The organism is Rheinheimera tilapiae, from assembly GCF_042432165.1.
Lineage (GTDB): Bacteria > Pseudomonadota > Gammaproteobacteria > Enterobacterales > Alteromonadaceae > Pararheinheimera > Pararheinheimera tilapiae.
Map to the genome: position 1 here is coordinate 2,464,266 of NZ_JBHLXP010000001.1, position 57,671 is coordinate 2,521,936.

Sequence of the window (57,671 nt, forward strand, 5' to 3'; positions counted from 1 at the left end):
CAGGATACAAGCGCGCTAGACTTACAAATGACGATTGGCAGAGTTTAACTAAACACGGCTTCGCGCATCAGCGCCGATAGACGACAAACTCATCCGACAGGCGCTGTTCAGCGCCTTTGTCATCAATAAACAGCAATTCCAGCCGCCAGGTCATTTGCGCATCGGCACAAGCGCCGATTAAAAACTGCGTTTGCCAGTTAATCTGCGATGGTACCGAATCAACAGCCTGCGTGAAAAACAGCGGCATGCGTGGCATTTCCATACTTAGTCCGACTAAGGCCGCCTTATGTAATTGCCAGCCTGCTGGGGTTCGGATAGCTAAACTCAGCGGCGATTCGGTCTGCAGCCGAGCCGGCTGATAGTTGAGTTGCGCAGCACCTTTTTGCACCTGACGCACATCTGACTGTTGCCCGCTCTGTGGCGTACAAGACACAAAACAGAATATCAGCAGCAACAACAGGCATTTTCTCAAAGACATCGGTCATTCCCTTTACAGCGCGGGCCGTTATTCTATCCTATTCACACTGCAACGGAAATTGTTGCTTCAATTGAATATTTTCTGAGCAGCAACATTGTTCTAAATCATAAAACCGACGTATCTGCCTATCTTTTTAGGGGTAAAGCTCGTATGATCCGGCGCAAAGATGGGCTGTGAAAGCGAGCTGAGTCAGTGGTTTGGCGGCAGTTACGGCAAATCTAAAATAAGAAAGGTCGCCCTCGGGTGTTTTCATTTACTAACTAGCAAAAAACTGCAGCGGAACTCAACATGAGCCATACACAATCGTTAAATGTTGACTACAACTACACAGTTGTCCGCCTATTTGCACTCACAACCGTGTTGTGGGGCATAGTCGGCATGAGCGTGGGTGTTTTAATTGCGGCACAACTTTACTGGCCAGCACTGAACTTTGATACTGCCTGGTTAACTTATAGCCGTCTTCGTCCTCTCCACACCAACGCGGTGATTTTCGCGTTTGGTACCAGTGCGTTATTCGCCACGTCTTATTACGTCGTTCAGCGTACCTGTCAGGTCCGCCTGTTCGCCGAAAAGCTTGCCATGTTCACCTTTATTGGCTGGCAGGTTGTGATTCTCGCAGCAGCAATTACCTTACCGATGGGTATCAGCCAGAGCAAAGAATATGCCGAGCTGGAATGGCCAATCGATATTCTGATCACTGTAGTTTGGGTCAGTTACGCCATCGTATTCTTCGGCACCTTAATCAAACGTAAAACCAGCCACATTTATGTTGCGAACTGGTTCTACGGCGGTTTTATTATCACTGTAGCTGCTCTGCACATCGTCAACAGCATGGTGATTCCGGTCACGCTGACTAAATCCTATTCAATCTACGCCGGTGCAGTCGATGCGATGGTGCAGTGGTGGTACGGTCACAACGCGGTAGGCTTCCTGTTAACCGCAGGCTTCCTCGGTATGATGTATTACTTCGTACCAAAACAAGCTGGCCGTCCGGTGTATTCTTACCGCCTGTCTGTCGTGCACTTCTGGGCATTGATTGCACTGTACATCTGGGCTGGTCCACACCACTTACATTACACTGCCCTGCCAGACTGGACTCAGTCTGTTGGTATGGTGATGTCAGTGATCCTGTTTGTTCCAAGCTGGGGTGGCATGATCAACGGTATCATGACGCTGTCAGGTGCCTGGCATAAACTGAAAACCGACCCTATCTTACGCTTCCTGATCGTTTCTCTGTCTTTCTACGGCATGTCGACATTCGAAGGCCCGATGATGGCTATCAAATCAGTAAACGCTCTGTCTCACTACACAGACTGGACCGTTGGTCACGTCCACTCAGGTGCTTTAGGCTGGGTTGCGATGGTATCGATTGGCGCACTGTATCACCTGATCCCTGCTGTATTCGCGCAAGGTCGTATGTACAGCACCAAACTGATTAACACGCACTTCTGGTTACACACAACTGGCGTTGTACTGTACATCGTCGCCCTGTGGATCAGCGGTATTATGCAAGGCATGATGTGGCGTGCAGTCAATACCGACGGCACCCTGACTTACAGCTTTGTGCAATCGCTGGAAGCTTCATATCCGTTCTACCTGATGCGCTTCATCGGTGGTTGTTTCGTCGTCGCCGGCATGCTGGTAATGGCTTACAACGTGATTAAAACCGTGCGTGCCAAACAAGGTACGTTAGAGCCAATCGCAGAAGCGGCATAAGGAGTCAGTCATGTCTAAGAATTATCACGATTTTATTGAGAGAAACGTCGGCTGGCTCGGCATCATGACTGTTGTCGCTATCAGCTTCGGTACCATGGTTGAGATAACGCCTCTGATGTTTCTCAACGAAACAACCGAACCTGTGGATGGCCTCAAACCTTATTCAGCGCTGCAGCTGGAAGGCCGTGATGTTTTTATCCGCGAAGGTTGTACCAACTGCCACAGTCAGATGATCCGCCCGTTCCGTCACGAAGTGGAACGTTACGGTCACTACTCTGTTGCCGGTGAAAGCGTCTGGGAACACCCGTTCCTGTGGGGCTCTAAACGCACAGGTCCGGATCTGGCCCGCGTCGGTGGTCGTTATAGCGACGATTGGCATTATGCCCACCTGATGGACCCACGTTCTGTTGTGCCTCAGTCCAATATGCCAGGTTATCCATGGTTGGATAGCACTGTTCTGGACGGTCAGCTGACAGCGAAGAAAATGGAAACATTTAACGTCCTGACCAAAGGCAAAATGCACAAAGACGATGCTGACGGTGTGATGTACTCAGCGGAAGAAATTGCCGCTGCACAAGAAGCTGTCAAAGGTAAGACTGAAATGCAGGCCCTGATTGCCTATTTGCAATCACTGGGCACCGCACTGAAGTAATTGCCATGGACTTCGTTACAGTACACAGCATTTTCACCGTGATTATTTTTGTGGCTTTTATTGGGCTCGTCGTCTGGCTGTTTGCGTTCAAACGCAAACCCGACTTCGACCAAGTAGCAAATGTGATATTTGCCGACGATAAAAAGCCACAACAAAAACAACAACAGGAGTCGGATCATGAGTAGCTTTTGGAGTGCTTGGATCATTGTATTAACACTTGCATGTCTGGTTGTATGCTTCGTGTTGCTGACATGGAACCTGAAAAACCATGTTGGCGTTGCAGAAAACGAAACCACCGGTCATGAATTTGACGGGATCTCAGAAATCAACAATCCGCTGCCAAGATGGTGGACCATTATGTTTTACGCCACCTTCGTCTGGGCGGTGTATTACTTTGCAGCCTACCCGGGTCTAGGTAGCTGGCAAGGTCTGTTTGGCTGGACCAGTTCAAACCAGGGCGTAAAGTCTCTGGCTGAATCAAAAGCAGCTGTTGAAGCGAAAAAAGCGGCGGGTACCCCTTCTCAGCTGGATGCGGAATACATCAAAGCTGAAGGTACTTTTGCCAAAGAGTTTGCTAAGTACACCAGCCGTCCGGTTGAAGAACTGGCATTTGACAAAGACGCACTGAAAGTTGGTCAACGTCTGTTCTTGCAAAACTGTGCTCAGTGTCACGGCTCAGATGCCCGCGGTCAGCGTGGCTTCCCGAACCTGACTGACAACGACTGGTTATACGGCGGTACTGCTGACAAGATCGTTGAGACCCTGCGTCATGGCCGTAAGGCCGCAATGCCAGCCTGGGGCGAAGCACTGGGTGATCAGGGCGTTAAAGAAATGACCGCTTATGTGCTGAGTCTGTCTGGCCGTAAAGTCAACGACAATGACGCTGCCGCTGGTAAAGCCAAGTTCGGTATGTGTGCGGCCTGTCACGGTATGGATGGTAAAGGCTCGCTGGCCCATAACCTGCCATTCGGTGCGCCTAACCTGACCGATAGCATCTGGTTATACGGTGGTTCAGCCGGTTCAATTGAACAGACTCTGCGTCAGGGCCGTAACGGTCAGATGCCGGCGTTCAAAGACACGCTGGGTGAAGATAAAATCCACGTGATTGCGGCTTACGTATACCGTCTGTCTCGTCCGGATGAAGCGAAGTAATTGCTAGATCCGGCACTGTAATGAAGCCCCCTCGTGGGGCTTCGTTTTATCTGCCTGAAGTTATTCGAGAAAGGAAGTTATGATGTCAAAACCCTGGTATAAACAAGTCTGGCCCTGGATCCTGATCAGCCTGCCGGTGTTTTCGGTCCTCAAAGCCGTGCATACGGTTTACATCATGAACCAGCAAAGTCCGGATTTAGTTGTCGACGACTACTATGCCGAAGGCAAAGCCATCAACCAGAATTTATCCCTTTACCGTGAAGCAGCCGCACGCAATTTACATGCAAAAGTACTGTTAGCCGGTAATAAAGCCATTCTGACCTTTGATACCAACAGCATTCTGGATGAAGACCTGACGTTGGATTTTGTCCACAACACGCTTGCTGCCCAAGATTTTAAAGTCATCGCGCATCGCAGCGGTGAATCCATGTATGTCGCCGAACTGCCGGTAACCCCCACCGGTAGATGGAATCTGGTAGTGCACGATAACGCCAACCAGTGGAAACTGCGTGCGTCGTTAAGCCTGCCGGCTATAGATGCAATTAAACTGACCTACTGAGACCTTTACCTGACCCATGCTGCAACAGCGCTGCTTTCATTGTCATGAACCTGTCCCGGCCGGTACTGATTTTCACTGCGAAGTGCTTGCTGAGACACAAGTCTTTTGCTGCGCCGGCTGCCAGGCCGTCGCCGAAACTATCGTCGCGCAAGGCCTCAGTGATTACTATAAATTCCGTAGTAAAGCCGCCAGCAAAGCCAATGCGATACCGGCGGAACTACAAGCACAACTCACCAGCTACGATAGTGCCGAAGTCTTACAGGACCTGACCCAACAGGTTGGTGATGCGCAGCGCATTGAGCTCTCGATCAACGGCATGAGTTGCGCGGCCTGCGCCTGGCTGATTGAACGTAAGCTACAGCAAAATAGTGCAGTACAACGCGTCAGCGTCAACTCAGGCACAGCCCGTTGTGAACTGGTCTGGGATGCCAAAACAGCGCCACTCAGCCAAATATTAAGCCAAATCAGCGAACTGGGTTATCAGGGCAGCCCCTTTGTCGCTGACCTGGAAGAACAGAATTTCCAGCAGGAATTAAACGCTTATCTGAAACGTCTGGCAGTATCCGGCATTATGACGATGCAGGTCATGATGCTGGCCTTTGGTTTGTATTTCGGCGAATTTAGCGGGATTGAAGCACAATACGAAGGGTACCTGCGCTGGGTTAGTCTGCTGCTGACTTTACCCGTGATGGCCTATGCGGCCCTGCCCTTTAGCAGCAGCGCCTGGCGCGCATTAAAGGCCCGTCAGCTCAATATGGATGTGCCCATTACGCTGGCACTGTATTACACCTTTATCGCTTCGTTGTATGCCACCGTCTTTGATACCGGCGAAGTCTATTTTGAGTCGGTCTGTATGTTTGTCTTTCTGCTGCAGCTTGGCAAATTCTTTGAATTCCGTGCCAGAAAACAAGCGCGCGACGCGACCAGTAACTTGCTTAAAGTGATGCCGGTCAGCGCCACTTTGTGGGATGGTGAACAGGGTATTGCCACATCAGCCAGACGGCTGCAAAGCGGTGACCATATTCTGGTGAAAGCCGGTGAAACCATTCCTGCGGATGGCCTGGTTGAAAGCGGTATCAGCTCAGCCGATGAATCGATGTTAACCGGCGAATACAAAGCAGTCAGTAAACAAGCCGGTGATTTAGTGCTTGCCGGCAGTATGAACCATGACGGCATTCTGGTGGTACAGGTCCGTAGCGCCCTGACCGAATCACGTTTGGGCCAAATTATTGCGCTGCAGCAACAAACGCTGCATCAAAAACCGGCCATTTTGGAAAAAACGGATCGCATCGCCCGTTTCTTCGTACAGAGACTACTGGTGATTGCGACTGTCACCTTTTGTGCCTGGTATTTCTGGATTGATGCCGACCGGGCATTTTGGGTAACGCTCTCCGTGTTGGTCGCCACCTGCCCCTGCGCACTGAGTCTGGCCACTCCGACAGCAGTGACTTGCGCTTTGGCACAGCTCAATCGCAAAGGCATCCTGATCAAAAACCAGCATGTGCTCGATGTCCTGCCAAAACTCAGTAAAATTTTCTTCGACAAAACCGGTACCCTGACCCAAGGCCGGTTTAGTTTGACCGATCTGCAAATCTTCACGCCGCTGTATGACAAAGCACAACTGCTGAATCTGATGGCCAATCTGGAGCAGCAATCTGAACATCCGATCGCCCGGGCTTTTAGCCCTTTCTTTCAACAAGCCTTACCGCTGGAGAACGTTAGCCTCAGTGTCGGTGCCGGTTTGTCAGGTGTTTATCAACAACAGAAGCTACGCATTGGCCGGCCGGATTTCTGTGGCCTGGATCCACAAGACCCTCGACTGGCGGGCGCTCAGGTATGTTTGTCAATCAACGGGGAGTTAGCAGCAACAGTACAACTGGCGGACCAGCTCAGGCCAGAAGTCTCGACGCTGATCCCTGCTCTGCTGCAACGTCAGCTAAAGCTAGCGATCCTGACCGGTGACGCTTCAGCCGCAGCGCCAGCCGTGGCCACGCAGCTGGGTATCAACGAGCTGTGGCAAGGTTGCAGCCCGGAGCAAAAAGTCAGTGCGATCCAGCTGTCGGTACAAGCTGGCGAAACTGTGTTGATGGTTGGCGACGGTATCAACGACAGTCCGTGTTTTCATGCTGCGCATGTGTCTGTTGCACTCGACAGTGGCACCGAACTGTCAAAGAACCAGGCTGACGTGGTGTTGCTGCACAACGACTTACAGCAGCTGCAAACCCTGATTGATGGTGCGCGTCAGGCACATCGCGTGGTACGGCAAAATCTGTGGTGGGCAGCCGGGTACAATCTGGTTATCATCCCGTTGGCGGTCTGTGGTTTTGTCTCGCCTTATGTCGCAGTGATCGGTATGTCCTGCAGTTCATTGCTCGTGGTGTCTAATTCATTACGGTTGCTCAAATCATGAGTATTATCTACGTCTTGATCCCGATAGCTATCATCTTTGTGATGATTGGCATCGCAGTATTTTTCTGGGCGGTGCGTTCTAAACAGTTTGACGACCTGGATAAAGAAGGTTTCAGCATCCTGTTTAACGAAAAACCAGCGTCTACAACACCACCAGCCGACAGCACGCCGCCATCCCGTGAACCCTGATATTTTCGCCGCATTTTTTGTCGGCCTGTTTGGCAGCGCGCATTGCTTGTTAATGTGCGGCGGGATGGCCGGTGCACTGCAGATGCTGATGCCACCATCACGTCCCCGCCGCTATGCGCTGCAGCTGATGCTGGGCCTCGGTCGTATTAGCAGCTATGCGCTGACCGGTGCCTTATTTGGCGGCCTTGGCGCCACGATGATTGGCAGTACCGGCTTAATGCCGCAGTGGCTGCAACTGTTCGCTGGTTTGATGTTATTGGCGATGGCGCTGTATATCAGCCGATTATGGTTTGGCTTGCTGAAACTGGAACGTGCCGGACAAGCGTTATGGCGCCGGGTCCAGCCACTGAGTCAAAAGCTACTGCCGCTGGATTCTGCTCTCAAAGCTTATACCTATGGCTTATGTTGGGGCTATTTACCTTGTGGTCTGGTGTATTCAGCATTGAGCTGGAGCCTCGGCAGTGGCAGTGCCAGTCAGGGCGCCTTGTGGATGGCGCTGTTTGGTCTTGGCACACTGCCGGCTGTGCTGCTGGCGGGTCAGACCGCAGACGCGCTAAGGCAGTTACAGCAACAGCAATGGGTGCGATATGGACTGGCAGCCGTCCTGGCCGCTTACGCGTTACAGACAATTTACCTTGCACTTCGGGCTCTGGTTTTTTAAGCTGGGCATACTTTGGATGGAGTTTGGAAACCTGCGATGAGTTCACCTTCAAGTATTAATTGTCAGCACTGTGGTTTCAGTCAGCTGTGCCTGCCTTTCACCCTCAACGACCAAGAGCTTGATAAGCTTGATCAAATCATCCAGCGTAAACGTCCGTCGCACAAAGGCGATCATTTATTTGAAGCCGGAAAACCGTTACAGGCGTTGTACGCAGTACGCACAGGTTCTTTTAAGACTTATACCCTGACCGAACAAGGTGAAGAACAAATCACCGGTTTTCATTTACCTGGCGATGTCATTGGTTTTGACGCCATCGGTGATCAGCACCACCCTAGCTATGCTCAGGCGCTGGAAACCGCAATGGTTTGCGAGATCCCGTTTAACAACCTCGATAGTCTGTTAGATCAGGTGCCTAAGCTGCGTCAGCAACTGATGCGGCTGATGAGTCAGGATATCCACGGTGACCAGCAAATGATGCTGTTGCTGAACCGAAAAACCGCTGAAGAAAAACTGGCTGCATTTATCACCAATCTGGCACAACGTTTCGGCAGCCGCGGTTTCTCACGCAAAGAATTCCGTCTGACGATGACCCGCGGTGAGATTGGCAACTATCTCGGTTTAACCGTCGAAACTATCAGTCGCCTGCTGGGACGCTTTCACAAAGATGAGCTGATTCATGTCGACGGTAAACTGATCACTATCGCCAATTTTGAAGAATTAAGCCGTATCGCCGGAATGGCGCAAATCGGCCGCTGATGTTGTGTTGATCGCCAGCAAAACCGCCTTAGGGCGGTTTTGTTGTTTCTGCCCCTGACAGCACTGAACGCAGACTTCTTCCGGGAACCAATCGGCGCTTCATTGATCCAACACAACATCACCAAACGCGAAGCGGATTAACTTAGCTACAATGATTCTGTACCTGTGACCGCAAAGGAGAATGATGATGGCGACATATCAGGATGTGCTGGTGGTGCTCGATCCCAGTACTGATCAGCAAAAAGCGTTGGCAAGAGCCATAGAACTGGCCGAGCACACCGCCTGTAAAATCACTGCTTTTTTATCCATCTACGATTTCTCTTACGAAATGACGACGATGTTATCCGGTGAAGAACGCGAATCGATGCGTCAGGCCGTGATCACCGACCGCGAGATTTGGATCCAGGAATTATTGCATCAGGCCCGCACCAAAGGCATAGCCTGCAGCGCCAAAGTGGTCTGGCACAACCGCCCGTTTGAAGCGGTTGTGCAGGCAGTTACCGAACATGGTTATGATTTGGTGATCAAAGGCACCCATGACCATGATGTGCTCAAATCAATGATTTTTACCCCAACCGACTGGCATATTCTGCGTAAATGCCCCTGCCCGGTGTTACTGGTCAAAGAACATGCCTGGCCGGCGCAAGGCAATATACTGGCAGCGGTCAATGCCGGCAGTGAGAAACCACATCACAAAGCGCTGAATCACATTATTATTCGCCAGGCGCAAGCGATGGCCGCGATGCTGAACGCCAAAGTGCATCTGGTCAATGCGTATCCGGGGACGCCTATTCATGTGGCGATTGAGATCCCGGAATTTAATCCGGTTGAATACAACGACAGCATGCGCCATCACCATGTTGATGCAGCGAATGCGCTGGCTGGTCAGTTTGATCTCACCGCAGAATCGGTCCACGTGCAGGAAGGCATGCCGGAAGATGTGATCCCGCGTGTGGCCAAGGAACTGGACGCTGAGATGGTGATTATCGGCACTATCGGTCGCACCGGTTTGTCGGCAGCCATTATTGGCAATACCGCCGAACATGTGATTGACCGGCTCGATTGCGACGTGTTGGCGCTAAAACCGGACGCGCCAGTCGCATAACAGTCGATGTTCCACGCCCGTAACCAAGAATTGGAATTGGCAAGCGGGCGTGATCCGCTATAATGTGCGCCTTTTTTACTGTCTGGGTAGCATCATGTCACACTCCGCTGAAGCCAAAGCGCAATATAATCTGAACAAACTGCACAAAAGACTGCGTCGTGGCGTGGGTCAGGCCATCGCTGATTTTGGCATGATTGAGGAAGGCGACAAAATCATGGTCTGCCTGTCCGGTGGCAAAGACAGTTATACCTTGCTCGACATTCTGCTGAATCTGCAGCAATCCGCCCCGATCAACTTCAGCATTGTGGCGGTCAATCTGGACCAGAAACAACCGGGCTTTCCGGCGCACGTGTTGCCTACTTACTTAGATGGCATCGGCGTGGATTACCAAATCGTCACTGAAGACACCTATTCCATCGTCAAAGAAAAAATTCCTGAAGGCAAAACTACCTGTTCTTTATGCAGCCGGTTGCGTCGGGGCATTTTATACCGCACCGCCAAAGAGCTGGGCGCGACCAAAATCGCACTGGGCCACCATCGGGATGACATGATTGAAACGATGTTTCTGAACATGTTCTACGGCGGTAAAATGAAGTCGATGCCACCGAAGCTGATTAGCGACAATGGCGAACACATCGTGATCCGCCCGCTGGCATACTGCCGGGAAAAAGATATCGAAAAATACGCCACCGCACGTGAATTCCCAATTATCCCGTGCAATTTATGTGGTTCACAGGATGGTTTGCAACGTCAGGTAGTGAAAGAAATGCTGCAGGACTGGGACAAACGCTTCCCGGGCCGGATTGAAACGATGTTCCAGGCCATGCAAAACATCGTGCCATCGCACATGGTCGATAAAAACCTGTTCGATTTTGCTGCTGTCACTAAGGCGAGTGCTGGCGAATTTGCCGGTGACACCGCTTTTGATAAAGAAGCAGTACCGGCAAAACCAGTCGGTTTATTGGCCGAAGATGATGATGAAGAGCCACAAAACGGCGTGGTGGTACAACGGCTCGAAATTAGCCTTTGACCGTACGGAGATCAGACTGAAGCGCAGTAGTTAACCTGCGCTTCAGGTTTGAGATTTGAGGTTGAGACGACCATCAGCCAGCAAACAGCGCTTTAAACCAATGCCAGACGCCAAAAGAATAATCGTCAAATAAATCAATCCCCAGTGCCGATTTCAGCAGGTACAGCAGCAATAGCCCAATCAAAGCGGCAACCAACAAAAACATACTGATCACGACAGCTTGCATCAGCCGGCTGAGCTGGCCGTGCCGCGGATCGCCGCGATGATTGCGTCCGCCGACAATCACATAGTAGTAACGCCAGCGCCCCAGCCCGACAGTGCCGCGTAAGTCCAGCCGGTGTTTACCCCATTGCCTCGCCCCCAACGCGACGCGCAGATAGCTAAGCTGCGCTTCAGTAAAGCTTTGCTGCACATCCTCAGGCATCCGTTCCAGCAGCTTCTGCATGGCCGGATCCTGGCGGATATCATCGGGAGACGCTGTACTCATTGCTTTTAGCCTTGCTGCAATAAAGCGGATAGCTCCGCCGTTTTTGCCTGCATCAACGCGATATCGCCGCGACTTTCCACATTGAGCCGAACCAGCGGCTCGGTATTGGAACTGCGTAAGTTAAAGCGCCAATCGGCAAATTCCAGACTGATACCGTCGGTCGTATCGAGCTTGTCGGCCGATGGCTGATACAACGCCAGAATTTCCGCCAGTTTGGCTTTAGGCTCGGCAATAGTGAAGTTGATTTCACCACTGGATGGAAAGGCGGCGATGCGTTCCGCGACTAACGCTGACAGTGCCTTTTGCTTCACGCACATCAGTTCAGCCACCAGCAGCCACGGGATCATGCCACTGTCGCAGTAAGCAAAATCACGGAAATAATGATGCGCGCTCATCTCACCGCCATAGACCGCATCTTCCAGCCGCATCCGCTCTTTGATAAAGGCATGGCCGGTTTTTGACTGAATGGCTTCACCACCCGCCTGCTGCACCAAATCGATGGTGTTCCAGGTTAAGCGTGGGTCGTGAATAACACGGGCACCGCTGTGCTGTTGCAGGAATGCTTCAGCTAACAGACCGACGATGTAATAGCCTTCAATAAACTGGCCCTGTTCATCAAACAGGAAACAACGGTCAAAGTCGCCGTCCCAGGCCACGCCAAAATCAGCCTGATGTGCCAGTACGGCTTTGGAGGTATCGGCGCGATTTTCCTGCAGCAATGGGTTTGGGATGCCATTTGGGAAGGTCGCATCTGGCTCGTGATGGACTTTAATAAACTGCAGTGGCAACCCCAATGCTTCGCAACGACTTTCCAGCTCGTCAATGACATGACCAGCGGCGCCATTGCCCGAATTCACCACGATTTTCATCGGTTTGAACAGTGACGGACGGATGTAACCAAGCAAATGCGTGACAAAATCGGCCAGCACCGACTGCTGACGATAAGCGCCGCGTGTTGCGACCGCAACAAAATCGCCTTGTTCGGCAATGGCTTTGATGTCGAATAAGCCACTATCACCGCTGATTGGCCTGGCGTCTTGTTGCACCAGCTTCATGCCGTTGTAATCGAGTGGATTATGACTGGCAGTGACTTCGATGCCACCACAGACACCTAAATGGAAAGTGGCAAAATAGACTTCCTCAGTACCAGTCATGCCAAGGTCTATCACATCGACACCGGCATCCATCAGACCATTAGCCAGTGCCAGCTTCAGGCTTTCTGAGGTTGCGCGCACATCGCCACCGACCACCACAGTTTTAGCCTGTTGGTATTGACCAAAAGCGCGGCCAATCCGGTAGGCGACGTCTTCGTCCAGTTCATCACCGAGACGACCACGGATATCATAAGCTTTGACGCAATTAATTTTGCGGTACATCTCGGTTTTCGGCTGTGTGTCAGTTTTCAGGGACATGTCAGGCCCGCCCATAACGGTCTTCAAACCGCACAATGTCATCTTCGCCAAGGTATGAACCGGATTGCACTTCAATCAGTTCCAGCTCTACCTTGCCCGGGTTTTCCAGCGCATGCACCGCAGTGATGGGGATATACACAGACTGGTTTTCCGTCAGGTACTGATCCTGGCCATCGATAGTCACTTTGGCGGTACCCGATACCACAATCCAGTGCTCGGCGCGATGGTGGTGCATCTGAACCGATAATTTCGCGCCGGGTTTGACTGTGATCCGTTTCACCTGGAAGCGTTCACCATGGTCCACTGAATCGTATTTACCCCAAGGACGGTACACTTCTCGATGGAAGGTGACTTCTGGCCGCTGCTTGGCTTTGAGCTGTGCGACGATGTGTTTGACATCCTGCGCCTGATCTTTGTGTGCAACCAGTACCGCATCTTTGGTGCTGATCACGACTAAATCCTGCACACCTACGGTTGCGACGAGCTGTTGTTCAGCACGTACATAGCAGTTTTGACTGTTGTGGGACCAAACATCACCGTGATGCGAATTACCGTCGTTGTTTTTACCACTGACCTGCCATAACGCAGCGAAACCGCCGACATCGTTCCAGCCGGCGGCTAAAGGCAACACCACCACGCTGGCCGGCTCGTCGCGGCTTAATGGCTCCATGATGGCGTAATCGATTGAATTATCCGGGCAGGCTTCAAATGCCGCTTTTTTCACCCGGACAAAATCTAAATCCGGACTCAGCTCAGCCATGGCTGCCTGACAGGCTGCAAGCATCGCAGGCTGATACTGACCTAATAACTGCAGGTATCGGTCGGCGCGGAACATAAACATCCCGCTGTTCCAGTAGTATTCGCCGCTTTGCAGATACTGCTCAGCGGTCGGCAGATTGGGTTTTTCGACAAAAGCATCGACCTGAAAACCGAGGCCAGAGGCAGCCCCGCGGCGGATATAACCATAACCGGTCTCCGGCGCCGTTGGCACTATGCCGAAAGTAACCAACTTGCCTGCAGCAGCCAGCGGCTCTGCCTGCTGGACCGCGGCACGAAACGCCGCTTCATCGTCAATCACATGATCTGCCGCCAGCACCAGCAACACTGCGTCCGGCGCCGTCGCGACAGCCTGCAAAGCGGCCAGTGCAATGGCCGGCGCTGTATTGCGTCCGACCGGTTCCAGCAGAATGGATGCGCCCTGCACTCCGAGCTGACGTACCTGCTCGGCAGCGATAAAGCGATGGTCTTCGTTACAGATCAGCAAAGGCGCCTGATGCGCCAGACCTTTGAGACGCAACAAGGTCTGCTGCAACATGGTGGTATCACCGGTCAGCGCTAAAAATTGCTTCGGGTAGTTACCACGTGAGAGTGGCCATAACCGCGTTCCTGAGCCACCGGCCATAATTACGGGTGTGAACATTATTGAAATCCTGTCAAATCACTGATTTGGGTTAGTCTGATGGAGCGCTGCGCTGCTGTCAATTGCGCCACAGACTGCAAGCGGCCGCCATGAATGACCATGTCTGTGCTGTATTCAACGCCCACGATCGGCAGCGCCACGCAGCTGTTGCTGATGTTGTTGATACCAGCGCCAGGTCTGGGTCAGACCTGCTGTTAACGAAATCTGTGGTGCCCAACCGAGCTGGCGTAAGCGGCTGCTATCGACCAGTTTGCGCGGCGTGCCATCGGGCCGGCTCGGGTCAAAACTCAACGCCTGTGGGTAGCCGATAATGTCACGCAATAACGACGCCAGTGCCGCGATGCTGATTTCCTCACCGCTACCGACATTCAAAAACCCGGGCGTGTCAGCACAAGCCTGCCAATAAACGTCTGCTGGCAACTCCATCACCAGCCGGCATGCTTTGGCCAGATCATCAACATGCAAAAACTCGCGCAGCGCCGTACCAGAACCCCAAATCTGCATGGGGCTCTGCGTATCTTTCGCCAGTTGCATCCGACGCATTAAAGCCGGGATCACATGCGCCTGCTGCAAATCAAAATTATCGCCAGGCCCATACAAATTGGTTGGCATCAGTGCACGAAAATCGGCGCCATACTGCCGGTGAAAACTGCTGCATAGCTTTAAACCGGCAATTTTCGCGATAGCGTACGCATCATTCGTGGGCTCGAGCGCCCCGCTTAACAGCGCAGCTTCACTGATCGGCTGGTCGGCAAATTTCGGATAAATGCAGCTCGACCCCAGAAATAACAAGCGGGAAACACCGCACTGATGCGCAGCAGCCACTAAGTTGGCGGCAATTTGCAGGTTCTGCAGAATAAATTCTGCCGGATATTGTTGATTGGCAGCGATGCCACCAACCCGTGCCGCCGCCACCAGGATCCAGTCCGGTTGTTGCTGCTCGATAAAAGCCTCAACGTCGGCCTGACGGGTTAAATCCAATTGACTGCGCGGTGCGGTGATCAGCTGATAAGCAACTGACCGATCGGCCGTTTGGCTGAACTCGCGATAAAGTGCCTGCCCGACCATGCCCTGATCACCGGCGATAAACACTCGCAGTGGTTTCTGGCCTTCAGCGTGCATAACCGTTGGCCTCTAATAGTGCCTGACGTTTAGCCTGAGCCAGATCATGCGCCATCATCATCTGGCACAACGCGGTAAAATCTGTCGCGGGTTGCCAGCCAAGCACGGTTCTGGCCCGCGTCGCATCGCCACATAATGATGGCACTTCGCTGGGACGCAGATAACGCGGATCAATTCGCAGGATCACGGCGCCGGGTTGTAAAGCAGGCGTGCGGGCCGGATCACAATGTAAAACTGTGGCGATCTCGGTCAGGCCAGAGCCACTGAAGCTCAGACTGATGCCGAGGCTGGCGGCGCAACACTGCAAGAATTCGCGTACGGTATGCTGCACACCGGTCGCAATGACAAAATCACTGGGTGTGTCTTGCTGCAACATACGCCAGGCTGCATCCATATAGTCGGCAGCAAAACCCCAGTCACGCCGAGCATCCAGATTGCCCAGATACAGACATTGTTGCTGACCCAGCGCAATCGCTGCTAAGGCACGGGTTATTTTACGGGTGACAAAAGTCTCACCGCGTCGCGGCGATTCATGGTTAAACATAATGCCGTTAACGGCGAATAAACCATAAGCCTCACGGTAATTCACGGTGGTCCAGTACGCGCCGACTTTAGCTATCGCATAAGGCGAACAAGGCCGAAATGGCGTGTCTTCGTTTTGCATCAGGCTGGTGACTTTGCCATACATCTCTGAGGTGGCTGCCTGAAAAAACCGACAATTCAGCCCAGATAAACGTACCGCCTCTAACAAACGGATAGTGCCAAGCGCCACCACATTGGCGGTATATTCGGCCGCTTCAAACGACACCGCGACATGACTTTGTGCGGCCAGGTGATAGATTTCGTCAGGCTGAATTTTCTGCAACAAGCCACATAAGGCCAGACTGTCACTCATATCACCGTAGTGCAGGAACAATGGCAGGTCCTGCTGATGCGGATCCTGATAAATATGGTCAATCCGGCTGGTATTCAGTGACGAGGCCCGACGTTTCAGGCCGTGCACCTGATAACCTTTAGCAAGTAACAACTCGGCTAAATAAGAACCATCTTGTCCGGTGATCCCGGTAATAAACGCCACTTTTTTGTTCAAACACTCTTCTCCAGACACTCAATCACCGGCTGTGTTGCTGCCACCACGCCCGGCACAAACAGATTAAAAACCGCGGATTATGTTTCAGGTATCGGGGCGCCAGCCGGCGTGGCTCCTGTAACCAGCGATACAACCATTCCAGCGCCAGCCGTTGCACCCAGCGCGGAGCCTGCCGCCGGCGACCGCTGAGAAAATCCACTACAGCACCGATCCCCAGCTGCAGCGCTGGCAACTGCGCACTGTATTGGTCAATCCAGACTTCTTGTTTCGGACAACCAAGTGCCACAAGAATAATATCGAGTTGGGCCTGCTGCATCAGCTGTAATTGCTGTGGTTCAGCACTGGCTGGATATGGCTGCCACGACGGCGCATGCTGGTAGCAAACCAGCAATCCCGGCACTAACTGCTGCAGGCGATGGACTGCAGACTGCAAATCAGCCTCGGCATGACCACCATAAATACCCACCCGTAAGCCCTCGGCTGCGGCACGGCGACATAGTGCCAGCACCAGATCGATGCCACGCAGTTGCGGGCAGCTGATGCCATTGACCAATCGCTGCCACCAACACAGCGGTTTACCGTCCGCCAGCACAAAATCGCTGCGAGCTAACACTTCGGCAAAAGCGGGATCGTCAGCCGCTTCCATCAGCATATGGACATTGGCTAAATACAGTCGGGTCGATACCTGACGTTTTGCCCTGCTGACCAATTCGCTGACCAATGACGGCATGGACTGCGCCCGTACCTGAGTACGCATCACCAGACCCGCGCTGAACTGCCCTGTCATTGCGGCCCCGTCATGGTGCCGGACTCGCCTCAGGACATAACTGGCGTTCGACCTGAGGCCACTGCGGCTCTGTTGCCGCGCGCCGGCGCAAATACAAACAAGACTGACGCTGCAGTTTAAATTGCTGCACCAACGCAATGGCCTGACCGCTCAGATGACCAAACAGTGTTTGCTGCAAGTACTTGAATATCTCTGCTTTTTGCCCTGCCGACCAATAAGGCCAGTATTGAAAACTCAGACTCAAAAACTTCTGCTGTACTTGCGGTAAATAAGCACCGTGCTGACGCGCTAATATCATTTGCGTCCAGGCATCAGTCAGGCGGAACTGGGTATGGCCGAGGAAATAACCATAGTCGGCGTATGCAACCGGCCAATCGGGTCGCAGCGCGATGGCTTGCTGATACAACGCTTCGTTGCCAGCCAGTGCCTCGGTATTGAGATAACCGCTGTGCCAGCCCCATTCATTAATTTTGGCCTGCATCAATAAATAATGCGGATTGCCGGGCTGCAACGCGGCGGCCTGACTGATCGCTGTAGCAGCCTGTTGATAGTCGTCCGCTACCGGCGGTTGTTGTTGCCAGTGATCAAGCGCAAAAGCCGCCTGAAAATAATACAAACTGGCGATCCCAGCCTGGCCGGCCAGAAACATCAATCCTGCCAGCGGCAGTGCTAAAACGGTCAGCCACATTCGACGGCGTAATATTGGGCTCATTGGCTCCCTCCAAAATCGAGGCTCGCCGTGATCAGTGCCGGATGTGCTGATACCAGTGCGTCGGCGTAGTGATCGTCCGTCAGCTGCGCCAGCTGTTGCCGGGCTTGCTGTAACTTGGGTGGGCGACGTTGCAAATTATGACAATCGCTGGCCATCACCTGATAGATGCGTTGGCGCACCAGCATGTCGGCACATTGCTGATGGCGATCACCTAAATCGCCGAGCAATGAGCTGGCGGTGAGCTGAAACAAACAACCAGCGCTTTGCAGGCGTTGCAACAACTGTGGATTCGCCTGAATTTCCCGATTGCGTTCCGGATGCGCAATCATCGCAATGATCTGCTTTTTACCAAGCCATTTCAGCAGTTTGTCGGTACCTGCCGGGACATGGCTATGGGGTAATTCCAGCAATAATACCTGCTGCCCTTGCCACATCCCCAAAAATGGTAACTGTTGTTGCTCAATCGCACTCATCAGTTGGTCGGTGAGTCGCACTTCGGCTGCTGCCGCCAGTTGGATGGGGATTTGATGCTCTAGCACCAGTGCACGGGCGACCGCTAAGGCCGAGGTGATTGTGTTGCGGTCATTGTCGAAATAACCCGGATTGATATGGGGCGTTGCCACCATCCGGCGAATGCCATCCGCGGCGGCGAGACGCAGCAACGCGAGCGTTTCGCCCGCGTCCACAGCGCCGTCATCAATACCGGGCAGGATATGGCTGTGCAGGTCAATCATGTCGATTCAGACGACTGCGCATAATATTGGTAATAGCCGTAGCTGCCGTAACGCTCGGCGTTTTTCAAATCAAGGTCATTGAGCACCACACCAACAACCCGGGCATGGGCGTTCACTAGTTTCGACAACGACAACTGCACCAGACCTGAGCGCGTGTGATCGGCTTTCACCACCATCACTACCGAATCTGACAGCCGTGACAGCACTAATGCGTCACTGACAGCATGTACCGGCGGTGTATCGATAATGATTTTCTGATAACGGCCGCGCAGTTCAGCCAGCAGCGTTGCTACGCGCGGACTTGATAATAATTCCAGCGGATTTAACGGAATGGTACCCGCTGGCATGATGTCGATGCCGCTTTGCTCATCATGCACGATACAATCGTCCAGCGTCTCGGTTTCCGCCAGATAGTTGGCGAGGCCCGGTTGAAACGCCGGCAAACCAAAACGCTTGGCAATGGTCGGTTTGCGCATATCCGCATCAATCAACAACACGGTTTCGAGCTGGCGGCAGGCAAACGACAGATTACTCGACACCGTCGATTTACCCTCTTCCGGAATTGACGACGTCACTGCCAGTACCTGGATCGGCCGGTCCAGACCAAGCAACGACAGACTGGTGCGGATAGATCGGATCGATTCACTGAACAAGCGCGCATCGGTAGAGAAGAAGGTGCGGTTTAATGTCACCAACTGCTGTTTACCGGCAATTTTAGGCACCACACCGAGCGCACGTTGTTGCAGCACAGCTTCGACTTCCTGGGTCGTTTTGATGGTGTCATTCAGCGACTCCATCACAAAGGCCACAATGATGCCAAAACCAATGGCCGCGACAAAAGCCAGGATCACGATCAGTTTGCGTTTCGGTTTAATCGGATCGACCGCAGGCATCGCGCGGTCCGTAAAACGCGCCACTGCTGAATTAAAATCACCGGTCACTTCGGTTTCTTTTTGCCGCGCCATGAAAGTATCAAACAGCTGGCGATTGGTTTCTACTTCACGTTGTAAGCGCTGATATTCAGCTTCTTTACCGCTCAGGTCCTGATACTGGCCTTTGGCGCGTTGCATTTCGCTTTCGAGCGCACTCAGGCTCTGACTCAGAGTGTCGGCTTCGTTGGTGATGCCCGACAACAGTTTACGGATTTGCTCGCGTAAATTGTCCTGTACCGACGCCAGTTCAGATTTGGCTGCCAGTAACTTTGGATGTTTTGGCCCGTAAATTTTGCTGAGCTCTGACACTTTCCGCTCGGCCGATACGGCTTCCATTTTCACACTCTGCACGCCAGGATGCGCAGTTATTTCCGGCAGGGTTTCCAGCTTCTCAATTTGGTCGATGCCGTATTGTTTCACCACACGGACAAAACTATCGATCTGGGCTTTTTTCGACCTGGCCTGAGTGATTTGTTCGCCTAAGCGTTCCAGTTCCTGACTGCCGAGACTACGCACACCTGCCACATCGACCAGCCCTTCGCGTAAGCGGAATTCCTGCAGTGACTGTTCAGATTGATCGAGTTTTAACCGCAGCTCGCCGAGACGCCCGCCCAGCCAGCTGCTGGCTTTTTGCGTGATGCCCATTTTGGCCGCCAGCTGACCATCGATATAAGCTTCACCAATCGCATTGGCGACTTCCGCCGCCAGTTTTGGATCCTGGGCTTCAAACACAATGCTGACCAGCTGCGTTTTACGCACCGGCTCTATCGACAACCGTTCGATAAACGCCTGTACCAGTTTCTCCCGATCCCGCGCGGCCTGACCTTCAGCGGAGATCTGTTGGGTACCTGCGGTCAGAAACGGCAATAAGGTGCGCAGGTCATCCAATAAGCCTGGTTGTCCGACAAATTCAGGGTGGCTGGCCAGTTGTAACCGGTCGATGACAGATTCAGCGATGGTGCGGGATTTTAGGATCTCAAACTGCGTCAGGTAATATTCCTGCTGCGCTGAATTGATGCCGTACACTTCGTCGATTTTCACCGCTTTGGCTTGTTGCGATTCAATCAGCAACGTCGCTTTACTGCTGTAGATCTGTTTCATGTTCAGCACGACAAAAATCGTCAGCGCCGAAACTAAAATCGCCAATAATAAAATCCGCCATTTTGAGCGGTTGATCACCATAAAATATTTACGTAAATCAATCACTTCATCAGGTGCTGCGTTGTTTTCAGCTGAAATCGCCATCAGAAAAATCTCTGCTCTATTGTGATGGTATCGCCGGCACTGATTTGAGTATTCAGATTGCCTTTTTGTTTGGTGGCTTTGTCGCCTTCCCGCGAAATAATGATGTCTTCGCGCGACGCCCGCTCGGTCATACCGCCAGCTAATGCAACGGCCTGGTCAACAGTCATCCCTGGCTGATACGGATATCCGCCAGGTTTTTTCACTTCGCCATGGATATAAAACGGCCGGTATTGCACCATGCCGACAAAGACATTGGGCTCGACAAAATAATCGCCTTTGAGCCCTTGATACAGATGTTGTTCAACTTGCTTCAGCGTCATGCCGGTGACTTTGATTGTCCCCAGGAACGGATAATTCAGCGTGCCGCTATTGGTCAGTTGGGTTTCCAAATCTAACTCAGGCTCACCAAACACTTTGATTTTGATGATATCGCCCGGCCCCAACACGTAATCATCAGCGCTTTGCGGCGCCGACCCTGCCGTGGTTTGCGCCATCACACCAAAGCACAACAAGACTGAGATGGCGAAAAATCTGCCGAAAAATCTGCCCAAGCATTTGCCCAACATCTGTTTATCCTTACAACGTCACTTTGAACTCAACACCATAGACTGTGCGGTCAAACTCAATGATGCCCAGCGTAGAAGTACGATCTTCCAGATTAATAAAACCGGTGACCTGCAACCAACGCTTTGGTTTTGCGGTTAATTCTGCTGTGATCACCTTATTCGTATCTTCGCGGCGAAGCAAACTATTCGCACTGGTTTGCAGCAGGTTGTAAGCGTCTGTCTGATATTCATACGCCAGTTTTGACGTCAGGGATTCAGACCATTGATGGTTCCAGCCGATGCTGTAACTGGTTTCAACGATATAATCCGAGTTGATGTTCAGAGCGTCAACGTCTTTGGCGCGCCGGCCAGCCGCGAGATCAAAGCCTGAATAAGTCAGTGGTTGCCATTGGACTATGGTCTCCCAGGCAAAACCACTGAAATTCTCCCGCTGCTCCAGATCAAAGTCTTTCTTCTGGTAACCCAGCTTCAGGATCCCGGTGGTGATGGCGCTCATTTCCCACTCAGTACCGAGGCGGTAGTTGGTATCCTGGTTATCCCGCGCACCACTTAAATCCACAGATTTAAAATTGATGTCGGCACTGGCGACTTCCGCAACGAGCTTAAAGGCACCGCCGGTCTGATAAACAAAACCACCACCGAGCTGGCGCAAGTCATGGTCACGGTATTGCGTTACATCACGGAAATTGTCGTAGTCTTTGGCATAATACCGCGCGTTGGCGCGCAGTTTGCCGGTAGAACCCTGATTGCCGTATTCATATTCGACAACGCCGTTTTGGCTGTTGTAGCGCGTCACTTCATCCTGCACTAAGCCGCGGCCTTCTGACACACCGGTGCCGCGATCTTCATGCAACCAGCTGCCTGTGCCTTTAAATTTCAGCTGATGCGCGCTGCCTGGCGATAACCGTGCTTCGGCGTCCAGATATCCATCGGTGTAATCATCTTCGCTGCTGCTGAAATATTTGCCGTTACGCAGTGCACCACTCAGTGTGTAATTGTTCACACCGTCGACCAGATTGGCTTTTAATGACGGCGCAATAGTGCTGAGCCAGCTCGAAACCGATTTTTCTTTGTCGCGGATCACGTTGTCATCATGGCGCAACGAAGTCACCAGCCCCGGGATTAAATCAATACCAGACTCGGTACGGATCATGCCCTCCGGTTCCTGCGCCTGTACCGTGGTCACAACACCACATAACAGCATCCCTGTCAGGCGCGTTAACTTCAGCTTCCCCATGTCATTGCTTCCCTTGTTAATACACATGTTTGCCACTAAACCCTTTAAAAATTGTTCTGACGATAATTTTGATATCAAACCACAGCGACCAATGGCGGATGTAATACAGATCAAACTCCACCCTTTTCGCCATTTTATCCAGTGTATCGGTTTCACCGCGCCAGCCATTGACCTGGGCCCAGCCGGTGATCCCCGGTTTTACTTTATGCCGCAGCATATAAAACGCGACTTGATTGCGGTACTGCTCATTGTGCGCCACGGCATGAGGCCTTGGCCCTACAACCGACATTTCACCATGCAACACGTTGATAAATTGTGGTAATTCGTCCAGAGATGTGCGCCGTAAAAAAGCACCAAACCAAGTAACACGCGGGTCGTTACGCGTGGCTTGCACCACCAGTTCGGCATTTTCCTGCACTTTCATACTGCGAAACTTCAATACACCAATCTTCTTCCCATCCAGACCATATCGGTCCTGACGAAACAACACAGGACCGCGCGACGTCAGCTTGACGCCGCAGGCTAACAACAATAACAAAGGACTCAGCATCACTAACGCAGTTGCACTGAACAGTACATCAAAAGTGCGTTTGAAGTGACTTTGTAATCCCAGATGCGGCGACTCAAACACACTGATGGTGTCGATATCGCCAACCGCACTGAGCCGGCCCTGCATCATCTTTAACGTCAACATGTCCGGCACCAGATACACGTCGAGCGTGGTATCGCCCAGTTGACTGACAATATGCTGGATCCGCGCTTCGGCGTGCATCGGCAGACAAATATACAAACGGGAAAACTCACCTTGCTGGCCACGCATGACGGCGTCATTAACCGTCCCCAGCAACAGATGTTGATATTCTTCCGGCATCCGTGAGGCGTCACGATCATCAAAAAAGCCGATACATTCAAAGCCGAGCTCACGCTCCTCGGCAAATTGCTGACTGAGCTGAATGCCGCGGGCTGTCAGGCCGACCAGCGCCACTTTTTGCCGGTGAATGCCGTGTTCGAGCTGCACTTTACGGACGATACGCTGCGCCAGTCGCCAACCGACCATCAACAACACCGAACCGCAGAACCAGGCCGTCATGATCACCCGCGAATAACTGGCACCGACTTTCAATAAAAACAAAGAGATAAGCTGAATAGCAAAGGAAATAACCAACACCGCGACTGCGCGTCGGATCATCTGACGAAATGCGGATAACCGCCAGGACCGGTAAAGCGACATGCCTTCAGCTAAGTACGAAAACAACAACACTTCGGCGAGTAATAAGATCAGGTAATTTTTGTCAAAACTGACGCCGTACAAAAAACAGCTCAGTAACAACACAAACATCAGAATGGCGTAGTCAATGAAACGATAGAGGGCGGCATAACCGCTTCCGCTGACTTCGATTGGACTGGACTTCTTCAAACAACATTTCCCTGAAATATTTGAAACAGCAGCACAGACGCACTGTTTCGTTTAGAAAATCAGCGACTCATGGCATTCTACTGATAACACCGGATCCACGCAATGTTGCACTTTGTAAATGAACGGCATTTTGTCGTGGTAACATCAACAACATACAGGTTTTTCTAATCTATCGCTGAGGTTCGTTATGTCTGGTCGGTTTACGCGGATTTTTTTCATCGGAGCAATTATGTTGGCAGGCGGCTGCCAAACAGTCCCCACGGCGTTGCCCGGCACTGATGCGACCTTATTGCCCGCCGCGAGCCGTGAAACATCCGGTCTGATCTGTACTGCTGATGGCTTTATTTCTATTAATGATTCGGGCAACACGCCTGAGTTGCAGCAATTGGACTCGCTACTGCGACTGACGTCAGTGCCACTGGCGCTGGAAAACATCGACTGGGAAGCATTGGCAGCCAATGGTGATCAGCTGTATATCGCTGACAGTGGCAATAATCGCGGGCAACGCAATAACGGCTTCATCCACCGGGTTCACTATCAGCCAAACCAGGCCAAAGTCGAAGTTTTGCCTGGCCTGACTTACCGTTTCGCCAGCTATCCGGCCAGCCAACCTGAACCCTACCAACATGATTTTGACGCAGAAGCAATGGCCTTTGCCGACGGTAGTTTGTGGTTGTTTAGTAAAAGTTGGCAGAGCGGCATCAGTCAAGTTTATCGTTTAGACCCACAGAGAACAGACCTGCAGGAGCTGACTGCGCAAGCGCAAATTGCCGGGCTGCCGGGGCTGGTGACTGATGCGGTTTATTTACCCGAAACTGCACAATTTGTGCTGACCGGCTATCAGAATTATCAACATAACCTGCTGCGGTTTGCGCTCGAAAATGAGTTTAATGCCTTTGTCGCCGTGCTTGACCGCCAATTTCAGCTGCAGCGCCTGATCCCGTTGCCTGCGGCTGGGCAACTGGAAGGCATTTGTGCCCGTAACGGTCAAATTTGGCTCAGTCAGGAACAAAGTCAACACTCAGCAGCCAGGTTATGGCGCGAACAGGCAGTCGAAGCGGCATTAGCAGAAACGCAGTTGGCCAACCCACGCTGATACAAATTTAAACGAAAAGCCTTTTGCCAGAACCACTTTTATCGTTAGAATACAATCAGATTGATAGCTAATGTGCGTGATTTAACTAGTTGAATTACTGTCTGTTTTTTTTACACGACCTGTAAATCAACAATTAAATCCTTTGAAATTCAACACCTTGCGTTGTGGCATAAGACATGCAATACACGGAAGAATGCAAGTGCCAAGTCATCAGGAGTTAAAATGTCTAAGCAGTTTTTTGCAGGAGCTCTGGCTCTGTTCGCTCTCATCGGTACTTCCGCTGCACATGCCGCGCTGATCCAAAACGGCAGTTTTGAAACCAAGCCTTCAGACATGTCAAAATTCTACCAGCATGCTGGTTTTCAATATCAATCAAGAACTTACGATCAACTGACCGCCAGCGACAAATGGGGCATCTTTGCTACCCTGCCAGGCTGGAATAGTCTGTACGGCGACCAGGTCGAGCTGTCAATCAGCGGCGTGCAATATGACGTGAACGGCCAAGTTGTTGGCTTTAACGCACAAGACGGCAACAACTTTGTTGAGCTGGACACGCACTTCAACGTCGTGAACGGCAAAATTTCTAACCAGTCTAACGCTGGTATTTCACAAAATCTGACAGGCCTGAAAATCGGCCAAAGTTATGAACTGAGCTTCTGGTACCACAGCCGTACCAAAGCAGCCAACGACAACACGATGAACGTGTTTTGGTTGCCAACTGACAAACTGCCAACTTATGCAGACTTCAAAGTATCAACCGTTGACACCACGCTGGCTAACCACAGCGGTTGGGTTGAATACAAAGTGAAGCTGGTTGCCACTTCAACCAATATGACGGTTGGTTTTGGCGCCGCCGGTGACAAAGAATGGAAGTGGAACGGCCTGACCAGCACCAACGGTAACAAAACCGGTGCCAACCTGGATAACGTGTCTTTAAAAGCAATCCCGGTTCCAGCCACTATGCTGTTGTTAGGTTTAGGTTTAGCTGGTATCGCTCTGCGTCGTCGCAACGCTTAAGCGTCCAAGACAATCCGCTTTACACTGACTAACAAAAAAGCCGCCTCAATCAGGCGGCTTTTTTTATTGTTAACACACTCCCCTTTGCTCCATCAGCTACCAAAGCGCCTTAAGGCAACAGCTGGTAGAAACGCCACTGCGCAGTGTCGCTGTAAAGCTGCTGATAACGCTGCAACGCCTGTTGGCCCATCCGGTTTAACGTCTCTGGATCGGCAAGCATTTGCTGCAATTTCGCCACAAAATCAGCGCTATCACCAGTCTCGAAGACAAGGCCAGTCTGTGCCGGCAACACCAGTTCCGTCAGCGCGCCACTGTTAGCAACGAGGACCGGCGTGCTCTGGGCATAAGCTTCAATCACCACGTTACCAAAAGTTTCTGCCACCATGGAAGGCACAACAAGCAAACTCGCCTGCTGATAGAGCCGGCACAGCGCGCTTTGGTCTTGTCGCCCCAGCATTCGTACCCCCGGCGCAGGCGCCAATTGCTCAGCGCCGGCACCAGCTACCCATAACTCAGGCAGATCAGGCACTTCACGCCAGATCTGCAATAAAAATGGCAGACCTTTGGCAGGCTCTGCACGACCAACAAAGAGCACATAAGGCGTATCCGTTTGCTGCGCTGGCGATGTTAATAACTGCTGCGGCACATAATGCGGTTTGACCAGCAGCTTCGCCGCAGCGATCCCGGCCGCCTGAAATTGCTGACGGACAAATTCTGACGGACATACCAGGACATCGGCCTGCAGCCAGGCTTTGCGCCGGTACTGCCACCACAGCGCCAGCGCCAACAGCACACTGACGACCCGCCCTTCTGGCCGACCCGGCTGGCGCCATTGTTCAGGCAGTAAAGACCAGCCTGGCGCCCGCGCACTAACGCCCGGTAACAGACTGGCCGCCGGTGTCAGCAAGCGGAAATTATGCAGATACAGCACAGTGCGGATGCCGCGTCGCTGCGCAGCGCGTAGCAAAAATGGCGATAACAGCGGAAACAGATTATGCACCAGCAACACATCACCGCGACTTAACCCTTGCAATGGCGTGGTATCAACCCACAGACCAAACCAGCCGGCCACGGCCTTGAGCCGGGCCACCACGCTGAGCGCTTGTGGTGTTTGCCGGATCAGCGTAGACAACGCCACACCATGGGCCGCCAGCAAGGCCTGCTCCCGCGCCACCGCCTGATCCTCACCGCCGGGTTGCCGGTAAGCCTGATGCAGGATCCGATACTGGCGGTCTGCCAGCGCCGGTAACTGGCCCTGGATCGCCTGCGCTGCCGCAGCAACCATGTTATCCAGACTGTACAAGCCGGCACTGTATCGGGCTTGTTGACCTAACTGCTGCAGCAAGGCCTGATCCTGCTGCAGCGTGGTCACTGCGGCAACAATCGCAGCGACTTCGGCCGCCAGCAGATAACCGTTATAGCCATGCTGCAGGTAACTGATCTCCGGGCTGTGGTCGGGTTGTTGTGTTGTCAGATATGGCAAGCCGGCGGCAAACGCGTCGAGGATCGCAAGGCCAGTCAGGCCTGGATTCAGTACCAGATCTGCGGCCTGATAAGCCTGAACTTTGTCTTCGCCAAAACAAGCACCACGATAATCCAGCCAGGGCGCATTGGCCGCAGTCTGCATCAGCAGGTCACGCTGTGGTCCGTCGCCGAGCACAATTAACCGGCTAATCACCTTTGCCTGAAACAAGGCTGCACAGCTTTGTAGCAGCAGCGGTAACTGTTTTGCCGGGTACAAAGCGCCGCAATATAACAACACCAGAGGCCGAGGCTGAACCTCCAACTCTGACTCAGGCAGCGCCAGCAAGGCTTTAGTATCCAGACTGTTGTTCAGCACTGTGACCTTCTGTGCCGGCATGCCGTGCGCCGTCAGCCAATCGCCCACCGCCGCGGTATAAGCCAGAAAATGATCGCAGCGGCTCAGCCAGAACTGCTTCCAGCGCGCGCGTAAGGCATTGTTCGCCTGATGATCATAACCATGGCCCCAAAACACCAGACGAAAATCGCGGTGTTGCCGGCGCCATAGCAGCCAATAGTTCAGCAGATGCCGGTTTGCCTGCTCGACAATCACCACATCGGCCTGCTCCAGCACCTCATGCCATTGCCAAACCCATGGCCCAAACTTTTTAACGCTGATCGCTTGATAATGCCCAGCCGGCGCCACGGCGATATTGTCGCCTTTTTGCGCTTCAGCGCCGTCCGCCACGCCAAATAGCACCCTGAGCTCAATCTGCTGCTGCGCCAGTGTCGCCGCCAGCTGATCAAAATAAGCCAGCCGGTATTGCTTCAGCACTTGTTGCACGATGACCACCTGCCGCCTTGGCAACAACTGTGGCGCCGCTGCAGTGATGGGCGGAAAATGACGCTGGCGTAACGATAAAAACAACTGCGGACAATATTGCCGCAGCAGGACTCTGAGCTGACTCAGCCCGCTAAGCGGGCCGCCATGCGCCCGGACAAAAGCATGCCATTCCTCAGCCGGTGGCCAGCGATTCGGCTGGTTCAGCATTTTCAGCCGCTGCGCCATCGGCAGCGCCGCGTCCAACACGCCACCGCGGCCGCTGTTCGCAGCGCATTCGCCGAAACTGCCGGGCGCCTGATACAGCAAAAAGCCAGCCTGCAATGCGCGCAGGCCATAATCGTAGTCGCCCATGCTATGGGTAAACTGTGGGCTTAAGATGCCAATCTCAGCCACCACTGCGGCTGGGATCAAACACCAGTTACCATTAATAAAATCGCAGCGCTGTAACTGATCGGATGCCGTCAGCACAGGCCCGAGCCTGAGTGGCTGCAAAACGCTGTGACGACGTCTGCCGCCATAGGACAGCCGCGCGGTGCCAGGCTCACGCATTGCGCCAACCACAGCGCCGACCGGCTTCTCTGTTTGGCGCGTGGCTAATTGCCATGCCTGGATTAAACGCAATAGTGCGTCGTCATCGAGCAAGACATCATCGTTCAGCCAAATAAATGCGCCAGCAGCAGGCAGTTGCGTCAGTGCGTGCTGCCAAGCTAGCCGCATAGCGCCGTTCCAGTACAACTGGCCATTGCCATGCAGTAAACACACTTGCGGATATGAGGAGGTAACGGCGTCGGCCGTACCGTCGCTGCTGCCATCGTCCAGCAGAAACACCTGCAACTGATAAGGCGCCGGCACTTGCTGCGCGAATAAAGCTGCCAATGCCGCCAGCGTTCGCGCTTTACGGTTGTAGCTACACATCAAAACGGCAAGAGTGGTGGCCGACATCAGCATGGGATCCGCAGTAAAATGAAGACAGTGTGCATCAGGATTTCGCTGCCTCCGACTTAGTGACACAAAGCTGCCGTAACCGCAGGTACAGACCTGCTTCCGCGACAATTAATAACAACAACAGCCGATCTGCCTGCCAAGCCGAGACTGTTCCAGCTGCCAGCAGCATCAGCACCAGCGCTGCGACACCCACCGCAAAGGGCCATTGCGCCCGGGCCTGTTCGGCAAATCTGTCCTGTGCTTGCAACAACAACACCGGCGTCTGGCGCGCCGCGCGTAGCGCAGTCAGCAGGGCCATCAACAGACAGAGCCATAGAAACGGCTGATTAACACCCGCGGGCCAGATCAGCGCGGGCCAGCAGACTAACAGCACTGCCGCCAGCAGGACATTCGCCAGCACCGCAGCCAGACTTAACTGCTGCATCCTTTGTTGCATCGTTCCTGTCACTGCGCCGGCGACCACGGCTTGTCGCAACTGCGGCCGCCACTGCTGCAACATGCCTTGCAGCAGCACAGCAACAGGACGGAACAATAAAGCGGCGGCAGCAACAGGTGCCACCGCTGCAGCGCCGTGCCAGGCGCCCAGCATATACAAATAACTGTTGGCCAGCAGTTCCACCGCCAGCACACCCGCACAAGCGGCTTTGCCCTGTTGTTGCCAGGCCCGCCACCACAAAGGCCGGTGCCAGCGCTGCGACGCCAACCGCTGCAATTGCCGGATCAGGCGCCAATCACACAACAGCAAACCCGCCAGCAACAGCGCGTTTAACCAGCCCAGCGCCGACAATGTCAGCCTTTCGCTGACAAACAGCCATAGCGTCAGCGTGCAAACTACCATGGCATAGCTCAAGTCCTGCAGGGCTACCCGGCGGAACTGTTGCCGTTGTTGCTGCAGTTGTTTTAACAGGCTACGGACTAACGCGAGGCCATGCGCCAGCGCAAAGCCGATTTGCGCCGCCAGTGGTGCCTGCCACAACCACAGCAGCAACGCGCTAAAGAGCGCACAACCACAGGCAAAATACAGCTGCAATTGCCAGAACAGCGCACTGGCGCGTTTAGTCTGGCGGATCAGCAAAGGTGCGCCGAATAAAGCTGAACTCAATGATAACGCCGTGCCAAGCCACAACATCGTCAGACTGAACTGACCAAAGGACAGCGTACCATTTACATCGTTGGCACTGTCCGCAGCGCTGTGCAGTAACAAAAACGCCTGTAACGCCGTGACAAATGCCAGCGCAGCTTGTGCAGTGGCGGTGCCGGCGACGCTACGCAGTAACCGCAGCATCAACAGTGATCGCCCGACAACGCAAGCAGATGCCAGGCTTCTGCTGCGGTGCGTTGCAACAGAAACTGCAGCGACCACTCGTCGCCTGCCATGGCTTGTGTTAGGCTCAGTGCGAACTTATCCATTTGATCCTACATGCGTTATGCCGAATTTTGATGCTATCAGGCTCTTTGCAACTGTCGCAATAGTATTACTGCATACCGCCGCGAATGGTGTGAACCGATTGCCGCAGGGCAGCCCCGACTGGTGGCTGGCCAATGTGCTGGATACCGCCTGCCGCGCTGGCGTGCCGCTGTTTTTAATGCTGAGCGGCGCCTTACTGCTCAACCGCAGCCATCAGTCTGCCACGCAGTTTTATCACAACCGCCTGCACAAATTAGCGCTGCCGTTATTGCTGTGGAGTCTGTTCTACCTGCTGTGGAGCGCGCTGAAAGCGCAAATCAAACAACAACCTTATGGCTTTGAGACCGCCGCAGAGCAACTACTGGCCGGCGCGCCGTATTTTCATCTGTGGTTTATTTATATGCTGGCTGGTGTTTACCTGCTGCTGCCCTTGCTGCGCCAGTTCTGGCAACAGCTCACACCCGCCCAGCAAACACAGTTTTGCTGGCTGACCCTGATCCTGCAGCAAAGCCTGCATGGCCTGTATTTTCTGCTGGCGCTGCCGGAACCACCCTGGCCGTTGTGGGCGATTGGCTATCTGCCCTATTTGCTGTTAGGCGCCTGGCTGACCCGACCGCAGCAAGCTGCTGCAGCCAGATCTCCGCTGCTGGTCGGTGTGATGTTGCTGTTGCTGATCGGCGCCAGCGCGCTGCTGTATTATTGGCAGCGTGAAGCCGGCCTCAGCGAACCCTTTTATTACAGTTACCACCGGATGAGTCTGCCGGTTCTGCTCTGTGCGCTGCTGTTATGGCAACTGCTGCGGCCATTACCGCCGCTGCGCAGTCGCCTGCTGCAAGCCATTCGCCGGCACAGCCTTGGCATCTATTGCGCTCACCCACTGTTTTTAGATCTGACCGAATTTGGCCGCCAACAACTGGCGCAAGCCGGAATACAAGTGACGCTGCCGTATGCCGGCCAACTGCTGTTGCAGGTCAGTCTGGTGTTTGGCGCCAGTTTAGGCCTATGTTTGTGTTATCAATACGCTCAACGCAGCTGGCAGCAACGTCAACGCTGAGTGCAGCCCAAGCGCTCAGCGCGCCACATTATGCCGCTATCAGCGCAGCCGGCCGCGAATACTAAGCCACAGCGTCCAGCCACTGCTGCTAATCAACCAGCCCAATGCGGATAAAGCAAAATCAATTGCGGCAGGCGCGCGCAGTGGCGACAAGCCCTGCGCCAGTTCATCCAGGGCAAACAGCAGCAGACAACCACACCAATAAATGGCCTGCCGCTGCCACGACAAGCGGTAGATCCTAAGCAGAACCCCCAAAGTCAGCGGTAATAAAGCACCAACCACCACATGCAATACCGCATCGCCACCCAGGGCCCGTTCAAGCTGTTTGGCTTGCATCGCCGTTTGTGGCAGATAAAGCGCCACGATCAGCAGCAACATAGCCAACAACGCCAGCAACATCGACAAGCGCATGCCAAGTTTGAGCATCAGGCAGACTTCAGCGGCCAGCGATTTTGCACATAGCGGCCGGCATTATTAAAATTCAGCACCTTGGCCGGTACGCCGGCGACAGTGGCCTGCGGCGGAATATCCCGGGTCACCACACTGCCGGCACCGATAGTCACGTCATTACCGATCTGCACATTCTCAACCAGACAAACACTAGGGCCAATATAGACATTGTCCCCAATCACCGCCGCATTGCCTTCATTCGAGCCAATAGTGGTGAACTGGCTCAAATTGACGTTATTGCCAATTTTCGCCGTCTCGTTAATCACCACACACATATGATGACCAATATAGAGGCCATAACCGATGTCGGTACTGACCGGGATCTCCAATAAATACTTACCGGATAAATGCCGATGAAAACACTTCGCAATGGTGCGGACCAACCAATTTTGATGTCTGGCCAGCCGTAACCAAAACGAATACTTGAACGACTTATTCCGCGCCAGATGCTTCAGAAACAGATACAGCGACACCTTACCGGTATATCGATACAGGTCACTCTGAATGTACGGCCAACACGACATAACAACTCCATTGCCAGCAACAGACTGTTGCCAGGCATCGATTCTACCGGCTTAGCGCCGGAATTTTTCTTTCAGTAATAACCAGGCAAACTGACTGTTGGTGTGTAGATAACGCTGCCACATCCGGCCAGGCTCCTGCATGACTCGATAAAACCATTCCAGACCGGCGTTTTGCATCCACAAAGGCGCACGGCGAACCTTACCGGCCACCACATCAAAAGTACCGCCAACGCCCATGACAAAATCGACCCCAAGCTGGTCACGCCATTGGTTGATGAAATTTTCTTTTTTGGGCGAGGTGATCGCCACAAATAACAGCCGGGCACCGGAAGCCCGGATCGCATCCACTACAGCTTGTTCATCATCCCAGAAATACCCGTGGTGGTAGCCGGCGATTTTGATACCAGGATTTTGCAGCTGGACCATTTCGGCCGTCTTTTCGACTACTTCAGCCGTAGCGCCTAGCAAATACACCGGATAAGCATTGCGGTTACTCAGTGCCAGCAGTTGATGAAACAAATCCACCCCTGCCACGCGCTCCGGCACCTGATGGCCACAACAACGCGCGCCCCAGACCACGCCCATGCCATCGATGTTGACGATGTCGCAGCTTTTGACTGAATCCGCGAGCTCGGTATCAGTTTGCATATGCACCAGTTTGGCGACGTTCACCACGACATGCTGGGTAAACTGCCGTGCTTCCAACCGCTGCTCAATCAGCGCCACCGTTTGCGCCATCGACGCAGTGTGCATGTCGGTATGCAGAAAGCGGATACTTTGCATGCTGTTATTCCTTTGGTTCCGGCTGGATTGGGCTGACGCGGCCAAAATAGGCAAATGCATAATAGACCCAAGCCTGAGTCCAACGGATATAGTTGATTTTATTACTAAAGCCTGGCTGTTTCTGATAGTAAAACTGGCCAGACGCCGGCAGATACAACTCACGCAACGACCATTGGATCACTTTATCCGCCAGCACAAAATCGTCTGATGTGCCGCCAACCCGGCACAACGTAAACACCGCCTGCGCCACCGAATGCATATCCAGCGGGTAGCGATTATTGTGGTAATACTTGGCGGTACCATCGGCTTCAAATAATTCGGTTTTGTAAAATTGCAGACCTTGCGCTATCGCATCTGCAAATTCATCGGTCTGTAACGCCTGGCCGATCATGTGCAGCGCCTCAAGGTTATAACCGGTATGAAAGCCATCAATAAACTGGTGGTGATGCCGTGCACCGTACACCCAGCTACCGTCCTGCCCTTGTTCCCGCACGCTTTGCCAGGCCACCTGCAACGCCAAATCGGCATATTGTTGATTAGCCGTCTGACTGGCCACCACAGCCACCCAAGCCGCCCCCCACAAGCTGGCATTGTGAACAAAAGCAGTTTCACCGGGGATGTAGGCAAAAAAAGCCCGGCCGTCGTGTTCGGTATAAAGGCTGTTGACGATAAAGTGCGCCGCATCAAACGCCACATCGCGGTATTGCTGCCAGTTCGCTGGCCGCGCCGACAACTGACTCAATGCATAAAGCGCCTGCGCCACATAGATCGTCGTAATGACATTAGGTTTGCCTTTGGGCACAAAAAACGCACGGGCATTCCAGTCAAAATGATAACCCCAGCAGCTATGTTGCCATTGCGTTTTATCGCTTTGCTGCGTCAGAAGCCAGTCCGCCAATTCCACACACTGCGCCAACAGATTTTCATCACCAGTACGGCGATAATCTTCCAGCATCCCAAGGATAAACAAGGCAACCCCTTTAGGATTACGGCCTTTCGGAATACCACACAAAGGGCGGAAGTTAACAGGCGATCGTTTATGAAACTGGATCCAGGCTAGGCCGAAAAGGCCTTTTTTCAGCGCCGGCAACCAGTTAAACAAGCGGCTATTGAGCCCGTCAAACGGGTCATAACCGGCAAAATCATTGGCTTTGGCGTTTTGGAGTAGTGCCTGGCGCACTGTACAAATAGTCGAAACGGACTGACATTGTGCTGATGTTTCAGTCATTTAAAATTTCCGTATAAAGTTGCTGCCAGAGCGGCATAATTGCCTGACTACTGAAATTCTGTTCATATTTCCGTTGAGCATTGCTTGCAAATCTTTCAGCTAATTCGCTATCAGCTAACATTCTGATCAATGCATCAGCCAAGGCTGTTATGTCACCGGCTTCTATCAATATACCTTCTTGCTCGTTGGTTATGGCATCAGGTATACCGCCTACATCAGACGCAACGATTGGCACACCGCAAGCCATAGCTTCGACAATGCCAACAGGAAAGCCTTCGCTATAGCTAGGCAGTACAAACAACCATGCCGATGACATTAGTGAAAACTTCTCTTCGACACCGATCCAGCCTGCAAACTTAACATGTTCAGAGAGGCCAAGTGAGGTAGCTTGTTGACGATAACGCTGAAGATCACCGTCACCACCTAAAATGAGCTTCATATTTGGAAATCTAGCCACGACAGCCGGCAATGCCTTTAACAGGTCAGCGACACCTTTGCGCTCCCCAAGCCGACCTAAAAATATCACCGTCGGAGAGAGGCTAGCAGAGCGTGAAGGCACATTCCGAGGTCCCGGATTGTAGATGATTCTTACATCGCGAACCTTTGGAAAAGTGACTTTTAGCCAATGCTGCCATTTGTCTCCTAACACCACTACCTTACTTGCTAAACCGAATAAATCAGCAACTTTTTGCTGTTTTGCAGTGTTGCATTCATGATGATAAAACTGATCAAACTGCGCGCCGTGCAGATGTAAAATGACTTTAAATCCGAGCTTACGGGCCCATTTCGCCAGCAAGTTTTTCCGGCTAAAACTGCCACGGGATGCCAGATGGATATGCGCAATGCCAGGCCTGTGCAGTAGACGCAGCAAAGTTAGCTTGCCTAGCGCCAATAGAAATATCCATATCATCGAGACCTTTGAACCGGCTCGATGACTAACAATATGGCGTATCTGCCAGTCAGCAGAAAAAGAATCCGCCAGCATAGCCTTGACCACAGACGCCACGCCGCCCTGACCGGCAGGGTCAGTAGAAATCATTACATTCACGCGATTAATTACTGACACTGGAGTTCCCGGCGTTAAGACGAATGACAGAGCGGAATTTACCAGCTTTGGTTCGGGCTATTGATCGTTGTTGGATAAATTTCAGATCCAGCATGTCGCCAACTCGTTGTTGCAACGCCGCTGCCAAATCTTGTTCCAACTGCGCCGGGTCATGACTGGGTTCAAGAACAAAATGAACTTCAAGAGTTTTGTCATCTGCCTGCACTAACTGACATTCAAGCAAGCCTGCAATACCTTTAAAAGCAACGTCCATACGACCAATATGGCGCCCGTCCGGCAGTAGCAGATAATCGTCATCCCGCCCGAGAATACGGGTGACATAAGGCGCATGATTGCCACAAGGACAATTGCCCAATTTGTTCAATCCTTCAATATAATCACCGGTGTCATACCGTCGAAGGGGCATCGCGCTGTTGTGAACATTAGTGCCAACGATTTTGGTGCCATGCTCGTCGTCAACAAATTCAACAACTGAATAATCCTCTCTGACATGGTAATGACCAAAGGCACATTGCTGAAGTGCGGCAACCCGCTCTGCCTGGCCATAATGATCAAATACCTTGCCAAAGACTTCACGGCAAATTTGCTGGTTCTCCGGCGTAAATGTTTCGCTACTGGTGAAAACGCCTGAAAACGACCAATCAGGCACCCAGCCAAGTAATTTGGCCTGCTTAGCTAAAAATGTGATTGAACTAGGATAAGCCATGATGATATCTGGCTTTTCCTTCGACAGTTGCTGCAAATAGGCCGGAACATTCTCTGGTGATAAATGAAATGACGAAAAAAATACACGGCCTGTAAAAGGTGCAAATCGCCAAAAAGGTGGGGTGTTATCGGTGCTGGCTTTGATCATATCACCACGCAGCACAGCGATTTTAGCCTTAAGCGGTACCCGATGAAGTGCCAGAAAGGTTTTCACCATATACTCTTCCAGTAAAATAGATTTTACTGAACGATAAACGGTCATCGGTTGATTGGTGGTGCCACTAGTGTAACCGGCCACTGAGAAAATCGGCTTTTTAAGTTTGCTCGCTTTATAACTGCCCTTGTCCGACAATTCGCAGGCAGGAACCCGCTGCTGCAACACTGGAAAAGAGGAACCAAGCATATGCCGATAAACCCAATTAATCAGCAAGTTTTCTTTAAACAGTAGCCACAAAAAATCTTTCACAAACATAACTCTCAGTAGTAATCCTGCGGATTAATATTCTCTCTGATTACTTTCGCGGGAACGCCTGCGACCACACAATTATCAGGAACATCCTGAATAACGACCGCGTTGGCGCCAATGACAACATTGCTACCAATTTTTATTGCACCAAGTACTTTCGCTCCTGTAGCAATATAGACATTGTCACCAATAACTGGAACGCCAGCTGAGCGACTTTTACCACCAATAGTAACGCAACTCCCTATTACACAATCACGTCCAATAACGGCCCGCTTGTGAATTACAACAGCTATTCCACCATACCCAAATATGGTACCTCTTCCAATATTTGACTGTGAGTAAATTGCAGAGTTATGAAAAACCCTAATTAAAAGGTTACAAACATTGGGAATAAAAGGGACACGCAACCTATAAAATAAATTACCGACTTTATAAAAAAGCATTTTACAATCACCTCCCAACCATTCTATCGTTAAATCTAACCGACGCAGCGAAAGAAACAAGTAAAAATAATAAAGCAGGCGTCTTCGAAGCCAAGGAGTTATTTGAAATAGAGATTAAGGCAAAAGCAAGGATAGCGAACTTTTCCGCCTGCCCACCAGCAATAAACAGCGCAAAAACAAAACGATAGAAACACAAAATAATAGGCAGTGAACCTAATATTCCGTAAAAAAGAAACCACCCGATAACAAAATTCTCAACGACTGCATTATCAATATACAGCGATAAGTTTTCAAAAATCTCTGATGTTGCGCCAAATATATACTCACTAAAACTTAAGTATTGGAAAATATTAAAGACATCAAGCCTAGACCTTGCACTACCATCAAGAGCTATGTTCTCAAAAATCCGTTGACCAAAATTTAAGTAAAATACCGCGTAAAAGATCACGGCGCTGCCCAGCAGAATTACTAGCTTTATCACCAAAAACTCTCGATAGCCCAACCCATTATTTTTCTGGTATCGCTGCTTGTAGAATCTAAACAATTCAAAAAGTGACAATATAATAAAGAAGAAAGTTGCAGTTCTGGCGCCAAAACAGAAAAGTGCCAGCGAGACAAGCAAAAACAAAACCACTGGGTTAATAAATCGCTGCTGATACAAAAATATCGCCAAAAAAGAAACTATTAAAGCATTATTTAATGGATGTGACAAAAACGCTGTAGAACGAAAGTAAACCCAGTGTTCTTCATATTCAAATGGAAACACTTGTATTCCTGCACCATATTCATATATGGCAACACCAGAGTTCAAACAAAGCAATAAAAACAACATCTTGGCCAAGTTCTGTATTTGCTTAAAACTCAAAGTAAAAAGCACTGGGAAAATCAATACTGGAACCAGTAAAGTATCCACTACATAGGCCATCCCAGACGTGCCAAACTTAACAAGGCCATACATAATCAGATAGACAATTGACAGGAGAAAAAAGAACCAGGGCTTAAATAGCTTGCCAAGATCCCGCGAGGTCTTGGAAAGTCCGGAACGTAAAAAGTAAATTAAGCTAACACCTAAGGACACATAGGAATACAAGTGTATCTTGTACAGTGCGGAGCCACCTTCAGATACATATTGTATGCCAAATACCTCTAAAGCATAAGACCCGCCAAAGAATGCGAGAAAAATCACTAGAACTATACTAGTGAAATACAACGACGATAGGCTATACATAAAGTGCCTCAACACAAAAGTATCAGGAAAATATAATTTTTAACTTTGCTCTGCAGTTGGCGACATTGAGCGCAAAACAAGTAACAAGGTAAAACGCAGCTGAGGCCGCAACATTCATAAATAATAGATAGAAACTGTTAGCATCACTGTTGTTCTTAGAAACAGCATACATCAATAGAGCCATTAAGATCGCACTAAGCAAGATTTTAATAGCATCAACACCAACGACGAATCGATAACCAAATATAAACGCTGTAAAAAATGACAGTACTGAAGCAGAAAAACTTACCAACAGAATGGTAAAAGCTGCACCAGTTAGGCCAAAATAATAAAGCATGAATGGAAGTGAAGCAAAGGTCATTAAAACTGCCACAGTGGAAATAGGAATTAAATACTTCGTTTTTAGTAAAAACTGAAGACCATGATCTATATAATGTTGGCGGAAATTTATCAAATAAAAGGAAAATGCCAAGATGACAAACAAAATTGGCGATGTTTTTGAATATTCCTCACCCAAAAACAAATCAGCTATTCGTACATTCATCACACAAAGTGCGACTAAAGAAGGTAATGACACAAACAGCAAATAGGTTAGATATTGTTGGTGTTTTTTTGATAGTTCAGTTCGATCGTTTGACACCTTGGTTAAAGCAGGGTAAAGCGGCAACGCAACAATCATAAAAACCAACGCCATAACCCCTGCTATTAGATTTGCCTGCGCGGCATAAATACCCACGTCTTCTAAAGGTAGAAACTTAGGCATAATTAAGCGATCTGCCCTTGAATATAAAAGCGCAATGCCGCCCGATAACATGAGGGGAATACCATAACTAGCGATTTCTTTTGCTTTATTGATATAAATTTGGGGTTTTACACCATGATTAACCCAGTACAGTCCTGCCAAATAGCTGAGTGCTAAACCAAGAACTGCTGAGGCCAGCGTTTCATAGACTAGTAACAGTGTTACAGTAAAAAGCACCGAAAACAGCGATTGGAAAAGGGTTGCAAGTACATAGCCCCTGTAGTTATCACTTAGGCGGGCATAATCAACATTAAACTGAAATATTGATTTTGCTCCTAACAGCACCACAAGGCACAAGTAAAATTCCCAAACAAATGGCGTGTAAAAAAACAACACTGCAGTGAGAATAAAAACACTGGCGAATGTACTCACTAACGTCATAAAAAAAATATTACTAATCAGGCCATTAGCAACTTCATCAGAAGCTCCAGGGTAAAGCCGGAGCATCGAAGTATTCAGCCACTGGGTACAAACCGTTCTAACTAACTCTAATAAAACAACAGAGACCGCCAGTAAACCGTATTCAGAAGGATCCAAAAATCTGGTTTGAATCGATATTAGGGCAAAAACGCTCAGTGCTGAAAATATCTGGACCGGCGCATATCGCAAGAAAATACCAAGCAAGCTATGTTCTCCGGTACATGGATTCGTAACATTCAATGACGCGGCTAACCGAATACTCACTAGATATGAATTTTTTAGCCACGGCTGTGTCAGCACTTACCATCTCACAAACCCTGTTAGCGAGCAAATCAACGTCTAATTTGTCTGATACAAACACACTTGGAAGTTGTGAAAACTCGTCGTAACGCTCAGCCAACACCCCTACTTTAGAAGTTATCACTGGCAAACCTGCAGCTATCATCTCCAAAGGTGCTAAACCAAAGGTTTCTTCAATTGAGAAGAAGAGCCCAAGCTGTGCTGATTGGTAATACTTAAGGATTTCTGGCCGACTACAGGCACCAGCGAACTGTACAAATTCAGTAAGACATTCGCTATCTACCAGAGCTTTTAGTTCGCCTACATAACCTTGGTCTGTACCGGGGCCAATAATCACTAATTCGGCGTCAATACCAAGTGTCTTCACTCGTTTAAGCAGGCGAATCGATACGTCAATTCGTTTGCGGCTGGTAAGTAATGCACAGGTTACAAACCGCAATCTTTGCCCTTCGACATGTTCCCGCTGAATATTAAAAAATGCAGTAGCTATTGGATTTGCAACTATTTGGACGTTTTTTTTGGTGTCCCGTTTAAGGGTATCCAGCAACAAGCGGCCAACCACAGAATACTCAGTTACCACCATGTCAGTCAGATTTGGTACGAGACGCTCATACAGCACGTTATTAAAAAATGACTTTGGATTGCGTCCTACTGTACTGTAGGCATGCAACGTCACAATACGATGACTAACTTTAACACCGCCTAATATCCAGGCACCTATGTGTGAATGGATAATATCTGGCTTAAACTCAGCAACTTGCTGCATTACTCTGATATTGCAGCTAATTAGCCCAGGGACAGGTAGCCCAAATACCTTCTCTTTTGATGAGAAAAATACAAATTCGACATTGTCGGAAAGTTTAACTGGCGTTGTTTCAGTTTTGCCGCTGTTAAATGGATCAAATGCAACTATCCGGTAACAAAACTCAGTACTGCCTACACTTGCCAATTGCTCTACCAGCATTTGACACACAGAATCAACGCCACCGGCATTCTTGCTGCCAAAAGCAGTTGTAGACATTGGTACTACTAGTAAAACTTTTTTCATCAATTACTCTGTAAAAACTAACAAACGACCTGTCACACACCTTTGTCTGGCATCAAGTGGCCACCAGTGTATCGATGGATAAAACCTTCACGAAAAACAACACGACATAAGTAACTTGGCAGTCTTTTTGAAAAGTTATCTCACCAGCGCAAACACAGCGTGTTATTGATGATGGGCAAGATAAATGAACTGTTAACTGTGCTTAGCCCGCTGCTTGCGCTTGATACTGCAAAAACCAACCGACAAATTGCTGCATCCCAGCGACTAAAGCGGTTGAGGGGTAAAATGCTGTTGCCTGTTGCAGCAAAGCCACATCCGCATAAGTCTGATACACATCCCCCGCCTGCATTGGCAGATAGTTCTTCTGTGCTTTGACGCCGGCGGCTTGTTCTATCGCCGCGATAAAGTCTTCTAATGCAACAGGTTGGTTATTGCCAATGTTGTAGATGGCATAATGCGGATTGTCGGCAAGCTGTGTTGGGTAGTGCGCGCTGCCTGGTACCTGGTCCTGAATGCGCAGCACACCTTCGACGATGTCGTCGATATAAGTGAAATCGCGTTGCAGTTGGCCGTGGTTGTAAACGTCGATGGTTTTGCCTTCGAGAATGGCTTTGGTAAATTTCCACGGCGCCATATCTGGCCGGCCCCAGGGGCCGTACACGGTGAAGAAACGCAGACCAGTGGTCGGTAACTGATACAAATGACTATAAGTATGCGCCATCAGCTCATTGGCTTTCTTCGTGGCCGCGTATAGCGAGATTGGCGTATCGACCGGATCGGTTTCGCTAAATGGTACTTTTTGCTGATTGCCGTACACCGAGCTGGAGCTGGCATACACCAAATGCTGGACTTTATTGTGACGGCAGCCTTCCAGCACCGTCATCATGCCGACTAAGTTGGAATCAACATAAGCCATTGGATTATCGATGGAATAGCGCACACCGGCCTGTGCCGCCAAATGGATCACGCGCTCGAACTGTTCAGTGGCAAATAAGTCCGCCATCGCCTGGCGATCGGCGATATCAAGGCGGATAAACCGAAAGCACGACTGCTGGCCGGTCTCAGAGAGACGCGCGGCAATGCGCTCGAGTCTGGCTTGTTTTAACGCCGGATCGTAATAGTCATTCAGGTTGTCGATGCCAACAACATGGTGGCCCTGCAGCGCCAGCTCTTCTGCGACTTTGCTGCCAATAAAACCGGCAGCGCCAGTTACCAAAAACTTCATGGTCAGATCCTTGTAGTCAGATCCATCTAAACATAAAGCCTGCGCAGGCAGGCTTTATCGTATCTGTATAGCGTGCAACTGTGCAGCGTACAGGCACATCCCGTCAATAAGTTTTGATACTGTCGCCGCGGCCGATGGCGTAATAGGTAAAGCCATAACGGCGCACCACATCCGGATCATACAGGTTGCGGCCGTCAAAAATCACCGCGTGGCGTAACGTCTGTTTCAGGCTATCAAAATCCGGGGCGCGGAAGTTTTTCCATTCGGTGCAGATGATCAGCGCATCGGCGTCTTTTAACGCCGCTTCTTTGGTGCCACACAATACCAAATCGGCGCGCTGACCATAAATGCGCTGGGTTTCTTCCATCGCTTCCGGGTCAAACGCCTGCACTTTAGCACCGGCCAGCCACAAGGCTTCCATCACCACCCGCGCCGGCGCTTCACGCATATCGTCGGTGTTTGGTTTGAAGCTCAGGCCCCACAGCGCAAAAGTTTTGCCGTGTAAATCAGCGCCAAAATGCTGTTGAACGCGGTTAACCAGCACCGACTTTTGCCGCTCGTTAATGGTTTCGACCGCTTTTAAAATGGCAGAATCAAACCCGATGCTGTCGGCAGTTTGGATCAGTGCCTGTACGTCTTTGGGGAAACAACTGCCGCCGTAGCCACAGCCAGGGTAAATAAAGTGATAACCAATGCGCGGATCTGAGCCGATGCCGAGCCGGACTTGTTCGATGTCTGCGCCTAAACGCTCCGCGAGGTTGGCCATTTCATTCATAAAACTGATTTTGGTGGCCAGCATACAGTTGGCGGCGTATTTGGTCAGCTCGCTGGAGCGCACGTCCATCACAATCATCCGGTCGTGATTGCGGTTAAATGGCGCGTACAGCTCTTTCATCACACTGATGGCATGCGCCGACTGGCTGCCGATCACGATGCGGTCCGGCTTCATGCAGTCGTTAACTGCCGCGCCCTCTTTTAAGAATTCCGGGTTCGACACCACATCAAAACCTAGCGTCGAAGAACGCGCCGCCAGCACCTGGCTGACCAAAGCACTAACTTTATCTGCGGTACCGACCGGCACAGTAGATTTGTTCACAATCACTTTGTGGCTTTGCATATGGCTGGCAATACTGCGCGCCACCGCCAGCACGTATTTTAAATCGGCAGAACCGTCTTCATCCGGCGGCGTACCAACGGCGATAAACTGAATTTCAGCATGCGCCACGCCCTCTTCAGCGCTCGCGGTAAAACACAACTGGCCGTTGGCCACATTGGTTTTTACCAGACTTTCGAGGCCGGGTTCGTAAATGGGGATCACGCCATTACGTAAGTTGGTGATTTTTTGCTCGTCGATGTCGACGCACATCACATGGTGCCCCATGTCCGCCAGACAAGTCCCGGTGACCAGCCCAACATAACCCGTTCCGAAGATTGTTACTTTCACAGCTTAATCCTTCAGCAATTGCAGCAGTTTTTCTTTAAATTCAGCCCCGAACGATGCGCGCAGCGCGTATTCGGCATTGGCCAGTGCATAACCAATCTTGCTGCCACAGTCATGGGACTTGCCCTTCAGGTGATAAGCTTCGATGGTTTCGAGCAACCGTAACTGATGTAAACCGTCTGTCAGCTGAATCTCATCACCGGCACCTGGCGGCGTATATTCCAGCAAGTCCCAAATCGTTGGCGACAACACATAACGACCGGTAATGGCAAAATTGCTTGGCGCTTCATCGATATCCGGTTTTTCCACCATATCGCTGACCGCGACGCTCTGGCCTTCACTTAGGCTCTGGCCGTCTAAATCGACAATACCGTATTGATTCACCAGCGCCGCAGGCACAGGTTCCACCATGATTTGGCTGTGACCGGTTTGTTCATACCGTTTGATCATTTCGGCCAGATTGTCTTTTTTCAGATTGGCGCGGTACTGATCGATGATCACGTCAGGCAACAACACGGCAAATGGGTGGTTCCTTACCACTGGACGCGCGCACAAAATCGCATGCCCAAGCCCCAATGCATGTGGCTGACGCACAGAAATGATGGTGACATTTTTTGGTGTGATATTGCGCACTTCGTCGAGCAACTGGCGTTTCACCCGCCGTTCCAGCGTGGCTTCAAGCTCAAACGACGTATCAAAATGGTTTTCAATGCTGTTTTTCGACGAGTGCGTGACCAGCACTATCTCGGTGATGCCAGCAGCCACGGCTTCTTGTACCACATATTGGATCAGTGGTTTGTCGACGATTGGCAGCATTTCTTTTGGCATCGCTTTGGTCGCAGGCAACATCCGGGTGCCAAGACCAGCGACCGGGATCACCGCACGGGTCACCGCGTGATCAGAGACAACAGGCGCGGCGGCCTTTCTTACGAGTTTAGGTTCCATGTGCGACTCATCTGTCTGGTTTAAAACAAGGCCAATTGTGGGCAAACAGTGCAGCCGCTGGCCAACATGTAGTAAAGGCGGCGACAAACACTGCGGTTAACCGGCTGCAAAACAGCGCTGTTTAGTTGCCTGAATGTCGCCGTTTTATACCGTTTTTGCCAGTGCCACGCAATCGAATCAGCTGCGGTTACACCTTAAATCTGAGCTGGGTCAAACATTTGCCGGTTTTATCCGCAGCACAAGCCGCAATTTTGCGCAGCCAGTGAAGTTGCCATGCACAAAAGTGCGCAGCGGTTTGAGCGCGGCAACCCGCTGTGATACCCTTGATTTAATTCGCGAATGTGACATCTCACCACCACACATTTGCCCTCAGTACCGGCCAGAAGGAATTCGTTATTAGCCGCAGCGCATTATGGCTCCCCCTGCTGTATTTAACTCTGACGCCAAAGCCCGCGCCGGAGCAAGCGTTGCCACCCAGTTATCTGCAAGAAGCGCTGAGCCAGTACGACGCTGCCGGCCGTGAACGGCTGCAGGATTTTCAGGCGCTGATTGAAGAAGGCCGCACCGAATCCGACTGGGAGCGCCTGCATTTGGCCAACGATTTTGCCAATCGGCATATCCGCTACCGCGCCGACCTCGAACACTGGGGTAAAAACGATTATTGGGCCACGCCGCTGGAAACACTGGGCACTGGCGCCGGTGATTGTGAAGATTACGCCATCAGCAAATATTTCAGCCTGCGTGCGATGGGCGTCGCCGATGAAAAGCTCCGGCTGATGTACGTCCGGGCGCTGTCACGCAATGAACCGCACATGGTGCTGATTTACTTTGAAACACCGGATGCCTATCCGCTGGTGCTGGACAATATGGACGGCCAGATCCGCTCGGCGCGCGATCGGTCTGATCTAAAACCAATTTACAGTTTTAACGCCAGCGGTTTGTGGCTGGCCAAGGCCAGCGGTCTGGGCAAAAAGGTCAATAACGGCCGGGGCAACAGTCAGTGGACCGCCGTATTGGACAAAATTGAACAAGGCCAATAAGAAAAGGGTTTAAACCCTGACATCTTATTGATATAACAAGATTAACGACGGCGGTTGCCGCCCTGACAGAGCAGAATAATAATGACTGAACACAGCAATTCCCGGTCGGCCCCCCCCGCAGACCCACGCGGCGTCGCGCTGAGTACTCAGCTCAGTATCCTGCTCATCTGTCTTGCTTTGCTGACCTTTGCTGCGACTGTGTTGGTCAGTACCAGCAATATGCGCAATTATCTTGATTCCCAGTTAGCCCAAACGGCACAGGACACGGCCAATAGCCTTGGGCTTGCCATCTCGCCTTATGTCGGCAACGACGATATGACGGTGGCGGATACCATGGTGTCGGCGATTTTTGATTCGGGGGCTTACTTACAAATCCGCTTTGTCGACCAGCAAAAACAACCACTGCTAGAGCGGCAGAACGAATTAAAAGTGGATGGCGTACCGGTCTGGTTCCTCGCTCTGTTCCCGCTCGAACCGCCGGTGATGCAAAGTGAAGTCAACGACGGTTGGCGCATCGCTGGTGCACTGAGCGTACAAGCGCATCCGGGTTATGCCTTTAAGAGTCTGTGGCAACACACCAAAGCGGTATTCTGGACCAGTTTGCTGATTTGCCTGCTGGCGCTTGGCGCTGTCCACGTGCTGCTGTGGTATGTGTTAAAGCCATTAAAAGATATCGAAAAACTGGCGCAACATCTGGCGGAAAAACGCTTTGAACTGCTGAATTACATGCCGCTGACCAAAGAGCTGCGTGCCGTGGTGCGGGCGCTGAACCACATGGTCAGCAACGTAAAACGTAATTTCAGTGAAATGACCGACCGCGCCGAGCAGCTAAACCAACAGGTTTACCTCGATCCGTTAACCGGTCTGCCAAACCGCCGGGCTTTGTTACAGTCTTTCAGTAGTTTGCCACAGACGCCGGCTGCAGATGCCAACCGGCCTTATCTGACTCTGATTGCTTTAACGTCGTTAAAGCAGGTCAATGATCAGCAAGGTTATGCCGCTGGCGATCAATATGTGGAAAAAGCCGCAGGTTTATTGCAACAACAAGCGCGCACCCAGGAACTGGCGCAAGTGTTTCGCATCTCCGGCTCTGAGTTTGCCATCCTGACGCAATTCGGCGAAGGCAGCGCCAGTACGTTCCAGCTTCAACTCCAACAAACCTTTGAAATAGCCAACAGCGAGCAATATCCGCATGGCTTTGCCGCCGTTGTGATGGCACCGCTGCAGGGCGCGGAAGAACTAAGTTCAGTACTGGCAAGGCTGGATGGCCTGCAGGCACGACAACTGAATCATCCGGCGCCGGCGACACAAAATCCGGCCGAAGCACTGATTAACCCACTGAGCCGCAGTCACTGGCAGGAAATTCTGCATGAATTCACCCGTTCTGTGGTCTCAGACACCACGGCCGGCTTCAGCGACACCTCGTTGCAGATCTCAAAAGAGATGGCGGCGATGTTTAATCTGGAAGTACAACCGGTGTATCAGGGCGCTCAGGTGCTCTATGCCGAGACGTTTGTCCGATTTAATGCGCGTGGCGAACAGCTGGCGTCGGCTGATGTGTTTGCCATGGCAGAGCGCCTTGGCGTGTCATTGCTGCTGGATAAAGCGCTGGTCACTTACATTCTGAGCCAGCTGCGTGGCCAAAGCGGCCATAGCTTTGCCATCAACCTGAGTAAAAGTGCGCTGCACGACAGCCAGTTCACCCGCTGGTTAGTCAATACGCTGGATGCCAACCGGGCCTGGTTGCCTAAACTGGTGTTTGAAGTGAACGAACAGGCTACGCTCGGTGCTATCGCATCAGCCAATCAGTTTTTTGGCGCGTTAAAACAAGCCGGCGCTGCCATTACTATTGAGCGTTTTGGTGCCAGTTTCAGTTCGTTCCGTTACTTGCAGGGTCTGAATATCGACTTTATCAAAATCGATGGCAGTTATATTCATGCGCTGGAATCGCCGGATACCCGCTTCTTTGTCGAGACAATGACGCAGATTTGCCACGGCATCGGCATCAAGGTGATCGCTGCACAAGTGGAACACAGCAGTCAGGCTGAGATCTGCCAGCAATTGCATGTGGATGCGTTACAAGGTCGCGCATTGCACGCGCCGGTAAGTTTTCTGCAAATAGCCGATAAAAGTGACTGCAAATTCAGCAACAATCAGTTATGATTGCTGGTAATTGCATTTTTTGTTCAGTTTTTATGCGAGGACCGCATATGAAAATAGTAAAAATCGCTCTGATCTCGGTAGCTGTATTCGCAGCTGCACACACCACCGCACAACAAGCACCAGCAGATATTGCTTCTCTGTATGCGCAGGCGCAGACAGATGGTCTTTCGATGGGTGGTTTTGTTGCAAAAATGACTGAATTGAAAACCTGTAATCCAAAACTTGCTGAACAAGTGATTGATTACGCCCTGGAACAAGCTGGCAACGATCCGGTACTGGTTGAAGAAGTACTGAAAGCGGTGAATAACCAGTGTATTGACCAGGACACGCTGACGACCTTAGCGATTGCGGCCAATATCGATCCAACACTGATCACCAACGCGCTGCAAACTGCAGCAGCGGCAGGCCCAGCTCCAGCAGCCCCAGCCATTGCAGCAACACCAGGTGGTGTTGGCGCAGGTGGTGGTACCGGCACTGGTGATACCACTCTGGCCAGCGGCAGCTAACTAACATTTTTCCGGAAAAAGCCCCTTTGATTGGGGCTTTTTTGTTCCAGGCCTATCAGCAAACTCCAGGATCTTATCGCATGCAGCCGGGCACTCTGAACCGTTTGATCTTTATTCTGCTCTGTTGCATTTTGATTTGGGCCCCTATCCCGCTTGGTTCAAACCGCCCTTGGTCCTGGTCGTTACTCGAACTATTGATTGGCACCGCGTTCCTGCTACATCTGGTGCAATGTTGGCGCACACCACAGTTCGAATTATTGCAGCGCCGCTACTGGCTGGCTGTGGCGCCATTGCTGCTGTTAACGCTATGGCTCGCGCTGCAAAGATTCAGTCCATGGCCGTTCTTCGCTTCTGTCGATCCCTATCAGACGCAAGTTATGCTGCTGAAAACCGTCTTCTTTGTGCTGTGGTTTGTGTTGCTGCTGAGCTATGCGCAAGGCCATAAACGGCTGCGGCTCCTGGCATTAGCAATTGTGATCGCCGGTGCATTACAGGCGTTTTATGGCGTGGTGTTGCAGTTATCCGGCCAGGAGTTATCGCCGGTCATCGGTATGGACGAAAACAACAAAGCACGCGGCTCTTTTGTTTATCAAAACCACTTTGCCAACTATCTGGCCTTGGCATTGTCGGTGGCGATGGGCTTGTTATTGTCTCAGTTGTCCAGCCAACGTCGTCATCGTGACTGGCGTCAGCTCAGCCGCGAAGTGCTGAGCAGTATCTTAAGTGCCAAATTTATGCTGCGTCTGGCAATGGTGCTGATGGTAGTCGGACTGGTAATGAGCAGATCACGCATGGGTAATGCCGCATTTTTTACCGCGTTGATTGTGATGGCGCTGGCCGCATTGTGGTTTTACAAAAGACCACCAGCACTGTTAAAACCGCTGGTGATCAGTATCTTACTGCTGGACATGGTGCTGATTGGTTCGATGTTCGGGCTGGAAAAACTGCAGCAGCGCTATCAGGACACTTCCTTTGCCAGTGAAGCGCGGGATAACGTGGTCGTAGATTCAATCCCTTTGCTGCAGCAGCATTTTTGGACCGGTAGTGGCGGTGGCAGCTTTTATACCGTGTTTCCAGCAGTGCAACCGGCACCGTACAGCGGATTTTATGATCATGCCCACAATGATTATCTGCAATTTGCCATTGAATTAGGTCTACCGCTGACTGCGGCATTGCTGCTATGGCTGTTGTATCTGGGCTGGACCGCATTTCAGGTGATGCGCCGGCATGAAGACAAACTACTGCGCGGTTTGTGTTTTGGTAGTCTGATGGCACTGTGCCATATGGCGTTGCATAGCACCGTCGATTTTAGTTTGCAGGCACCGGCCAATGCCCTGTTATTTTTGACCATTCTGGCCATCGTGGTGGTAGCTGGTCATAGCCCGAATTCTGGCAGGACCACAGCGTCCAGAGCCTGACCGAAAGGCCGCCAGAGGTGCTGACGCTCGCTGTTAGTCCGGCGCGACCACGGCGCCCTGCCGTTGGTTAAACGCGATAAAACGTCCGTCCAGCTGTGCCGCTTGTGCCACAGCACCAAGATGACGCCACAACAACACGACTAATTCTGCCGTGCACCAGCCCTGCTGGCGCTGGTTGCGTCTGAGAATATAACGCGATGGTGTCGCGGACTGAATTTGCCATTTCGCCAAGGTGTGCAAATAAGGACTTTGGTTATACATTTTCTGCGCTTGTTGCCAGGTGGCGTCGAGCAGGATAAAACCGGCAGGCATTGGGAAGTGTGTGCTGACCGGGAAATCAACATCAATTTGCTGTGCAGTGGGCGCCGGATAGAGCAGCACATAAGCAGAAGATGCGAGTTGCTGTAACAGCACCGGGTCAGGCGATTTGCGTTGCCAACAGACTTGCCGAACTGTCCAGTCAGACTGGTCGTGCGCGGCGCTTGGTGGTACTTCTAGCAGCAGACGGCCGGTGTTGCTCGGCCGCTCCAGTTCGGTGCTATGGGTCAGCAGAACCAGTTCAGGCACGGTTTCAGCGCTGCAGCCAAGGCACCAGATATTCAGGTGTTTTACTGAACGTCACGGCACCGGCCGCTGACTCAGGCACCCCGGTCAGATCGACCTGACATTGTTTGGCGGTGCAATTCACGCGACTGCGCAGAGTTGCCGGCACATCAGTCACCAGCGCTTCTTCGGCAAACAACACCGTCACACCGGTCATCTCGGGCAGGAAATATTTGCCAAGACCTGCGAGGTCTTTTAATAAGCCCTGAAACTGCAGATGCGTTTTCTGCAGTTGTGCCAGTTGCAAGGTTTTATCCAGCGGCATCCGGCTACGCAGGCGGAAATTCAAATCACAAGGCACCGCATCAGATTGTTGCTTGAGCAAAATCAACGCTTTGCGGCTATTTAATAATTCATTGTAAGGCAGGATCAATTCGCCATTGGCTGCAAAGGTCAGTGGCTCCGAACTGATATCCGTCGTGATTGCCGCAGAATCAATGACGCAACGTTCGCTGCTGCCGGTTTTTTGCAACAAAAACGACAAGGTAATGTCGCTGTATTCCGCTTTTTCGCTTTTTTTCATTCGAGCGTAAAAGCCGTCGTAATTAAACACGGTATCGGCATGCAGCGGCAGCAATGTCAGCAGCAAACTACTCAGGACCAGGGATTTCACTCGGTGCAGTTTCAACTTAACTTTGTCCAATTATTTTGCTGGTTGCGATGATCATCGCGCTGATCTCTTCAACATATTGTTGGCCCCGTTCAGAATAACGAGCCAGACCTGCAGCAAGCTTTTCAGCCGCGACATGACCATCCTGCGCCCGCACTTTAGCGCGGATCGCCCGTAATTCTTCATAGACATAAAATGTATTGAGGTTATAGAAGTAGGCATTCACACTTTCGGCGGCATGTGCAAACACTGCCACTTCATGATATTTGCCCTGACCGCGTTTGGACGGCACCACGCCGCAGCCGGTTTTGAAGCACCACTGGCCAAAAAAGTTATAGCCTTCAGTGGTAAAGCGGCTACTGCCCCAGCCTGATTCTTTCGCGGCCTGCGTTAACACCAAACTGACCGGCAACACATCAACTCGGGCTAACAACTCGCGGACACCATCTAAATCAGCGTCCATCATATCAATTTTGAATTCGTCAAACAGACTGTAGATAAAGGCGTATTCTTCGACTGTCAGCTGTTGTTGCTGTTGCAATTTGCCAGCTAATTCGTCGATTTGCCGCCGCAATTTCAGGATCCGGGCATTTTCGCGTTCGATGTAAGGTGTCAGATAGGCAAAAAACGCTTTTTTCCGGCTGTCGGTATCTTTAATCGCAGAGAAATCCGGAACTGGTTTTAACTCCGGCATCAAATCAGGATAAGTCAGGCGGGACAGCAGCTTCAACTGATCTTCCGACTCGAGCGCAGACAGTTTACTTGGCATCTGCCAGTCGGCCAGTTGTTGTGCTTCAGCACGCGGATCAGCCTGCATAAAGGGATAAACCGCAGCACAGCCCACCAATAAGGTGGCCAGGCCGAGGCCGCTCAGTTTAAGCAAGTTGTTCATCGGTAGTTCCTCGTCTTTACGGGTCTGACCAGAAAAAAACTCTGGTAACAGGCGCCTGCGCATAACAACGCATTTTACAAAGCACTGACGCAAAGGGGGCGTATTCTAGCTGCTTACGACGCTTTTTTCGACTAAAAATTCCGTAAAGTACGGTTCAAAAAACTTCAATAAATTTTATCTTATTGTTTTTAAACTACTTTACCGAAAACGATGCGGGTCTGTTTGGACAGTTTTAAACAGGATTTTCTGCCTCAACTGCTGCTCCAGCACCTGCCGTAAGTCAAAAAAACTGGTGACTGGCCAGTGCCGGCCACTCAGACAATTACAGCAAAACCGATGGCAGTTATTACTGATCAGGTCGTAGGTCTGGTAGGTAAAAATCTGACTAGCGGCGCGTTCAGCCGCAGCCATATTTCCGATAGGTTTGCCGCTGCTGTCACAAGCAACCATCAGCTCTTCACCGCTGCGGTTATCCATAAAGCGTGGGATTGACACACTGCGCACCAAGCCAGTGCCCTGCAGTTCGACAATTTGGCCTTCACCGATATAGATGCCGGTATGCTCAAACAGGTGGAAAATCTCACATACCACCAAGGCACCCAGCGGAACTTCTGACAATTTAACCATCCAGACTCCCGAATGCTGATTTTTTCTGGCAGTATGGAGATGGATGCCTACTCATACAGTTACAAGGGTCGGCCATCACTACCAGAGACATTATTTAGACTCATCATACGGAGGCTGTAAAGTAAGGGTTATGAAACCAATTGAGCGATCGAAAAAGTTAGATGGAGTTTGTTATGACATTCGCGGCCCGGTAGCGCGCGAAGCGAAACGGATGGAAGAAGAAGGCCATCGCATTTTAAAGCTCAATATCGGTAATCCCGCCCCTTTCGGTTTTGAGGCGCCGGATGAGATCCTCAAACATGTGATCCATAACCTGCCAACCGCGCAAGGTTACAGCGATTCTCAGGGCATTTATCCGGCCCGGGTTGCAGTGGCACAATATTACCAGTCCCGTGGCATTCGTGGTGCCGATGCCGACGACGTCTACATCGGCAACGGTGTCTCTGAACTCATTCTGATGGCGCTGCAAGGTTTGCTGAATAACGGCGACGAAGTACTGATCCCATCACCGGATTATCCATTGTGGACAGCCGCCGTGAATCTGGCCGGTGGCAAAGCCGTACATTATCGCTGTGACGAATCAGCCGACTGGTATCCGGATACCGCCGATATCCGCGCCAAAATTACCTCGAATACCAAAGCCATTGTCCTGATCAACCCGAATAACCCAACAGGTGCGGTCTACAACGACGCCTTGTTGCTGGATATTCTGAGCATCGCACGTGAACATGGCCTGGTCGTGCTCAGCGACGAAATCTACGACAAAATTCTGTACGACGGCGCCACGCATACACCAACAGCTTCATTAGCTGATGATTTGGTGGTGCTGACCTTTGGTGGTCTGTCGAAAAACTACCGGATCGCCGGGTTCCGTGTTGGCTGGTTGTTTATCTCCGGTGCTAAACAGCGCGCACGTCCTTTCATTGAAGGCTTGAACATTCTGGCGTCGATGCGGCTTTGTGCCAATGTGCCAGTGCAACACGCTGTACAAACGGCATTAGGCGGCTACCAGAGTATCAATGAGCTGGTTGTCCCCGGCGGTCGTTTATACGACCAGATGGATGTCGCACACCGTCTGGTCAATGAAATTGACGGTCTGAGCTGCGTAAGACCAAAAGGCGCTATGTATCTGTTCCCGAAAATTGATCGGAAAAAATTCCCGATCAAAGACGATGAACTGATGGTGCTGGATTTCCTGCGTCAGCATAAAGTGCTGCTGGTACATGGCCGTGCTTTTAACTGGCCGGAACCAGACCACTTCCGTATCGTACTACTGCCGCATAAAGAAGTGCTGGAACAGGCGATCGGCAAGCTGGCGCAGTTCCTGCCCGGCTATCATCAGCTTTGAGTACGGTGTTAATCAGGAGTGATGGATGACCAGCCATAGCCATTTTTTCGCCCATCTGTTTCGGATGAAGCTGATTAACCGCTGGCCGCTGATGCGCAACATCAACACTGAAAACGTGGCCGAACACAGCCATCAGGTCGCACTGGTGGCGCATATGCTGGCGGTGATCGAACGGCAGTATTTCGGCGGTGATTTAGATCCGGAGCGAGTCGCAACACTGGCGTTGTTTCATGACGCCAGTGAAGTGTTGACCGGTGATTTACCAACGCCGGTGAAGTATTTCAATCCGCAAATTGCTGACGAATACAAAAAGATTGAAGCCATTGCCGAGCAAAAACTGTTGTCGATGCTGCCGCCGGAGTTACAAAGCGTGTACCGCGACTATCTGCTCGGTGAATGTTATAGCCCAGCCGAAAAACTATTGGTCAAAGCGGCGGATAATCTGTGCGCTTACTTAAAAACGCTAGAGGAGATCACTGCTGGCAATCGCGAATTTACTATCGCCCGCCGCCGGCTGGAGAAAATGCTCGCCGCCGCGCAGTCGCCGGCAGTGCAGTACTTTCTGGATACCTTTGTGCCGAGCTTCGCGTTATCGCTCGATGAAATCAGTCTGGAACAAGAAGGTTTGCTGTAAACCTGATTGAGATTAACTATATTGGCAGGGCACTTCGGTGCCCTGCTTTATTTCTGCCTCAGGCTGACAAGGGCATTAATGCCGGTGTGGGTCCAGCGCGCCGTGCTGATGATCGCAGCCTTGATGAGCGTGGTCGTGGTCGTGGTCGTGGTCGTGGTCGTGGTCGTGGTCGTGCACAGGATGGACTGAGGCTGACCCTTTGTCATCCCGACACAGTTCGGCCGGCCCCTCGAATTCAACCGTCGTATGTGCCAGTTGATGCGGCGCTAACACCAGCCGGACTTCTTCTTTGTAATGACTCAGCTGATGGCTATCAGCATTGTCTTTTAAACGCAGATGCACCGTCAGCACATGTTGCTCACCGTCGAGCGACCACAAATGCAGATGGTGTGCGCTCTCGACAAAAGGTAACGCGATCAGCGCCTGCTCCAGCGCTGTGGTTAAAGCCGCGTCCGGCGTGACCTGTAAAAACAGCGCAATGGTCCGTTTCAGGCTGCGCCAGACATTCAGCAGGATAAATAAGGTAAACCCGATAGAAAGCAACGGATCAAGAAAAGCCCAGCCGGTGAAATAAATCAATACACTACCAACCAGGACTACAGCCCAGCCCAGTACATCTTCCAGCAAATGCCAGCTGAGCACTTGTTCATTTTGCGTTTTGCCATGCTTAAGCTTCAGCACGGCCGCACCATTGACCAGCACACCAAGCACGGCGAGCGCGATCATGCCTGGTGCATGGGGTAACACCGGCTCCCACAGCCGCGGGATCGCTGTGATCAGCACCAACACTGAACCAACAACTAATACCACGCCGGTAACCAGCGCACTTAACAAAGACCAGCGCCGATAGCCATAGCTATATTGACGATTCGCTTCCTTTCCGGCGATTTTACTGGCTGCCCAGGCAAAACCAATCGCCAGGCTATCACCGAGGTCATGTACTGCATCGGCCAGGATCGCCACACTATTGGTCAACAAACCGCCGACTATTTCAATCAAGGTAAAACTGAAGTTCAGCCAGAACGCAGTGGCGATATTCTGACTTTCATGATGATGGTGGTGATGGTCGTGCGGCATGCCTGGCTCCGGAGCGGATAGCTGTTCCCTATAATGGGCAGGTTCAGCGGAATAGCAGTCACGATAAAAGCTGCCAAGCTGGAACACAAGCAAATTTGCCTGTCATTTCAGCAATTAAACCGCGGCAGACCGCATCTTGCTTGAGCGCCGGCGTTCACTGCGTTAGTCTGCAGCCAATTAGTTTAAGCGAGTATTGTTATGTCAGGTTTTGTCGGGCGCATTGGAACTGTGCTGATTGGTAGCGTCTTTGCCTTGTATCCGTTATCCCAGGGGCACGCATCTGCCAAATTTACGCCACAGCAACCGCAGTTTGTCGCCGGGCAATGGCCTGATCGGAGTGCAGATCTATGCCAGGTCGCGACTGAAACACTGAAATACATAGATAAAGGCCAAAGTTATGACCCTGTCGCGATCCATGGCGGTAAAATTCCGGGTGCAACAGTGTCTGTCGCTGAGATTAGAACAACGCTGCATTACATCTGCCAAATCGCCAACGAAGACAAAGCAACTGGCCGCAAGTCACGTTTGACAGATCCGGCATTCATTGCACAGCATTTCAGTTTTGTTCGCTGGATGCCGGACCAGGCCGGTGCGGCAAAACTATCGAAGAACAAACCTTTACTGCAAAAGCTTCCAGCAGACAAAATTTTGCAAACCAAATATTTTGTCAAAATTGCCGATGGTAGCCCGGTCAAAACAGCAGACAAGAATCAGGCACTGTATGGCTTGCCTTTTGACGAGGCCAAACTAGACCTCGCGACCGCCGATGCACTGGGTAAGCAAATCACCCGTTTTCAATTAGGTAAGCAGGATATTGTCCGAGGCGCGCTGGAAAAAACACCACTGCGTGCACCTGTTTTGTTCTGGCTTAGCCGTGAAGGCCTCGAAGGTGCGCTATTGCAGGGCACTGCGGTCGTACCGTCGGGCCAAGGCTATCGCTATTACAATGTGCACCGGACCAATGGCATCCCTTATGACCGCACCAAAACACCGGAACAACAACAACGGTATTGGTACTTTAAGGAAGTAAAAAGTGTGTTGGGTTACGGCAAAGACGCCGATTACAAAATTCCGATTAAACCTGAAGTGACTGTCGCCGGCGATATTCCACAGCTTGGCTTAGGGAAGTTGATTCTGTTGGCGACACCAGAAGCCGGTGTAATGCACTATCGACTGACGATTCTGGCCGACACTGGCGGTGCTTTTGCCAATAATCTGTTTCAACTGGACTGGTTAAGCGGTTATTATCGGGGCTGGCCGGATTATTTCGCGGCCAATAAACACCGTGGTGATTACAGCCAGGCTTATCTGTTACTGAAAAAATAACTGAACCGGAGACCCGACTGCCGATGCAGCCGAGCTATGTTTTTTTGCTGATTTTATGCCTGATGGGGTTCGCACCAGCCTGTTTCGCCTCGCTGGATTATGCTGCATGGGCGCAGAAAAATCAGGACGGCAGCTGGACCAGAGCCGCCGAATCGGCAGTCGCCAGTTCAGCGCTAATCCGCTTAAATCCTACCGATATTACGCAATTTTGCCCCAATTACCCGAAGTTAGCCAAACCTGAACGGCGTAAGTTCTGGGTCGGTTTGTTATCTGCGATGAGCAAACCGGAAAGCAATTTTAAACCCGAAGCCACCTATCGCGAACGCTTTCGTGATGGCAAAGGGAAACCTGTTGTGTCACGAGGATTACTGCAAATCTCGATTGAAAGTGCCAACCAGAAACGTTATGACTGTGACATCCGACATCCGGCGCTGTTACATGATCCGGTAATTAATCTAGCCTGTGGCGTACGTATTTTATCGAAATGGGTCAGCACTGATGGCGTCATCGCGAGTCGTAGCATGGAACAACATCAGGGTGGCGGCCGTTATTGGTCAACGCTGCGGGCACACAATGGCAAAGTAAGTGCAATTGCCGAATTCACCCGCAACCTGCCCTTCTGTGGTCCGCGCCAGCAACAACGCTTTAATGGGATCCGTC

General features: G+C 51.4%; 57 protein-coding genes (2 of these 57 cut by a window edge). 22 read left to right on the forward strand and 35 right to left on the reverse strand.

Annotated elements, in window-relative coordinates; all coding sequences use genetic code 11:
* Nucleotides 1-67: 67 nt before the first annotated feature.
* Complete coding sequence (locus ACFFJP_RS10645) at nt 68-478, reverse strand: hypothetical protein (protein ID WP_377243201.1); 411 nt, start codon at nt 476-478, stop codon at nt 68-70.
* A 288-nt stretch (nt 479-766) separates the two neighbouring features.
* Between ACFFJP_RS10645 and ccoN the strand changes: the two genes are divergently transcribed.
* From ccoN to ttcA, 11 genes are all read left to right on the forward strand, one after another.
* Nucleotides 767-2,194 carry a cytochrome-c oxidase, cbb3-type subunit I gene (ccoN, locus tag ACFFJP_RS10650; protein ID WP_377243203.1) on the forward strand — a complete coding sequence of 476 codons (1,428 nt, stop codon included), beginning with the start codon at nt 767-769 and terminating at the stop codon, nt 2,192-2,194.
* 10 nt (nt 2,195-2,204) lie between these two features.
* Nucleotides 2,205-2,846 carry a cytochrome-c oxidase, cbb3-type subunit II gene (gene ccoO / locus ACFFJP_RS10655; protein ID WP_377243206.1) on the forward strand — a complete coding sequence of 214 codons (642 nt, stop codon included), beginning with the start codon at nt 2,205-2,207 and terminating at the stop codon, nt 2,844-2,846.
* 5 nt (nt 2,847-2,851) lie between these two features.
* On the forward strand, nt 2,852-3,031 hold the full coding sequence (locus ACFFJP_RS10660; RefSeq protein WP_031564280.1) for a cbb3-type cytochrome oxidase subunit 3: 180 nt from the start codon (nt 2,852-2,854) through the stop codon (nt 3,029-3,031).
* Nucleotides 3,024-3,998, forward strand: a complete 975-nt coding sequence (ccoP, locus tag ACFFJP_RS10665; RefSeq protein WP_377243209.1) for a cytochrome-c oxidase, cbb3-type subunit III — start codon at nt 3,024-3,026, stop codon at nt 3,996-3,998. Before ACFFJP_RS10660 ends, ccoP begins: the two co-directional genes overlap by 8 nt.
* Nucleotides 3,999-4,077: 79 nt before the next feature.
* On the forward strand, nt 4,078-4,557 hold the full coding sequence (locus ACFFJP_RS10670; RefSeq protein ID WP_377243211.1) for a FixH family protein: 480 nt from the start codon (nt 4,078-4,080) through the stop codon (nt 4,555-4,557).
* A 16-nt stretch (nt 4,558-4,573) separates the two neighbouring features.
* Nucleotides 4,574-6,967: a heavy metal translocating P-type ATPase gene (locus ACFFJP_RS10675; protein WP_377243213.1), complete on the forward strand. Its 2,394-nt coding sequence runs from the start codon at nt 4,574-4,576 to the stop codon at nt 6,965-6,967.
* Nucleotides 6,964-7,155: a cbb3-type cytochrome oxidase assembly protein CcoS gene (gene ccoS, locus ACFFJP_RS10680; protein ID WP_377243215.1), complete on the forward strand. Its 192-nt coding sequence runs from the start codon at nt 6,964-6,966 to the stop codon at nt 7,153-7,155. The genes ACFFJP_RS10675 and ccoS overlap by 4 nt, the downstream gene beginning before the upstream one ends.
* On the forward strand, nt 7,145-7,816 hold the full coding sequence (locus tag ACFFJP_RS10685; RefSeq protein WP_377243217.1) for a sulfite exporter TauE/SafE family protein: 672 nt from the start codon (nt 7,145-7,147) through the stop codon (nt 7,814-7,816). The genes ccoS and ACFFJP_RS10685 overlap by 11 nt, the downstream gene beginning before the upstream one ends.
* Nucleotides 7,817-7,852: 36 nt before the next feature.
* Complete coding sequence (gene fnr, locus ACFFJP_RS10690) at nt 7,853-8,572, forward strand: fumarate/nitrate reduction transcriptional regulator Fnr (RefSeq protein WP_377243219.1); 720 nt, start codon at nt 7,853-7,855, stop codon at nt 8,570-8,572.
* Between the two features lie 187 nt (nt 8,573-8,759).
* On the forward strand, nt 8,760-9,677 hold the full coding sequence (uspE, locus tag ACFFJP_RS10695; RefSeq protein WP_377243221.1) for a universal stress protein UspE: 918 nt from the start codon (nt 8,760-8,762) through the stop codon (nt 9,675-9,677).
* 94 nt (nt 9,678-9,771) lie between these two features.
* A complete protein-coding gene (gene ttcA, locus ACFFJP_RS10700) occupies nt 9,772-10,707 on the forward strand; it encodes a tRNA 2-thiocytidine(32) synthetase TtcA (RefSeq protein WP_377243223.1) in 936 nt (311 codons plus the stop codon).
* Between the two features lie 73 nt (nt 10,708-10,780).
* Here the strand turns inward: ttcA and ACFFJP_RS10705 are convergent, their stop codons facing one another.
* The 12 genes from ACFFJP_RS10705 to ACFFJP_RS10760 all read right to left on the reverse strand — a co-directional run bounded on the left by ACFFJP_RS10705 (nt 10,781) and on the right by ACFFJP_RS10760 (nt 23,868).
* The gene (locus tag ACFFJP_RS10705; protein WP_377243225.1) at nt 10,781-11,194 is read right to left on the reverse strand and encodes a 3-phosphoshikimate 1-carboxyvinyltransferase; all 414 of its coding nucleotides are present in this window, start codon (nt 11,192-11,194) and stop codon (nt 10,781-10,783) included.
* 5 nt (nt 11,195-11,199) lie between these two features.
* Nucleotides 11,200-12,570, reverse strand: coding sequence for a phosphohexomutase domain-containing protein (locus tag ACFFJP_RS10710; RefSeq protein WP_377243446.1), 1,371 nt, complete (start codon nt 12,568-12,570; stop codon nt 11,200-11,202).
* Nucleotides 12,571-12,607: 37 nt separating this feature from the next.
* Nucleotides 12,608-14,026 carry a mannose-1-phosphate guanylyltransferase/mannose-6-phosphate isomerase gene (locus tag ACFFJP_RS10715; RefSeq protein ID WP_377243227.1) on the reverse strand — a complete coding sequence of 473 codons (1,419 nt, stop codon included), beginning with the start codon at nt 14,024-14,026 and terminating at the stop codon, nt 12,608-12,610.
* A gap of 114 nt (nt 14,027-14,140) precedes the next feature.
* On the reverse strand, nt 14,141-15,148 hold the full coding sequence (locus ACFFJP_RS10720) for a GDP-L-fucose synthase family protein (protein ID WP_377243229.1): 1,008 nt from the start codon (nt 15,146-15,148) through the stop codon (nt 14,141-14,143).
* Nucleotides 15,138-16,238 carry a GDP-mannose 4,6-dehydratase gene (gmd, locus tag ACFFJP_RS10725; protein WP_377243231.1) on the reverse strand — a complete coding sequence of 367 codons (1,101 nt, stop codon included), beginning with the start codon at nt 16,236-16,238 and terminating at the stop codon, nt 15,138-15,140. Before gmd ends, ACFFJP_RS10720 begins: the two co-directional genes overlap by 11 nt.
* Before the next feature lie 22 nt (nt 16,239-16,260).
* Entirely contained in the window at nt 16,261-17,025 is a 765-nt protein-coding gene (locus tag ACFFJP_RS10730; protein WP_377243233.1) for a WecB/TagA/CpsF family glycosyltransferase, read from the reverse strand.
* A 10-nt stretch (nt 17,026-17,035) separates the two neighbouring features.
* Complete coding sequence (locus ACFFJP_RS10735) at nt 17,036-17,737, reverse strand: hypothetical protein (RefSeq protein WP_377243235.1); 702 nt, start codon at nt 17,735-17,737, stop codon at nt 17,036-17,038.
* Nucleotides 17,734-18,471, reverse strand: a complete 738-nt coding sequence (locus ACFFJP_RS10740; RefSeq protein ID WP_377243237.1) for a tyrosine-protein phosphatase — start codon at nt 18,469-18,471, stop codon at nt 17,734-17,736. Before ACFFJP_RS10740 ends, ACFFJP_RS10735 begins: the two co-directional genes overlap by 4 nt.
* The gene (locus ACFFJP_RS10745) at nt 18,468-20,648 is read right to left on the reverse strand and encodes a GumC family protein (RefSeq protein ID WP_377243239.1); all 2,181 of its coding nucleotides are present in this window, start codon (nt 20,646-20,648) and stop codon (nt 18,468-18,470) included. The genes ACFFJP_RS10740 and ACFFJP_RS10745 overlap by 4 nt, the downstream gene beginning before the upstream one ends.
* A complete protein-coding gene (locus ACFFJP_RS10750) occupies nt 20,648-21,214 on the reverse strand; it encodes a polysaccharide biosynthesis/export family protein (RefSeq protein WP_377243241.1) in 567 nt (188 codons plus the stop codon). The genes ACFFJP_RS10745 and ACFFJP_RS10750 overlap by 1 nt, the downstream gene beginning before the upstream one ends.
* Before the next feature lie 10 nt (nt 21,215-21,224).
* On the reverse strand, nt 21,225-22,451 hold the full coding sequence (locus tag ACFFJP_RS10755; protein WP_377243243.1) for an outer membrane beta-barrel protein: 1,227 nt from the start codon (nt 22,449-22,451) through the stop codon (nt 21,225-21,227).
* A gap of 16 nt (nt 22,452-22,467) precedes the next feature.
* Nucleotides 22,468-23,868: an undecaprenyl-phosphate glucose phosphotransferase gene (locus tag ACFFJP_RS10760; RefSeq protein WP_377243245.1), complete on the reverse strand. Its 1,401-nt coding sequence runs from the start codon at nt 23,866-23,868 to the stop codon at nt 22,468-22,470.
* 229 nt (nt 23,869-24,097) lie between these two features.
* Between ACFFJP_RS10760 and ACFFJP_RS10765 the strand changes: the two genes are divergently transcribed.
* Both ACFFJP_RS10765 and ACFFJP_RS10770 read left to right on the forward strand, forming a co-directional pair.
* Nucleotides 24,098-24,964, forward strand: a complete 867-nt coding sequence (locus tag ACFFJP_RS10765) for a hypothetical protein (protein WP_377243247.1) — start codon at nt 24,098-24,100, stop codon at nt 24,962-24,964.
* 222 nt (nt 24,965-25,186) lie between these two features.
* The gene (locus ACFFJP_RS10770) at nt 25,187-25,981 is read left to right on the forward strand and encodes a DUF642 domain-containing protein (protein WP_377243249.1); all 795 of its coding nucleotides are present in this window, start codon (nt 25,187-25,189) and stop codon (nt 25,979-25,981) included.
* A gap of 109 nt (nt 25,982-26,090) precedes the next feature.
* Here ACFFJP_RS10770 and ACFFJP_RS10775 read toward each other — a convergent pair whose 3' ends face one another.
* From ACFFJP_RS10775 to ACFFJP_RS10785, 3 genes are read right to left on the reverse strand one after another with little or no spacing between them, the layout of a single operon-like run.
* Nucleotides 26,091-29,228 carry a glycosyltransferase gene (locus tag ACFFJP_RS10775; RefSeq protein ID WP_377243251.1) on the reverse strand — a complete coding sequence of 1,046 codons (3,138 nt, stop codon included), beginning with the start codon at nt 29,226-29,228 and terminating at the stop codon, nt 26,091-26,093.
* A 37-nt stretch (nt 29,229-29,265) separates the two neighbouring features.
* Nucleotides 29,266-30,516, reverse strand: coding sequence for a hypothetical protein (locus tag ACFFJP_RS10780; protein WP_377243253.1), 1,251 nt, complete (start codon nt 30,514-30,516; stop codon nt 29,266-29,268).
* Nucleotides 30,516-30,641 (reverse strand): hypothetical protein, encoded by a 126-nt coding sequence (locus ACFFJP_RS10785; RefSeq protein WP_377243255.1) that lies wholly within the window; start codon nt 30,639-30,641, stop codon nt 30,516-30,518. Before ACFFJP_RS10785 ends, ACFFJP_RS10780 begins: the two co-directional genes overlap by 1 nt.
* 17 nt (nt 30,642-30,658) lie before the next feature.
* On the opposite strand from ACFFJP_RS10785, the gene ACFFJP_RS10790 reads away from it, so the two are divergent.
* The gene (locus tag ACFFJP_RS10790; protein WP_377243257.1) at nt 30,659-31,693 is read left to right on the forward strand and encodes an acyltransferase; all 1,035 of its coding nucleotides are present in this window, start codon (nt 30,659-30,661) and stop codon (nt 31,691-31,693) included.
* Between the two features lie 39 nt (nt 31,694-31,732).
* Here ACFFJP_RS10790 and ACFFJP_RS10795 read toward each other — a convergent pair whose 3' ends face one another.
* From ACFFJP_RS10795 to galU, 13 genes are all read right to left on the reverse strand, one after another.
* A complete protein-coding gene (locus ACFFJP_RS10795; RefSeq protein WP_377243259.1) occupies nt 31,733-32,119 on the reverse strand; it encodes a hypothetical protein in 387 nt (128 codons plus the stop codon).
* Nucleotides 32,119-32,667 (reverse strand): serine acetyltransferase, encoded by a 549-nt coding sequence (locus tag ACFFJP_RS10800; RefSeq protein ID WP_377243261.1) that lies wholly within the window; start codon nt 32,665-32,667, stop codon nt 32,119-32,121. The genes ACFFJP_RS10795 and ACFFJP_RS10800 overlap by 1 nt, the downstream gene beginning before the upstream one ends.
* A gap of 51 nt (nt 32,668-32,718) precedes the next feature.
* Nucleotides 32,719-33,450 (reverse strand): WecB/TagA/CpsF family glycosyltransferase, encoded by a 732-nt coding sequence (locus tag ACFFJP_RS10805; protein WP_377243263.1) that lies wholly within the window; start codon nt 33,448-33,450, stop codon nt 32,719-32,721.
* A 4-nt stretch (nt 33,451-33,454) separates the two neighbouring features.
* Complete coding sequence (locus ACFFJP_RS10810; RefSeq protein WP_377243265.1) at nt 33,455-34,678, reverse strand: hypothetical protein; 1,224 nt, start codon at nt 34,676-34,678, stop codon at nt 33,455-33,457.
* On the reverse strand, nt 34,671-35,744 hold the full coding sequence (locus ACFFJP_RS10815; RefSeq protein WP_377243267.1) for a glycosyltransferase family 4 protein: 1,074 nt from the start codon (nt 35,742-35,744) through the stop codon (nt 34,671-34,673). The genes ACFFJP_RS10810 and ACFFJP_RS10815 overlap by 8 nt, the downstream gene beginning before the upstream one ends.
* Nucleotides 35,731-36,921, reverse strand: coding sequence for a phenylacetate--CoA ligase family protein (locus tag ACFFJP_RS10820; protein ID WP_377243269.1), 1,191 nt, complete (start codon nt 36,919-36,921; stop codon nt 35,731-35,733). Before ACFFJP_RS10820 ends, ACFFJP_RS10815 begins: the two co-directional genes overlap by 14 nt.
* Nucleotides 36,922-36,926: 5 nt before the next feature.
* Nucleotides 36,927-37,358: a serine O-acetyltransferase gene (locus tag ACFFJP_RS10825; RefSeq protein WP_377243271.1), complete on the reverse strand. Its 432-nt coding sequence runs from the start codon at nt 37,356-37,358 to the stop codon at nt 36,927-36,929.
* 7 nt (nt 37,359-37,365) lie between these two features.
* On the reverse strand, nt 37,366-38,586 hold the full coding sequence (locus tag ACFFJP_RS10830) for a VpsF family polysaccharide biosynthesis protein (RefSeq protein WP_377243274.1): 1,221 nt from the start codon (nt 38,584-38,586) through the stop codon (nt 37,366-37,368).
* Between the two features lie 22 nt (nt 38,587-38,608).
* Nucleotides 38,609-40,012, reverse strand: coding sequence for a lipopolysaccharide biosynthesis protein (locus ACFFJP_RS10835; RefSeq protein WP_377243276.1), 1,404 nt, complete (start codon nt 40,010-40,012; stop codon nt 38,609-38,611).
* 1 nt (nt 40,013) lies between these two features.
* Nucleotides 40,014-41,156, reverse strand: coding sequence for a VpsD family glycosyltransferase (locus ACFFJP_RS10840; protein WP_377243278.1), 1,143 nt, complete (start codon nt 41,154-41,156; stop codon nt 40,014-40,016).
* Nucleotides 41,157-41,358: 202 nt separating this feature from the next.
* Nucleotides 41,359-42,381, reverse strand: coding sequence for an NAD-dependent epimerase (locus ACFFJP_RS10845; RefSeq protein WP_377243280.1), 1,023 nt, complete (start codon nt 42,379-42,381; stop codon nt 41,359-41,361).
* A gap of 103 nt (nt 42,382-42,484) precedes the next feature.
* The gene (locus tag ACFFJP_RS10850) at nt 42,485-43,825 is read right to left on the reverse strand and encodes a UDP-glucose dehydrogenase family protein (protein WP_377243283.1); all 1,341 of its coding nucleotides are present in this window, start codon (nt 43,823-43,825) and stop codon (nt 42,485-42,487) included.
* Between the two features lie 3 nt (nt 43,826-43,828).
* On the reverse strand, nt 43,829-44,767 hold the full coding sequence (gene galU / locus ACFFJP_RS10855) for a UTP--glucose-1-phosphate uridylyltransferase GalU (protein WP_377243286.1): 939 nt from the start codon (nt 44,765-44,767) through the stop codon (nt 43,829-43,831).
* A gap of 467 nt (nt 44,768-45,234) precedes the next feature.
* On the opposite strand from galU, the gene ACFFJP_RS10860 reads away from it, so the two are divergent.
* The 4 genes from ACFFJP_RS10860 (at nt 45,235) to ACFFJP_RS10875 (ending at nt 49,894) form a co-directional block, all read left to right on the forward strand.
* Nucleotides 45,235-45,807: a transglutaminase-like cysteine peptidase gene (locus ACFFJP_RS10860; protein WP_377243290.1), complete on the forward strand. Its 573-nt coding sequence runs from the start codon at nt 45,235-45,237 to the stop codon at nt 45,805-45,807.
* A gap of 81 nt (nt 45,808-45,888) precedes the next feature.
* Nucleotides 45,889-47,970, forward strand: coding sequence for a bifunctional diguanylate cyclase/phosphodiesterase (locus ACFFJP_RS10865; RefSeq protein ID WP_377243293.1), 2,082 nt, complete (start codon nt 45,889-45,891; stop codon nt 47,968-47,970).
* A 47-nt stretch (nt 47,971-48,017) separates the two neighbouring features.
* Nucleotides 48,018-48,476, forward strand: a complete 459-nt coding sequence (locus tag ACFFJP_RS10870; protein ID WP_377243296.1) for a hypothetical protein — start codon at nt 48,018-48,020, stop codon at nt 48,474-48,476.
* An 80-nt stretch (nt 48,477-48,556) separates the two neighbouring features.
* Entirely contained in the window at nt 48,557-49,894 is a 1,338-nt protein-coding gene (locus tag ACFFJP_RS10875; RefSeq protein ID WP_377243299.1) for an O-antigen ligase family protein, read from the forward strand.
* Nucleotides 49,895-49,927: 33 nt separating this feature from the next.
* Here the strand turns inward: ACFFJP_RS10875 and ACFFJP_RS10880 are convergent, their stop codons facing one another.
* From ACFFJP_RS10880 to ACFFJP_RS10895, 4 genes are all read right to left on the reverse strand, one after another.
* The gene (locus ACFFJP_RS10880) at nt 49,928-50,461 is read right to left on the reverse strand and encodes a DTW domain-containing protein (protein ID WP_377243302.1); all 534 of its coding nucleotides are present in this window, start codon (nt 50,459-50,461) and stop codon (nt 49,928-49,930) included.
* Nucleotides 50,462-50,465: 4 nt separating this feature from the next.
* Nucleotides 50,466-51,110: a DUF2987 domain-containing protein gene (locus ACFFJP_RS10885; RefSeq protein ID WP_377243305.1), complete on the reverse strand. Its 645-nt coding sequence runs from the start codon at nt 51,108-51,110 to the stop codon at nt 50,466-50,468.
* Nucleotides 51,111-51,126: 16 nt separating this feature from the next.
* Nucleotides 51,127-51,999 (reverse strand): glucosaminidase domain-containing protein, encoded by an 873-nt coding sequence (locus ACFFJP_RS10890; RefSeq protein WP_377243308.1) that lies wholly within the window; start codon nt 51,997-51,999, stop codon nt 51,127-51,129.
* Between the two features lie 198 nt (nt 52,000-52,197).
* Nucleotides 52,198-52,626: a lecithin retinol acyltransferase family protein gene (locus ACFFJP_RS10895; protein ID WP_377243311.1), complete on the reverse strand. Its 429-nt coding sequence runs from the start codon at nt 52,624-52,626 to the stop codon at nt 52,198-52,200.
* A 130-nt stretch (nt 52,627-52,756) separates the two neighbouring features.
* On the opposite strand from ACFFJP_RS10895, the gene ACFFJP_RS10900 reads away from it, so the two are divergent.
* Together ACFFJP_RS10900 and yfbR are read left to right on the forward strand one after the other, a co-directional pair.
* Nucleotides 52,757-53,974 carry a pyridoxal phosphate-dependent aminotransferase gene (locus tag ACFFJP_RS10900; RefSeq protein ID WP_377243314.1) on the forward strand — a complete coding sequence of 406 codons (1,218 nt, stop codon included), beginning with the start codon at nt 52,757-52,759 and terminating at the stop codon, nt 53,972-53,974.
* 25 nt (nt 53,975-53,999) lie between these two features.
* Nucleotides 54,000-54,608 carry a 5'-deoxynucleotidase gene (yfbR, locus tag ACFFJP_RS10905; protein WP_377243317.1) on the forward strand — a complete coding sequence of 203 codons (609 nt, stop codon included), beginning with the start codon at nt 54,000-54,002 and terminating at the stop codon, nt 54,606-54,608.
* A gap of 75 nt (nt 54,609-54,683) precedes the next feature.
* Here the strand turns inward: yfbR and ACFFJP_RS10910 are convergent, their stop codons facing one another.
* Nucleotides 54,684-55,685 (reverse strand): cation diffusion facilitator family transporter, encoded by a 1,002-nt coding sequence (locus ACFFJP_RS10910; protein ID WP_377243320.1) that lies wholly within the window; start codon nt 55,683-55,685, stop codon nt 54,684-54,686.
* Between the two features lie 198 nt (nt 55,686-55,883).
* Here ACFFJP_RS10910 and ACFFJP_RS10915 point away from each other — a divergent pair, with 198 nt between their 5' ends.
* Both ACFFJP_RS10915 and ACFFJP_RS10920 read left to right on the forward strand, forming a co-directional pair.
* A complete protein-coding gene (locus tag ACFFJP_RS10915; protein WP_377243323.1) occupies nt 55,884-57,011 on the forward strand; it encodes a hypothetical protein in 1,128 nt (375 codons plus the stop codon).
* 23 nt (nt 57,012-57,034) lie between these two features.
* A protein-coding gene (locus ACFFJP_RS10920; protein ID WP_377243326.1) for a transglycosylase SLT domain-containing protein crosses the window boundary here: on the forward strand, nt 57,035-57,671 show its 5' portion. It continues 35 nt past the right edge of the window; only the first 637 of its 672 coding nucleotides appear in the window; its start codon is at nt 57,035-57,037; the stop codon falls past the right edge of the window.
* Nucleotides 57,657-57,671 carry the 3' portion of an esterase/lipase family protein gene (locus ACFFJP_RS10925; RefSeq protein WP_377243329.1) on the reverse strand. Its footprint extends 1,650 nt past the window's final position, so only the last 15 of its 1,665 coding nucleotides appear in the window; the start codon falls outside the window, past its right edge; the stop codon is at nt 57,657-57,659. The genes ACFFJP_RS10920 and ACFFJP_RS10925 overlap by 50 nt on opposite strands.

Bases quoted from the DNA above. Each gene is read 5' to 3' on its own strand.
- ACFFJP_RS10845 (WP_377243280.1), bottom strand. From the start codon at position 42,381: ATGAAGTTTTTGGTAACTGGCGCTGCCGGTTTTATTGGCAGCAAAGTC.
- ACFFJP_RS10710 (WP_377243446.1), bottom strand. From the start codon at position 12,570: ATGTACCGCAAAATTAATTGCGTCAAAGCTTATGATATCCGTGGTCGT.
- ccoS (WP_377243215.1), top strand. From the start codon at position 6,964: ATGAGTATTATCTACGTCTTGATCCCGATAGCTATCATCTTTGTGATG.
- ACFFJP_RS10820 (WP_377243269.1), bottom strand. From the start codon at position 36,921: ATGTTTGTGAAAGATTTTTTGTGGCTACTGTTTAAAGAAAACTTGCTG.
- ccoP (WP_377243209.1), top strand. From the start codon at position 3,024: ATGAGTAGCTTTTGGAGTGCTTGGATCATTGTATTAACACTTGCATGT.
- ACFFJP_RS10810 (WP_377243265.1), bottom strand. From the start codon at position 34,678: ATGACTGAAACATCAGCACAATGTCAGTCCGTTTCGACTATTTGTACA.
- ACFFJP_RS10705 (WP_377243225.1), bottom strand. From the start codon at position 11,194: ATGAGTACAGCGTCTCCCGATGATATCCGCCAGGATCCGGCCATGCAG.
- ACFFJP_RS10730 (WP_377243233.1), bottom strand. From the start codon at position 17,025: ATGACAGGGCAGTTCAGCGCGGGTCTGGTGATGCGTACTCAGGTACGG.
- ccoN (WP_377243203.1), top strand. From the start codon at position 767: ATGAGCCATACACAATCGTTAAATGTTGACTACAACTACACAGTTGTC.
- ttcA (WP_377243223.1), top strand. From the start codon at position 9,772: ATGTCACACTCCGCTGAAGCCAAAGCGCAATATAATCTGAACAAACTG.
- ACFFJP_RS10900 (WP_377243314.1), top strand. From the start codon at position 52,757: ATGAAACCAATTGAGCGATCGAAAAAGTTAGATGGAGTTTGTTATGAC.
- ACFFJP_RS10890 (WP_377243308.1), bottom strand. From the start codon at position 51,999: ATGAACAACTTGCTTAAACTGAGCGGCCTCGGCCTGGCCACCTTATTG.
- ACFFJP_RS10915 (WP_377243323.1), top strand. From the start codon at position 55,884: ATGTCAGGTTTTGTCGGGCGCATTGGAACTGTGCTGATTGGTAGCGTC.
- ACFFJP_RS10660 (WP_031564280.1), top strand. From the start codon at position 2,852: ATGGACTTCGTTACAGTACACAGCATTTTCACCGTGATTATTTTTGTG.
- ACFFJP_RS10875 (WP_377243299.1), top strand. From the start codon at position 48,557: ATGCAGCCGGGCACTCTGAACCGTTTGATCTTTATTCTGCTCTGTTGC.
- ACFFJP_RS10645 (WP_377243201.1), bottom strand. From the start codon at position 478: ATGTCTTTGAGAAAATGCCTGTTGTTGCTGCTGATATTCTGTTTTGTG.
- uspE (WP_377243221.1), top strand. From the start codon at position 8,760: ATGGCGACATATCAGGATGTGCTGGTGGTGCTCGATCCCAGTACTGAT.
- yfbR (WP_377243317.1), top strand. From the start codon at position 54,000: ATGACCAGCCATAGCCATTTTTTCGCCCATCTGTTTCGGATGAAGCTG.
- ACFFJP_RS10830 (WP_377243274.1), bottom strand. From the start codon at position 38,586: ATGTATAGCCTATCGTCGTTGTATTTCACTAGTATAGTTCTAGTGATT.
- ACFFJP_RS10785 (WP_377243255.1), bottom strand. From the start codon at position 30,641: ATGGATAAGTTCGCACTGAGCCTAACACAAGCCATGGCAGGCGACGAG.
- ACFFJP_RS10870 (WP_377243296.1), top strand. From the start codon at position 48,018: ATGAAAATAGTAAAAATCGCTCTGATCTCGGTAGCTGTATTCGCAGCT.
- ACFFJP_RS10675 (WP_377243213.1), top strand. From the start codon at position 4,574: ATGCTGCAACAGCGCTGCTTTCATTGTCATGAACCTGTCCCGGCCGGT.
- ACFFJP_RS10805 (WP_377243263.1), bottom strand. From the start codon at position 33,450: ATGCAAAGTATCCGCTTTCTGCATACCGACATGCACACTGCGTCGATG.
- ACFFJP_RS10825 (WP_377243271.1), bottom strand. From the start codon at position 37,358: ATGCTTTTTTATAAAGTCGGTAATTTATTTTATAGGTTGCGTGTCCCT.
- ACFFJP_RS10755 (WP_377243243.1), bottom strand. From the start codon at position 22,451: ATGGGGAAGCTGAAGTTAACGCGCCTGACAGGGATGCTGTTATGTGGT.
- ACFFJP_RS10715 (WP_377243227.1), bottom strand. From the start codon at position 14,026: ATGTTCACACCCGTAATTATGGCCGGTGGCTCAGGAACGCGGTTATGG.
- ACFFJP_RS10670 (WP_377243211.1), top strand. From the start codon at position 4,078: ATGATGTCAAAACCCTGGTATAAACAAGTCTGGCCCTGGATCCTGATC.
- ACFFJP_RS10775 (WP_377243251.1), bottom strand. From the start codon at position 29,228: ATGTCGGCCACCACTCTTGCCGTTTTGATGTGTAGCTACAACCGTAAA.
- ACFFJP_RS10750 (WP_377243241.1), bottom strand. From the start codon at position 21,214: ATGTTGGGCAAATGCTTGGGCAGATTTTTCGGCAGATTTTTCGCCATC.
- ACFFJP_RS10840 (WP_377243278.1), bottom strand. From the start codon at position 41,156: ATGAAAAAAGTTTTACTAGTAGTACCAATGTCTACAACTGCTTTTGGC.
- ACFFJP_RS10790 (WP_377243257.1), top strand. From the start codon at position 30,659: ATGCCGAATTTTGATGCTATCAGGCTCTTTGCAACTGTCGCAATAGTA.
- ACFFJP_RS10770 (WP_377243249.1), top strand. From the start codon at position 25,187: ATGTCTAAGCAGTTTTTTGCAGGAGCTCTGGCTCTGTTCGCTCTCATC.
- ACFFJP_RS10765 (WP_377243247.1), top strand. From the start codon at position 24,098: ATGTTGGCAGGCGGCTGCCAAACAGTCCCCACGGCGTTGCCCGGCACT.
- ACFFJP_RS10895 (WP_377243311.1), bottom strand. From the start codon at position 52,626: ATGGTTAAATTGTCAGAAGTTCCGCTGGGTGCCTTGGTGGTATGTGAG.
- ccoO (WP_377243206.1), top strand. From the start codon at position 2,205: ATGTCTAAGAATTATCACGATTTTATTGAGAGAAACGTCGGCTGGCTC.
- ACFFJP_RS10910 (WP_377243320.1), bottom strand. From the start codon at position 55,685: ATGCCGCACGACCATCACCACCATCATCATGAAAGTCAGAATATCGCC.
- ACFFJP_RS10800 (WP_377243261.1), bottom strand. From the start codon at position 32,667: ATGTCGTGTTGGCCGTACATTCAGAGTGACCTGTATCGATATACCGGT.
- ACFFJP_RS10720 (WP_377243229.1), bottom strand. From the start codon at position 15,148: ATGCACGCTGAAGGCCAGAAACCACTGCGAGTGTTTATCGCCGGTGAT.
- ACFFJP_RS10780 (WP_377243253.1), bottom strand. From the start codon at position 30,516: ATGCTGCGGTTACTGCGTAGCGTCGCCGGCACCGCCACTGCACAAGCT.
- ACFFJP_RS10735 (WP_377243235.1), bottom strand. From the start codon at position 17,737: ATGAGCCCAATATTACGCCGTCGAATGTGGCTGACCGTTTTAGCACTG.
- ACFFJP_RS10865 (WP_377243293.1), top strand. From the start codon at position 45,889: ATGACTGAACACAGCAATTCCCGGTCGGCCCCCCCCGCAGACCCACGC.
- ACFFJP_RS10745 (WP_377243239.1), bottom strand. From the start codon at position 20,648: ATGGCGATTTCAGCTGAAAACAACGCAGCACCTGATGAAGTGATTGAT.
- ACFFJP_RS10795 (WP_377243259.1), bottom strand. From the start codon at position 32,119: ATGCTCAAACTTGGCATGCGCTTGTCGATGTTGCTGGCGTTGTTGGCT.
- galU (WP_377243286.1), bottom strand. From the start codon at position 44,767: ATGGAACCTAAACTCGTAAGAAAGGCCGCCGCGCCTGTTGTCTCTGAT.
- ACFFJP_RS10740 (WP_377243237.1), bottom strand. From the start codon at position 18,471: ATGATTGACCTGCACAGCCATATCCTGCCCGGTATTGATGACGGCGCT.
- fnr (WP_377243219.1), top strand. From the start codon at position 7,853: ATGAGTTCACCTTCAAGTATTAATTGTCAGCACTGTGGTTTCAGTCAG.